Origin of the sequence: Thiorhodococcus minor (genome assembly GCF_010820565.1) — a bacterium.
In the GTDB taxonomy this organism is placed as follows: domain Bacteria; phylum Pseudomonadota; class Gammaproteobacteria; order Chromatiales; family Chromatiaceae; genus Thiorhodococcus; species Thiorhodococcus minor.
Map to the genome: position 1 here is coordinate 1 of NZ_JAAIJQ010000035.1, position 57,671 is coordinate 57,671.

Below are 57,671 nucleotides of genomic sequence, written 5' to 3' on the forward strand. Positions count from 1 at the left end.
AATAGGGTTCTAGCGGAAAGCAGCAGGCAAGCCATTGATTTTAAAGATATCACAACCCCAGAGCAAACGGGAGAGCCTAAGTCCATGGCATTGGGCGCTCGACAACATCTTCGTCGAGCGACTGTGGCGTACGATCGAATACGAGGACATCTACCTCAAGGGCTATGCGAGTCTTCCCGAGCTACTGCTCTGACTGACTGAGTACTTCGCCTTCTATATCCAGCGGTAACTATTCAGGTAGCCAGCAGCTGTTACGCCAGGCGAGGCATGGGGGGCTGTCCCTTGAACGTCAGCACCAGGGCCTGATAGAGATCGAACGACTGCTTGTGCAGGGTGGAGAGATAGGAGCGGATCACCGCAAACTCCTCGGCTCCGCGCGTTGAGCGGAAACATCCCGAGATCTTTTGCTTGAGCTTTTGCATGCGCAGATCGGGCCTGGATCGTCAGTTGGACCGGTAGCCCTTGATCATCGGCTGGCTCAGCGCCTACCCCATCCGGAGCTTCTCACGCCGGAGCCCCGTCCCGTCCTGCTGGCTCCGACGCTTCGGCGGCCCGCGACGCGACGCTGGAGCGTCGCGACTTGCTCCCACGCCGGAGCCTGGGAGCCAGAAGGAAGGGCCTAGGATTAGATCCTAAGCCCTTTTTCTTTGCGTGATCGGCTTGTGGAGCGCTCGGGGGGCAGGGGCGCCCGTCGAGGATCAGGATCCGGCGCGCGTCTCTATAGGTTGAGAACTTTGGTCTCGTCGCCAGGCTTCCAGCCTTCCAGGCTTCCAGGTATCTGGCCTGGTTATGGCGGCTCTCCTCTGGCTTCCAGTGTCCGTAACTTGCACAGGCATGATCGCGACCTCGGACAAAGGCGTGACGCGAGGCCGGTGTTTTGCTACAACCCCGCCACGTCCCGCGCGAGCGCGGCTGGGTGGGGCTTGGAGCCTTGCTCGATGCCGCCGTTTCGCGCCCTGGCCGCCGCCTAGACGCCGTCATCCGACCCATTTGCCGAGACCTTTTTCGCATGCCATCTAAGTTATCCGCCCTGGAGGCGCTTGAGCGCCTGCGCGAGGGCAATCTTCGCTTTGCCAACAATCTCTCGAGCCCGGACAGGCCGCTGAGCTCCCAGCGTCGTGAGGAGCTTACGAGTGGGCAGGAGCCCTTTGCGATCATTCTGGGCTGCTCGGACTCGCGCGTTCCGGCCGAGCTCGTCTTCGATCAGGGGCTCGGAGATCTCTTCGTCATCCGGGTTGCGGGCAATATCGTGGCGCCGTCGCAGGTCGGCAGTGTCGAGTTCGCCGTGTCCCGCTATCGCACGCGTCTGGTCGTCGTGCTCGGGCACTCGCAATGCGGCGCGGTCACGGCCACGCTGGAAACGCTCTTGGGCGGTGAGGGCACAGCGTCGCGCAACATCGCCTCGATCGTGGACCGCGTGACGCCCGCCGTCAGGGGGCTGCTGGATACGGAGCTGCGCTATGACCGCGGGGCGCTTCATCATGCCTCGGTGCGGGCCAATGTCCGTGCGTCGGCGGATCATCTGCGCCATGGCTCGCCCATCATCGAGAGCCTGACTCAAGACGACGGTCTGCTCGTCGTCGGCGCGGAGTATTCGCTCGAGACGGGCGTTGTCGATTTCTTCGATGGTGTCCCCGGCAAGGGCTGACCCTCGGGCTTTTTCGCACGCCCAGCCGGCTCCCGCTGGCGTCCCGGGGATCGGCCTGCGGATGTCGACCCCGGCCGGTCGCGCCTGTCGCCACGCTGGCTGTGTCTTTTGACGCGATTTCTGCTCTGGTAGTCGGAAACGCCTCTCTTCTTGATCACCGTCAATCTTTGCGGGCCGAGGCTCACTTAGGGTTCAGCCGGCCTCGGGCTCAGCCGACCTGGGGTTTAGCCGACCACTCAATGAGACTTCGCCGCCGCCTCATGAACCGCTCTCGAGTCCTCGTTGCCGCCATCCTGGCGCTTTTCGGCCTGCTCCTCTGGATGCTCTTCTATTGGGAGCCGGCCGGGACCGCGCTGCGGGATGGCGAGGGCGGTCATCGCCCCTTGGAGCTGGCCGCTCGGCCGACCGGTGGGGATTTCGAGCTGCAGTCCGCGCAAGGTCCGGTCAGGCTGGCGGATTTGCGTGGTCAGGTGGTCCTGATCTATTTCGGCTATACCGCCTGCCCGGATGTCTGCCCGACCAATCTCGCCTTCATTGCAAACGCGCTCAAGGGGCTCAGCGAAGACAGGCTGAAGCAGGTTCGCGTGCTCTTCGTGAGCGTAGATCCGGAGCGTGACGATCTCGCGCGCCTGGCCAGCTACACCGACTATTTTCACCCGCGCATTCTCGGGACCACGGGCTCCCCGGAGCAGGTCGCCGAGGTGGCGGATCTCTACGGCGCGGCCTACCGGAAGGCGCCCATCGCCGACACGGCCATGGGTTATCTGGTCGACCATTCCGCCTACACCTATGTCGTCGACCAATCCGGCAAGCTGGTCGAGACGCTCGACCATGCGACGCCGCCCGATGAGATCCGAGCCGCCATCCGCAGGCTGCTGGGCGCGCCCGAGCAGGATCTTACGAAATGACCCAGACGCTCGGGTCTTCGCGACGCCGACCGATTCACGCATCCCTTGATCGACCCAACTCTTGATCCACCCAACCCTTGATCCATCCAATCACGTCGGAGGGCAGTGACATGCTCAGAATGACAGCCTTGATCGCCACCACGCTGCTTTCGGTCGGCAGCCTCGCTGCGAGCGCGGCGGAAGTGAGTGTCGCGGATCCCTATGCGCGGGCGGTCCCGCCAGGTCAGCCGAACAGCGCCGCCTTCATGGCGCTGAGCAACGAGGGGAAGGAGGCGCGCGCGCTGGTGGCTGCTCGGAGCGACGCTGCCGAGGTCGTGGAGCTGCACACCCACATCATGGACGACGGCATGATGAAGATGCGCCGGATCGACAAGATCGATCTGCCCGCCGGCGAGACCGTCGCCCTCAAGCCAGGTGGGCTGCACATCATGTTGATCGGCCTCACGCATCGGCTAGCGCCCGGCGAGGAGGTCGGGCTCAGGCTCGTCTTCGACGATGGCGACGAGCAGTCCGTCACCGCGCCGGTGCGCAAGATCGACATGAGTCAAATGAAGCACGGCCACTGAGTGGTCGATACCCTGCCGTGCCGGCCCTGGTCGGCGTCGGCTCGGCGTCCTTGGGGCTCTGACTGCCGCGCTTGGCCCTTGCGGGCTTCTGTTCGAAGCGGGGATATTTCATCGCCGATGCCTGTCTATGGAGCGGAGAATTCGGGTCGTCGAATGTGCTGAGCGGAGTCCGGCGCGTTTGACCGATATGCCAACTATCTGATATACATCGCCGGATTTTCTTCACCCCTAACCAGAGGCGGGTCTTTACGGACGGGGCCCAGCCTGAAACGAAACAGATTAGGCAATTGCGATGATGAAGACTTGGCTGAGAACGGTTTCAGTGGCGGCGGTATTGGCCAGCGGCGCGGTGCATGCCGCCGAGGCGCTCAAGCCAGGAGATGCCGAGGCGGGCGCGCAGAAAGCCAACACCATCTGCATGGCTTGCCATGGTCCCCAAGGCAACAGCATTGTGCCGACCTGGCCGAAGCTCGCTGGCCAGCATCCCGAGTACATCCAGAAACAGCTCATGGACTTCAAGGCGGGCAATCGGTCGAACGTCCAGATGACGCCCATGGCGATGCCCCTGACCGACCAAGAGGTCCTCGACCTGGCCGCTTACTTCGCCACGCAGACCCAGAGCGGTGGCCTGGCCGATCCAGAGCTGGCCAAGCTTGGTGAGCAGCTTTACCGCGCGGGCAATCCCAAGACCGGCGTCCCCGCGTGCAACGGCTGTCATGGACCGGCCGGTATGGGCTCTAGTCTCGCGAAGTTCCCGAGAATCGCCGGCCAGCACGCCGATTATGTCAAGCAGACGCTCGAGTACTTCCAGCAGGGCGAGCGCGCCAACGACCCCAACGGCATGATGCGTGGCGTCGCCTCGCGGATGTCTGAAAAGGAGATCGCGGCCGTGTCTCAGTACATCCAGGGCCTGTCGAAGTAATCGACTTCCCCTCGACGGCGCAAGAAAGGCAGCCTCCATGGCTGCCTTTTTCGTGCCTGGTCACAGTCGCCGATGCGCCGCCGCGCTGGGGGGCTTGGTGCCGACTCCGCCCTGTGCTAGGGTCCGTCAGCACCTGTTGTCATCCTTGTTCGAAGCGTCCGCGCCCTTCTCATGCGGCAACTCAACCTGCTGAGCTATAACGTGCAGGCGGGTATCTACTCCCGTCAGTACAGCGACTATCTCACCAACAGCTGGAAGCACGTCCTCCCCCACCCGGAGCGTCTCGTCAACCTCACGCGCATCGCCCAGCTGTTGCGTCGCTTCGATCTCGTCGGCCTTCAGGAGGTGGACGCCGGCAGCCTGCGTAGCTCCTACGTCGATCAGATCCAGTATCTGGCGCGTCACGGCGCCTTCCCCTTTTCCTACCGTCAGGTCAATCGCAACCTCGGCCCCTTTGCGCAGCACAGCAATGGCCTGCTCTGTCGGCTGCGTCCGAGGGAGATCGAAGAGCACAAGCTCCCCGGCCTACCTGGGCGTGGCGCTGTCGTGGCGGAATTCACCTTGACCGAGGGTCAGGTGCTGGCGGTCGTCATCGTGCATCTGGCGCTCGGCTGGCGGGCGCGCCGGCGTCAGCTGGACTTCCTGGCCCGCTTGGCGCAGTGCTATCCCTACATCGTCATGATGGGGGACTTCAATTGTGGCTGTGATTCGCGGGGCCTGCGCAGCATGGTGCGCAGAACGGCGATGCGCGGGCTTGACTGCGAGCTCAAGACCTTTCCGAGCTGGCGGCCGCGGCACAATCTCGATCACATCCTCGTCTCCGAGCCGCTCAAGACGGTGTCCGCGCGGGTGATCGACTACGCGCTCTCGGATCATCTGCCGATCAGCATGACCATCGAGCTCCCGGAGCCTCTGCGCTTCGAGGGGGCTTGGACGCACGAAACTTCCCTCCCGGCATCCAGCGCCGCTTGAGCAGGGCTGCCTTGGTGGCGCCTCCCGGCGATCGCTGGAGCCTCCGTCGGCCTGGAAAGGCGCGCCCTATTGCGGCTCCGCGCCCCTGAGATGCCGGTTGACCGCGATCCAGCTGCCGACGAGCCCAAGGAGGATGCTCGCGCCCAGGGTGATGCCCGTCGCGGCAAAGCCGAGGCCGGATAGCTGGAACTCGCTGCGATAGAGACTGGCAAGCCTCGAGACCGGCTGCTGGAGGAGCAGCACGGACAGCGTGACCAGCAGCCAGGCTGTCGTGCCGCCGAGCAAGCCATACCAGGCGCCCGCGTAGAGGAAGGGGCGGCGGATGAAGGCGGCCGTCGCCCCCACCAGCTCGCTGATCTCGATCTCGATGCGGCGATTCAGGATCTCCAGCCGAATGGTGTTGCCGACGATCAGCAGCACGCCAACGCCGAGCAGCCCCCCCAGCAAGAGGGAGCCGCTCTGGACGAGGTCGAGGATCGCCTGAAAACGCTGCAGCCAGAGCGTATCCATGCGGGCAAAGTCGGCCTCCGGCAGCTTCAGCAGCTTGTTCTGCAGGAGCTCCAAGCGATCGGGCGCCGCGTAAGTCGGCGTGGGATAGATGGCGAGCACGATCGGCAGCGGGTTGTTGGTGATCTGCTCCAGTGCTTCCTCGAAGCCCCCGAGCGCCCGAAACTCCTCCAGCGCCTGCTCGCGCGTGATGAGGTGGACCCGTGCGACCTCGGGCCAGGTGGTGAGGTCCTGGGAGAGCCGCTCCGCATGGGTGTCGTCGGCCTCGAAGCGCAGAAACAGAGAGATGGCCGCCGTTTGGTCCCAGCCCCCCGCCATGGTCCTGAGATTCTCAGTCATGACGTAGAGCGCGGCCGGGAGCGCCAGGGAGATGCCGATGACGGCGACCGTCATCGCCGAGGGCAGGGGGGTCTCCCTGAGCCGTCCGAGGGTTTCCAGTGCCGTCTGCCAATGCTGGCTGAGCCAGATGCCCGGCAGGTCGAGCAGCCGGGGCCCCCGCCTCCGCCGGGTGCGTTGCGTCGCCATCGCCTACCAATCTCCCGTGTCGTTGACCAGGCGCCCGGCGTCGAGCGTGATGGTGCGGTGGCGCATGCTTTGCACCAGGTTGAGATCGTGGGTAGCGATGAGCAGGGTGACCCCGACGTAGTGGAAGCGCTCGAACAGCTCGAAGATCTCGCGTGAGAGATCCGGGTCCAGGTTGCCCGTGGGCTCGTCGGCGACCAGCACCGGGGGGCGTCCGACGACGGCGCGGGCGATGCCGACGCGCTGCTGCTCGCCCCCGGAGAGGGCGACCGGGGTCGCGCGCTCGCGGCTCAGCAGACCCACTTGATCCAAGGCCGCGCGCACCCGGCGGCCGATCTCCTTCTGGCCGACGCCGGCGACCACCAGCGGCAGGGCGACGTTGTCGAAGACGCTGCGGTCCGGCAGCAGGCGATGATCCTGGAAGATCATCCCGACCTCGCGCCGATAGTAGGGAATCTGACGGCGCGGCAGGGTCGCCAGGTTGCGCCCGTTGACCAGGATCTGACCTCGGGTGGGCCGCTCGATCAGCCCGATCAAGCGCAGCATGGTGCTCTTGCCGGCACCCGAGTGGCCGGTCAGAAAGACCATCTCGCCGGCTTGGATCTCGAAATTGACGTTGCCCAGTGCCTCGCCGCGCTCTGGATAGCGCTTGAAGACATGCTCGAATCGGATCAAGGGCAGGCTCCCTCAGCCGAGTAGTGCGTCGATGAACTCGTCCGGGTCGAATGCGCGCAGGTCGTCGATGGACTCGCCTACCCCGATGAAGCGGATGGGCAGCTTGAGCCGCTCGGCAATGGCGAAGACGATGCCGCCCTTGGCGGTGCCGTCGAGCTTGGTCAGGGTGATGCCGGTCAGACCCACGGCGCGATGGAAGTGCTCGGCCTGATTGAGTGCGTTCTGGCCGGTGGTCGCGTCCACCACCAGCATCACCTCGTGCGGCGCCTCCGGGTCGATCTTCTTCAGCACCCGCGCGACCTTGGAGAGCTCGTCCATGAGATTGGATTTGGTGTGAAGCCGGCCCGCGGTGTCGGCGATGAGCACGTCGACGCCGCGCGACGTCGCGGCTTGAAGGGCGTCGAACACCACCGAGGCCGAATCCGCGCCCGTGTGCTGCGCGATCACCGGGATCTCGTTGCGGTCACCCCAGGTTTGGAGCTGCTCGACGGCCGCGGCGCGGAAGGTGTCGCCGGCGGCGAGCATCACACTGTTGCCCTCTTCCTGCAGCCGTTTCGCCAGCTTGCCGATGGTCGTGGTTTTTCCCGCCCCATTGATGCCGACCATGAGCACCACCTGGGGGCGGCCCGCGGCGGGCTGGCGCACGGGGCCATCGGCGGCGAGCAGGATGTCGCGCAGCTGCGCCTTGAGGGCGGCGAGCAGCGCCTGCGGATCGGCCAGGGACTTGCGCTTGACGCGCTCGGTGAGATCGCCGATGACGCGGGTGGTGGCGTCCATGCCGACGTCGGCCGTGATGAGCAGGGTCTCCAGCTCCTCCATCAGCTCGTCGTCGATGCGCTTGCGGCCGAGGAAGAGGTTGCCGAGGCCGTCGCCGAGCTGATTGCGGGTCCGCGACAGCCGGGTGCGCAGCCGCTTGAGCACGCCGCGCTTGCGTGCGGCCTCTTGGTCGGCGGCCGGCTCTGTTTGCAGCTCGGGCGCGGCTGGCTCCGGCGCGCCGCGCCTCGGCGTCGGGGCCGGCGGCGTCGTCGGGATGGGCGTTTCCGCGACTGGCGGGGCCTCGGGCCGCAGGGTCTCCGGCTCCGGGGGCGGCTTGACCGCCTCGGGTGCCTGCCTCAATGTGGCCGGCTCGGCGGTGGCCGGCGGCGGCTCCGGTATTGGGGCCTGAGGGGCCGACGCGCTCTCCGGCGCCTTGCTCTTGCCGGATCGGAAGAGCTTGCCGAACCAGGGCTTCTTAGGGCGATCCGCGGAGAGCGGCGTCTCGGGCTCCGGGGCTGGCGGCTGTGTCGCGAGCGCGACGGGCTCGATCGGCTCCGGCTGTGGAGCCGCTTTCCCGGGATCTGCGGGTTTCTTGCTCTTTTTTCCGAGACCAAACATAGGGCTGTGCTATCGGTTTTGAGGTTCGATGCGGGCTGGAGTCAGCCCGTCGTGGAGGTCGCGCAATGCTACCAGATCACCCTTGGGTGCGTCCGGTAGGCAATGGGCCGCGGGCCGGGCCGCCTGCCGCCGCATGAAGAATTCGTCATCTCGGGAACTAGCAGGCCGGTGCATTTGCCCATAGGTGCCAATCGGATATCAGTCATCATCAAGGAGATCCTATGAAACGACGCTTGCTCGCCGCACTGCTCTGTTTGGTGCCGCTCGCCGCGGGGGCCGCTTCGAAGGTCCACGAGCGCACGCTCGACAATGGGCTCAAGATCCTGGTCAAGCCGAATCATCGCGCGCCCATCTTGACCTCGCAGGTCTGGTACAAGATCGGCTCGAGCTACGAGTATGGTGGGATCACCGGGGTTTCGCATGTCTTGGAGCACATGATGTTCAAGGGCACGGAAAGCCTGGAGCCTGGCGAGTTCTCGCGCATCGTCGCCGAGAACGGCGGCGAGGAGAACGCCTTCACCGGGCGTGATTTCACCGCCTACTACCAGAACCTGGCCAAGGATCGCCTCGAGGTCTCCTTTAAGCTCGAGGCGGACCGGATGCGCCATCTGGCCCTGCAGGAGGCCGAGTTCCTCAAAGAGCTCGAGGTCGTCAAGGAGGAGCGGCGCATGCGCACCGACGACGACCCCCAATCCCTGACTTATGAGCGCTTCAACGCCGCCGCCTTCGACGCCTCTCCCTACCGCAATCCCGTCATCGGCTGGGCGAGCGATCTGGATCAGCTCAAGCTCGCGGACCTCAAGGACTGGTATCGGCTCTGGTACGCGCCCAACAACGCCATCTTGGTGGTCGCCGGCGACGTCGAGCCGGACGCTGTCTTCGCCCTGGCGGAGAAGTACTTCGGGCCCCTGCCCGCCGAGGAGATTCGGGCGCCCAAGACGCGCAGCGAGCCGGAGCAGCGCGGTGAGAAGCGCCTGCGGGTCCAGGCGCCGGCCAAGGAGTCCTACCTGCTGATGGGCTACAAGACGCCCTCCGTCGGGGACGCCGATGAGGCCTGGGAGCCCTATGCGCTGGAGATCCTGTCGTCCATCCTCGATGGTGGCGACAGCTCGCGCTTCGCGCGCGATCTGATCCGCGGCAAGAAGATTGCCGCCTCTGCGGGCGCGGGCTACAGCGTCTTCCAACGGCTTCCCGGACTCTTCCTCTTCGAGGCGGTTCCGGCCAAGGGCCACAACGTCGAGGATGTAGAGCAGGCCATCCGCGCCGAGATCGCGCGTGTCCAGAGCGAGCCGGTGAGTCAGGACGAGCTGGAGCGCGTGCGCAATCAGGTGGTGGCCGCCAAGGTCTACGAGAAGGATTCGCTCTTCTATCAAGCGATGATCCTCGGTCGGCTGGAGACCATCGGGCTTGACTGGGAGCTGTCGGAGACCTATGTCGACGCGCTCGCGGCCGTGACGCCCGAGCAGATCCAGGCCGTGGCGCAGAAATACCTCAGGCCCGAGCGCCTGACGGTCGCGGTCCTTGATCCGCAGCCGATCGATCAGGAGCAGCAGGTCTCGGCCAGGAGCGGCATGGGGGAGCAAGCCAATGCGCTTTGATCGCGATCGCATGACCACTCCCCTCGGGCTTCGCCGCCTTGCCCTCTACTGGCTGGCCTCGGCCCTTCTCCTCGTCGCGGGCGCGGCGGGTGCGACCCCGCAGATCCAGTCCTGGCAGACCTCCAATGGGGCGCGTGTGCTCTTCGTGGCCGCGTCCGAGATTCCCATGGTCGACGTCAAGGTCGTCTTCGACGCCGGCAGCGCGCGTGACGGCGACCGACCTGGTCTTGCCTCCATGACCGCCGCGATGCTCGACGAGGGCGCTGGCGACTGGGACGCGGATGCCTTGGCGGATCGGCTCGATTTCGTCGGGGCCTCCCTGACCGCATCGGCCGACCGCGACATGACCTCCGTCTCGCTGCGCTCGCTGACCCGCCAGGACGCCTTGGACACCGCCGTCGAGACCATGGCGGTCGTGCTCGCCAAGCCCGTCTTCGATGCCGACGAGCTCGAGCGGGTGCGCCAAAACCGTCTGGTCGCCTTGCGTCAGCAGGAGGAATCGCCCCGGCAGGTCGGACGCAAGGCGCTCTTCCACGCCGTCTACCTGGAGCATCCCTATGCCTCGGATCCGTCGGGTGTCGCCGAGTCGATCTCGACGCTCTCGCGCGCCGAGCTCCAGGCCTTCCACGATCGCTTCTATGCTGCGGCCAACGCGGTCGTCGCCATCGTCGGCGACTTGGAGCGTGCCGGGGCAGAGGCGCTCGCGGAGCGGATCGTCGCGGGCTTGCCCAAGGGGGAGGCCGCTCCGGCGCTGCCGCAGGTGGCCGACCTCGAAACGGGCGCGCTCGAAACCATCGCCTTCCCGTCGAGCCAAACCACGGTCATGGCCGGTCAGCCAGGGATGCGGCGCGGTGATCCCGACTACTTCAGGCTCTATGTCGGCAATCACATCCTCGGTGGCAGTGGCCTGGTATCCATCCTCATGCATGAGATCCGCGAGAAGCGCGGTCTCTCCTACAGCACCTACAGCTATTTTCTCCCGCTGGCCCAGCCCGGTCCCTTCCTGATGGGATTGCAGACGCGGAACGACCAGGCGGAGCAGGCGCGTCAGGTGATGCTGGAGACGCTCGAGCGCTTCATCACGGAGGGGCCGACGGAGGAAGAGCTGGCGGCGGCCAAGAAGAACATCACGGGCGGCTTTCCGCTCAAGATCGCCAGCAATGGTGACATCGTTCAATACCTCGCCGTCATCGGCTTCTACGGCTTGCCGCTGGACTACCTCGACCGCTTCACCGACCGCATCGAGTCGGTAACGGTCGAGCAGATCCGTGATGCCTTCGCGCGTCGGGTCCATCCCAGCCGCCTGGCCATCGTCACAGTGGGCGGTCGCTCGCAGAAGGTCTCCCAGGCCAGTGGCGCGGACTAGCCAGCTGCGCATCGTCGGCGGCCGCTATCGTGGCCGCCGTCTGCCGGTTCCGGCCCATCCGGGTTTGCGCCCGACGGGCGACCGAACGCGCGAGACTCTCTTCAACTGGCTGGCTCCGGTCGTTGCAGGCGCCCGCTGTCTGGACGCCTTTGCGGGCAGCGGCGCGCTTGGGCTCGAGGCGGCGTCGCGCGGTGCCGGCGAGGTGGTGATGCTGGAGCGCGCGGGCCAGGTCGTCCGACAGCTCCAGGCCAATGTGCGGACGCTGGGAGCGACCGAGATCCAGGTGCGTCAGGCCGACGCCCTCAGGTGGCTGGCTGCGGCGGCCGATGCGCCCTTCGATATCGTCTTCCTCGATCCGCCCTTCGCCGACGGACTGCTCGATCCCGCGATCAGATTGCTCGTGCAGCATGGCTGGGTCGCGCCGGGCGCACGCGTCTACCTCGAGGCACCGGCTCGGTCTGAATTCGCCGCGCTCCCTGCGAACTGGGAGCTGGCTCGCGACAAGACCGCCGGACAGGTTCGCTATGGTCTGGCGGTGGTCGCCGAGGCCCCCTCGAGTGCAGTGGGTGACAGCGCCCCTGACTGACCGCCGGCCGTCCTGGTGCGGTCGCTCGAGGCCGTGCCTGCCGCTGGCCGTGCAGTCGCCGTTTCGACGCACCTTGGGACTCAGGTTTGTGCTAAGGTGCGCCCCGGCAGCGGGCTGGCGGCTCCAGCTACGCGGGCATTGGGCCGCGTCCCGAGCCAGGTTTTGCCTGTCCAGCACCCCAAGAGGATCCAGCGCTTGCGAAGTGTGGTCTATCCCGGAACCTTCGATCCCATCACAAATGGTCACGTGGATCTGATCCATCGTGCCTCTCGATTGTTCGATCGCGTGATGGTGGCCGTCGCCGCGGATACCGGTAAGACGCCGATGTTCTCCACGGACGAGCGTGTCGCCCTGGTGCTCGACAGTGTGGGCGAGTGCGCCAATGTCGAGGTCGTGAAATTCTCCGGTCTCTTGGTAACCTTCGCGCGTGCCTCGGGGGTCGGCGTCATCCTGCGCGGTCTGCGCGCCGTCTCCGATTTCGAGTACGAGTTTCAGCTGGCGGGTATGAATCGCCATATGGCACCAGATATCGAGACGGTCTTCCTGACGCCAGCGGAGAAATACACCTATATTTCATCGTCCTTGGTGCGAGAGATCGCTCGCTTGAACGGGGACGTTTCCGCCTTCGTCAGCCCCGTCGTGCAAGCTGCATTGAAAGAGCGGTTTGGATAACATCCGCGCGTCCCCACAACATCACTGAACAAGCAGAAGGAGTACTTCCATGGCATTGATGATCACCGACGAATGCATCAATTGCGACGTCTGCGAGCCCGAGTGCCCCAACGGAGCCATTTCCCAGGGCGACGAGACCTATGTGATCGACCCGAAGCTGTGCACCGAGTGCATCGGTCACTACGAGACCTCTCAGTGCGTCGAGGTCTGCCCGGTGGATTGCATCATCAAGGATCCGGATCACGACGAGTCCGAGGATGAGCTGCGCGCCAAGTTCGAGCGCATCACTGGGGACTGAGGTCGGGGGCACGCAAGGATGCGCCATTGACTCGATGAAGGCCTCTCCAAGGAGCCCCGTTCCGGGGCTCCCGGCGGTTTTATGCCTACTCCTGTCCGGCCCCTTGTGGGCGTGGTACGGAGCCCCCCAGGATCGCGCTCCCGACGGTCACACCCCTCATAAGGCTGCGATTGCCAGCCCGCACCCGCTGGCGACCGAAGCCGGCCTCGCGGTCCTGGGCCGCGGCGGCAATGCCTTCGATGCGGCTGTGACGGTCAGCGCCGCCCTCGCCGTGGTGGAGCCCTATGGCTCCGGCCTCGGCGGCGGGGGCTTCTGGCTGTTGCACCGCGCCGCCGATGGTCGGCAGGTCATGATCGACGGTCGGGAGCGGGCGCCGCTGGCGGCGCATCGCGACCTCTACATGGGTGCAGACGGCCGTTTCGCGCGTGAGCAGGCACTGAACGGCCCGTTGGCTGCGGGCATTCCCGGGGTGCCAGCGGCGCTTTGTCATCTCTCGGAGCGCTATGGGCGAGCCGGTCTCGAGGCCGCGCTGGCGCCGGCGATCCGAGCCGCGCGCGACGGCTTCGCGGTCGATGCGCGTTATCGTCGCAGGGCGGAGCTGCGTCTCGCCGCCTTGCGTGACTCTCCCGCCGCCGCGCGGCAGTTTCTCGCGGATGGCCGAGTGCCCCCGCTCGGATATCGGCTGAAGCAGCCTGATCTGGCCGAGACGCTGCAGCGGATCTCGGAGGAGGGCTGCGATGCCTTCTACCTGGGGCCGCTCGCCCGGCGCATGGTCCGGGGTGTGCGTGAGGCAGGCGGGATCTGGACCGAGGAAGACCTCGCCCAGTATGGTGTCGTCGAGCGCGAGCCTGTTCGCGGTCGCTATCAGGGCTGGCGCCTGGTCAGCGCGGCCCCGCCGTCCTCGGGCGGCGTGCTCTTGGTCGAGATGCTCAATATGCTCTCCGCGGTCCCGCAAGACCAGCGAGACGCGGCTCCGCCCGCACATCTGCTTGCCGAGGTGATGCGTCGCGCCTATCGGGACCGCGCGGCCTACTTGGGCGACCCCGACCATGTCCGAATGCCGCTCGCGCGCCTGACGGACGAGGACTATGCGGCTGGCCTGATTCGTGACTTCGATCCGCGTCGCGCGACGCCGAGCCGCCCGGCGGAGAACGACCATGCGCAGGACGGGCGCGAGGGGAGGGATACCACCCACTTCTCCATCCTCGACCCCGAGGGCAATCGCGTCGCCGCAACCCTGAGCATCAATTATCCCTTCGGATCGGGCTTCGTGCCGCCGGGGACTGGCGTCCTTCTGAACGATGAGATGGATGACTTCTCCGCTCGGCCAGGCGTCCCGAACGCCTATGGGCTGGTCGGCGGTGAAGCCAATGCCATAGCGCCGGGCAAGCGCATGCTGTCGAGCATGTCGCCGAGCTTTCTCGAGTCGGACGACGGCGTTGCCATCCTGGGCACACCTGGCGGGAGCCGCATCATCACCATGGTGCTGCAGGCGATTCTGGCCGCCGTCGAGAGAGCCCCTGTTGCCGACTGGGTCGCTCGGCCGCGGATCCACCATCAGTATCTGCCCGACCGCATCCAGGCCGAGCCGGGCGCGCTCGCCCCGTCCGAGCAAGCGTCCTTGCGCGCGCTGGGGCATCGGCTCGAGCTGCTCGACCGTCGCTTCGGCAACATGCAGGTCGTCTTCTGGAACCGCCGCGCGGGCAGGGTGGAGGCCGCCAGCGATCCGCGCGGCATCGGCAGCGCACGCGTCCAATAGGGGCAAGGGCGCGATCTCCAGTCGCGCGCGGCCCGAGCGACTCATTCCCTCTACCCTCAAGCAACTCTCAGGAGAGATAGCGGATGAAGATGAGGTCATTCTTCACCATGGCGTTGGCGCTCGTGGCCGTGAGCTTTCTGGCACTGCCGCCCGATGCCGAAGCGAAGCGCTTCGGCGGGGGCTCCAGTCCCGGCAAACAGTCGTCGAGCTTCTCGCGCAGCGCGCGGCCGACAGGTCCGGCTCAGCAGCCGTCGGCGGCCGCCCAGCGGCCCATGAGTGGGGCACAGCAGTCGCCCCGTCAGAGCGGTGCTAGCCGCTGGCTTGGGCCGCTCGCGGGCTTGGCGGCCGGCGGTCTGCTGGCCTCCCTGTTCATGGGGGATGCCTTCGAGGGTTTTCAGCTCTTCGACTTCCTGCTCATCGCGCTGCTGATCTTCGGCGGGGTGATGCTCTTCCGGATGTTGAAGCGCGGCGGCGCCAAGCCGATGACGCCGGCCTATGGCCATGCCGCTGCGGGACAGGGCTATGCGCGTCAGGCCGCGGGCGGTCGCTCGCCGATGCCGGGCGGATCGGGAAGCGGCGTGAAGCCCGCCGGCTTCGGCGATCGGGTCCGCCGTGCCGCGGGCAAGGACGAGACGCCGGCCTGGCTCGACGGTCCCGGCTTCATCGAAGCGGCGAAGATGCACTTCATCCGGCTGCAGGCGGCCTGGGATCATGCGGACTTCAAGGATATCCGCGACTACACCACCCCGCAGCTGTTCGCCGAGCTGCAGCGCGAGCGCCAGAAGACCGAGGGGGCTCAGCTCACCGAGGTGGTGCTTCTGGATGCCGAGCTGCTGGGCACCGAGCGTGAAGGCGACCTGCTGGTGGCAAGCGTCCTCTACTCGGGCCTGATTCGCGAGGAAGAGATGGGCGTGGCGGAGGAATTCCGCGAGATCTGGCACGTTCAGCACGACTGGGACAGTCCAGACGGCAATTGGCTCATCGCCGGCATCCAGCAGATGCAGGACTGATCCCCGCCGCGCCTACCGGGCAAGTCCAGGTGCGCGGCAGTGGCCTGGCCTCGCCTTCGGGCGGGTCTTGCTGTCAGCCTAACGCGGACCTATCCTTCCCGCACCATGTCCGAGCGACGTCTTTCCATGGCGCTGGCGACTCCGCGAATCTGGCGCGGGGCCGATCGAGTGTACGCCAGCCCTTCCCTACGACGCCCAGCCGCTCGCCCCTTCATCCCAGACACTGCTGACGGTAGCTCAAGCCATGCTAGCGGCGGAACCCTCGGTCGAGCTCTTGCTGATGCTCGGTCTTGTCATCTTGACGCTCCTCTCCACCAACCTGCTGGTGCTCGCCTTGCTCCGTTGGCTGGCGCCGAGGCGACCACTACGCCCATGGGCGCTCGCGGACGCCGAGCTGCCGGACGTCCTCGTTCAGCTGCCGCTCTACAACGAGGGCGAGCTGGTCGAGCGCATCCTGCGGGCGGCCATGGCGCTGGACTGGCCGCGCGACAGGCTCCAGGTCCAAGTCCTCGACGACAGCACCGACGGCTCGCTCGAGGTCAGTCAGCGGGCGGTGGCCGCGGCGCGGCGCGAGGGGCTGCACGTCGAGCTCCTGCACCGCACGCGCCGCACGGCCTTCAAGGCTGGCGCCTTGGCCGAGGGTCTGGCGCGCTCGGACGCGCCCTATGTCGCGATCTTCGATGCCGATTTCCTGCCGCCGCGAGATTTTCTGCGCAGGACGGTCGCTGTGCTCGCGGCAGAGCCGGGCATGGCCTATGTCCAGGCGCGCTGGGCGCACGTCAACCGTGACGAAAGCCTGCTGACCCGCGTCCAGGCACGCCTGCTCGACTCGCACTTCCGCGTCGAGCAGGAGGCGCGCTGGCGGCTCGGCCTACCAGTGCCCTTCAACGGGACCTGCGGGCTGTGGCGGCGGGCGGCGATCGATGACGCGGGCGGCTGGGAGGGCGACACGCTGACCGAAGATCTGGACCTCAGTCTGCGTGCCCGTCTGCGCGGCTGGCGCTCCGGTTATCTCTTGGATCTGGAGGTGCCAGGTGTGCTGCCAGTCTCCGTGCGGGCCTGGCGGGTGCAGCAGTTTCGCTGGACCAAGGGCTTCGTGCAGTGCTTCGTGAAACTGATGCCGCGGATCTGGCGGGGCTCGGAGCTACCCATTTGGCAGCGTCTCATGATCAGCTTCCAGATCGGTCAGCCGCTCGCCTTCGTCCTCGGTGCCGGCTGTCTCCTGCTGGGGCTACCCTTCATGGCGGGCACCGCCGTCGCGGGCTCAGGCCTGGGGTCGATCGCGGTTGTCGCTTCAGTCCTCGGCTTCGCCGCGCCTATCGCCTTCCTGACCTCCGCCGGCACAGGCGGCGGGCCGCGGCGCACCGCCGTGGAGGTGCTGGGTGCCCTGGCCTTCACCAGCGGGCTTCTGCTCTCCAATGCCCGTGGTGGCCTCGAGGCATTGCTGGGCTATCGCACCGAGTTCGTCCGCACCCCGAAGACGCGCGCGAAGGGGCATCCGGCACGGCTGCGCTGGCGCAATGGATTCCTCGAGCTGGGCACCGGGCTGGCGCTCTTGGGCTTCGTGCTCTTGGAGCAGCCATTCGCCGTGATCTATCTCGCCCTGCTGATCAGCGGCCTGGTCGGTGTCGGTGTCATGCAGGTCTTCGACGGGGCCGCTCCGAGCCGACTCCTGGGGCTCCGCCGGGGCGCCTGAAGCCAGCGCTCAGCCCCCAGTCCCCAGCGGCCAGCTTTTCGCCATCGGATCGTCGGCTATCGCGTGCGGATCGCCGCGGCTCATCTGAGGGTTGTTGGCGCCAGCAAGCCGAATAGCCTGATAAGCGGCTACAGCCGCTCTCGCTCGTCCTCCCTGTCTAACTGAGGATCAAGGCCCCTGCGCGGGCGCCCGCTGAGCCTGAGCCTGGGGCGCCGGGCTTACCCCGCGATGGCCGGCTTCGGCCCTTTGTCCCCATGGCTCTCGATCGGGCGTCGGTCACCGATTGGCCCGGACTCCCGTTGTGGGATGGGCAAGGGCAGTGCAGTCCACCAACGCCGGCGCGGGATTCGGTGGACTTTGCTCGTGAGACTGTGAAGAAATTCTGCGTAGGTTGGGCTGAGGTACGAAGCCCAACATGGCGGCTAGCCTAACGCTTTGATTGTTGGGCCTGCTGCGTCGGCCCAACCTACACCAATCTGCGATCTTCGCGGTGCGCTCGGATTACTCTAACAGTCTCTCGTGCTCGTCCACGCTCCGGTCCAACTGACGATCAAGGCCCTTGATCGAGCGCCATGGCGCAGGCGAGATGGTATGAGAGCTGGCAGAAATCGCCTAAGCTAGGGGCGGCGGCCGACCGCCAATTTCGAGACTTGCGCGTGCTGCAGCCCGACGTCCCTTCCCCCTGCTCCGGCCCCATCGGCCCTGTCCGTGGCGACGTCCATATGGATGGGTGCGGGTGCTTCCATGCCCGCTCGAATGTGGCCTCCGGACGAGCTCCAATCCCGCTTGGTATCGCTTTGGCGAGCGCGCTTCGACGTCTTGTGGTCGATCGCGCGTCGCCGCCCGGCAGGCCGGCCGATCGAGGCTGTATCTTTGGGTGCTTTGCTGTTCAAATGCCTTTCAAGCACCCTGTGATGATGGGAAAACGAGGAGCTTGCATTGCATGTCCGACGATTCTGAGCTGAGCGGCACGGTCGATCAGGGAGCCGGGTCGAATCCTTTCAAGGGCTACGTGGTTGCGATCGGCGCGTCTGCGGGAGGATTGGATGCACTGGAGCGCTTTTTCCAGGGCATTCCGGACGATACCGGCGCGGCCTTCGTAGTGGTCCAGCATCTCTCGCCCGACCACAAGAGCATGATGGGCAATCTGCTCGCCCGCCACACCTCCATGCCGGTGGTGACCGTCGAGCACGATATGCACATCGAGACCAATCGGGTCCATCTCATCCCGCCGGCGAGCTTGATGACGGCTTCCGGGGACCTCTTGCGGCTGAGTCCGAAGAATCCGCGCGGACTCACCTTGCCGATCGACCTCTTCTTCTCGTCGCTGGCGCGCGAGTTCGGCAACCACGCGATCGGGATCATCCTGTCGGGGACTGGCTCGGACGGCACCCGAGGGGCGGTGGCGATCAACGACGCCGGAGGCTTTCTGCTGGCGCAGGAGCCGGAGACCGCGAAGTTCGACGGCATGCCGCGTAGCGTCATCGCGACCGGTCTGGTCGACGCCATCCTCCCGCCGGAAGAGATCGGTCCGCGCGTCATCGACCACATCCATCAGACGCCCTCGCCCAAGGTGCGCCAGCCCGCGGCCACTTTGGAGATCGATCGCGACAATGCGCACGAGGAGGTGATGCACCTGCTGCAGCACTCCGGCGGCATCGACTTTCGCGAGTACAAGCCGGCCACCGTCATGCGCCGCATGGAGCGCCGCATGCAGGTTCGGCAGACGCCGGACCTGCTCAACTATGTGCGTCTGCTCAGCGTCGATCGTGGCGAGCTGGCCACCTTGAGGCGCGAGCTGCTGATTCCGGTCACCAGCTTCTTCCGCGATGCGGATGCCTTCGAGGTGCTGGCGGAGACCGCCGTCCGCACCATCGTGGCCGATCATTCCGGTACCCAGCCCATCCGTGTCTGGGTGCCGGGCGTCGCCACCGGCGAAGAGGCCTACACCCTGGCGATCCTCTTCGCCGAGGCCTTCGAGCGTGCGCGGCGCTGGCCGAACTTCAAGCTCTTCGCGACCGACGTCGAGCCGCAGAACATCGAGGTGGCGGGCGCGGGCGTCTTCTCGGAGGCGATCACGGCCGAGATCTCGCCGGAGCGGCTGGAGCAGTTCTTCATCAAGCGCGGCAATCATTTCGTCGTGAAGACGGAGATCCGCCAAAGCATCGTCTTCGCGCGGCACAATGTGCTGGAAGATCCGCCCTTCACGCGCATGGACTTGGTCTCCTGCCGCAACTTGCTGATCTACTTCCGGCCCCAGGCCCAAGAGCGGGCGCTACGCAGGTTGCAGTACGCACTGGCCCCCGGTGGCTTTCTCTTCCTGGGGCCGAGCGAGTCGATCGCCAATCTGCATACGGATTTCACCGCGGTCAGCTCCAAGCACAAGCTCTATCGCATCCTCCGCCATGTCGCGCTGCCCTTGGATTCGGGCAGCAGTCCGCGGGCGCGGCACGCGCTCACGCAATCACTGCCGCGCACCGGCATGCGCTCCCAGGGCGTGTCGACCGACGCGGCCGCGATCGAGGCCGCTCAGGGTCTCTTGATGCATGAGTATGCCCCGACCAGCCTCTTGCTCAATCAGCGCCATGACCTGCTGCATGTGTTCGGCGAGGTCGGCTCCTATCTGCGCATCGGGGAGGGCAGCGTCAGCCTCGATATGGCGAGACTGCTGCCGAGCTCTCTGGTCTCCGTCGCTAAGGCCCTGCTGTTCAAGGCGGCCCGCGACAGGGTTCCGCTGCGCTCCGAGTCCATGTCGGTCAACCTGCCGAATGACCGCGTCGAGCATATTCATCTCGTCGCTCGGCCGGTCGAGCCGCAGCAAGGCGAGCTGCATCTGCTGCTCTCCTTCGAGCCCGAGTCAGCACGGGAGATCCTGACCCCGAGCGATGTCGATGTGCCACGCCTGCCCGCTGGTGCCGCCCGACCAGCGATCGAGACCATCAGTTTGGACCGGGAGACCGCGCAGCGACTCGAGAACCTGGAGCGTGAGCTGGCGGCGACGCGCGAGAGCCTGCAGGCCACCATCGAGGAGCTGGAGACCGCGAACGAGGAGCTTCAAGCCACCAACGAAGAGCTGATGGCCTCCAATGAGGAGCTGCAGAGCTCCAACGAGGAGCTGCAGTCGGTCAACGAGGAGCTCTACACGGTCAACGCGGAGAATCAGGAGAAGATCGAGATCCTCAACCGGCTCAATGCGGATTTGGACGGGATGGCCAAGGCGGCCTCCATCGCGACCGTCTTCGTCGACGAGCAGCTGCGCCTGACGCGCTTCACGCCGGAGGCCACGACCCTCTTCAAGATCCGTGAAGGGGATCTCGGCCGACCGATCGACGACTTCACCAACCTGCTCCAATACCCGGAGTTCATGCCAGAGCTGAAGCGCACGATCGCGAGCGGCGAGATGCTCGAGCATGAGATCCGTGCCGTCAACGATCGCTTCTATCTCTTGCGGGTGCTGCCCTACGCGGTGCGTGCCGGAGAGTCGCGTGGCGCCGTGGCGACCTTCGTCGACATCACCACGCTGCGCGATGTCGAGCAGCTTCAGGCGGTGCTCGACTCGCTGCCCGAGCAGGTTGCCGTGCTGGATGCCATCGGCCTGATCAAGATGGTCAATCGCTCCTGGCGCGACTTCGAGCGCGAGGACTCGCGGCCAAGCGTCGCGGAGGCGGTCGTTGGCTCGAATTATCTCGAGGTCTGCGAATCCAGAGTGCTCGCCAAGGATGCGCATGCCGCCGAGGCGCTTGTCGGCATCAAGACTGTGCTGCGCGGTGAATCCTCGTCCTTCAGCGCGGAGTATGCGATCGAGAGCGCCGATGGGCGCAGGCGCTGCCTGATGTACGTGGCCGCCGTGGATCACCCGACGGCGAGCGCGGTGGTCAGTCACATCGACATCACCCGATGGTCGCATGACGGGGACGAATAGACCTGGTGATGAGGGGCTCGAAGCCGACGCGCTCCTCGATGGCCTGGCGGAGCTCTCGGAGCGGGAGCTGCGCGAGCGGGCGCTCAGCGCGCTGCGCCAGCGGCGGTTCGACCTAGCGGACAAGCTGATCGCGCGCGGCGATCTTGGACCCGCGGCCATGGTCGAGAGTCTGCGCATCTATCAGGCCGAGCTCGAGATTCAGAACGAAGAGCTGCTCGATAGCCAACGTCACGTCCAGGAAGGCCTGGCGCGTTTCACAGCCTTCTTCAACACGCTGCCCATTCCCGAGCTGGTGATCGACCGCCAGGGTCTCATCAAAGAGGCCAATCTGGCGGCACAGGCACTCTTCCGACTCCCGAGGGCGCATTTTCGGCAGCATTTTCTCGCGCGCTTGATCGACGGGCAGGACGTGGCGCGCGTGGTTGGCTGCTGGGGGGCGCTGGGCGATCAAGCGTCTCTCGTGCTGAACGAAGTGCGTTTTCGCGGCGATGGCGAGGTCGGTTTCGTCGGCGATCTCCATATCGCCCAGCTCCCTGTCGGCGGCGAGGCCCCGCCGGACCTAGTCTGCGCGGTGGTGGACCGCACCGAGGTCGTTCGCCAGCGTCAATCCTTGCTGAGGACGGGTGAGCAGTTGCGCCGCAGCGAGGCCGACCTGCGCGAGCGGCTCAAGGAGTTTGCCACCCTGCACGACGTCCTCATCCTCACCAGCCAGACCGATACCCCGGTCAAGCAGGTGCTGCAGCGCGCTGCGCAGAGCTTGCCGGGCGGAATGCGGCATCCGGAGCTGGCCGAGGCGCGGATTCGTCTGCCCGAAGTGACGGCCGTGACGACAGGCTTCAGCGAGACCGAATGGAGGTATGTGGTGCCGATCCCGCTCGCGGGCACGCAAGTCGGCGACGTGACCCTGTCCTACCGCAGCCTGCCCGACGAAGACCGCGATCCATTCTTCCTGGAGGAGGAGCGGCGTCTCGTCGAGTCCGTCGCCGCGCATCTCTCCGTCTACCTGACCCGTGTCCATGATCAGGGCCGGCTGCGCGAGAGTCGGGAGCGTTACCGCGTGCTGGCCGAGTTCAGCTCCGACTGGGAGTACTGGCTCGGCACCGACGGGCGCTATCTCTATGTCTCTCCCGCCTGCGGGCGCATCAGCGGTCACCCGGCCGACGACTTCATGGCGGACGCGGAGCTCTTCGCGCGGCTGGTGGCTGCAGAGGATCGTCCGCTCTGGGAGGCGCATCTCGAATCCTTGCAGCGCGATCCGTCCGCGGACCTGGAGACGCTCGAGCTGCGCATGCGCACGCGTGACGGCTCGGAGCGCTGGATCGAGCATGTCTGCAATCCGGTGCTGAGCGAGGATGGCCGCTTTCTCGGTCGGCGCGGCGTCAATCGCGACATCACCGAGCGCAAGGGCTTCGAGCAGGCGATCCAGCGCAGCGAGGATTTCCTCAAGACGACCGGGCGATTGGCCAAGGTCGCGGGCTGGGAGTACGACCCGGCCACCGAGAGTCTGCGCTGGACGCAGGGTGCCCTGACGCTGTTCGGGGCGGCCTGCGCGGCGTCGGCCGGTGTGACCGCACTGACCGGGCTCTTCCATCCGGAGGATGCCGAGATCCTGCGCGGTGCTATCGAGCAGGCCGTCGCCACGGGCACGCCATTCGCGCTGAAGGCGCGCTTGCTCGGCGAGGGCGCCGAGCCGACCTGGGTGCAGATGACCTGCGAGCCCTTCATGGCCGACGACGGGGTGATCAAGCTCCTTGGCGCAGTCCAGGACATTACGGCCCGTGTCGAAGCGGAGAAATCGCTGCGCCAAGCGGCGCGGGTCTTGGAAAGCACCGCCGAAGGGGTCATCGTCACGGACGACAGAGGCCGGATCCTGGCCGTCAACCCCGCCTTCACCGAGATCACCGGCTACGCGGAGGCCGAGGTGCTCGGGCGGACACCCAAGGTCTTGCGCTCCGGACGCCACGATGTGGCCTTCTACGCGGAGATCAGCGCGTCACTGGCACGGACGGGGCGATGGCGCGGGGAGATCTCGCTGCGGCGCAAGGATGGCCATGTCTTTCCCTCGCTGCTGGCCATCAGTGCGGTTCCGCATGCGCCGGGCGAGTCGACCCATTACGTGGGTGTCTTCAGCGACATCAGTCAGCTCAAGCAGTCCGAGGAGCGGCTCGAGCACCTTGCCCATCATGATGCCTTGACGGGCCTGCCGAATCGCAGTCTCTTCCAGCAGCGCTTGGAGAGCTGTCTCCAGCGCGCCAAGCGCTACGATCGCCAGTTCGCCCTGCTCTTCGTCGACTTGGATCGGTTCAAGGAGGTCAATGACACCCTGGGTCACGCCGTGGGCGACGCGCTGCTGCTCGAGGTCGCCAAGATCCTCGCCGGTCAGGTGCGGGAGGTCGATACCATCGCCAGGCTGGGGGGCGACGAGTTCGTCATCCTGCTCGAGGACATTCCCGCTCCACGCTTTGCGGCGACCTTCGCGGATCGGCTGATGGACCTCTTCGCGCAGCCCTTTCAAGTCCAGGACAGCGAGCTGTTCATCACGGCCAGCATGGGCATCAGCATCTACCCGGAGGACGGCGTCGACAGGGACACCCTGGTACGGCACGCCGACGTGGCCATGTATCAGCGCAAGAATGCCGGGCGCAACGGGTTCAGCTTCTTCGAAAAGACGATGTCCGAGGGCGCGATGGAGCGTCTGCGCCTGGTTCATGACCTCCGCTTCGCGATCCAGCGCGGCGAGCTGGCCCTGCAGTATCAGCCCCAGCTCGGCCTCGACGACGGGCGCCTCTATGGCGCGGAGGCGCTGTGCCGCTGGATGCACCCGCAGTTGGGACAGATTCCGCCCAAGGTCTTCATTCCCTTGGCCGAGGAGATCGGCTTCATGGATGCGCTCGGGTTCTGGGTGCTCGAGCAAGGCTGTCGACAGCTGGACGCCTGGGACCGCGCCGGCTTCCGACTGCCGCGGCTGGCGATCAACCTATCGGTGCGCGAGCTCCAGCGGCCTGGCTTGGTCGCCCGTGTCGAATCCATCCTGGAGGCGACAGGTCTGGAGCCGGCCCGGCTCGAGCTGGAGCTCGCGGAGTCGCGCATCATGCTGCGCGCGGAGGAGTCGATCGAGGTCCTGCGGGCGCTGCGCGGGCTCGGTGTGACGCTGGCCATCGACGACTTCGGCATCGGCTACTCTTCGCTCGCCTATCTCAGGCGTTTGCCGCTGAACCGGCTGAAGATCGACGGCTCTTTCGTCGATCGGCTCACTCAGGATCCGAACGACGACGCAATCACGCGGGCGATCATTGCAATGGCGCTCAATCTGGGGCTGGACGTCTTGGCCGAGGGCGTGGAGACGGCTGCCCAGGTCGATTTCCTGCTCGCCGAAGGCTGTCGACATGGACAGGGGTATCTCTACAGCCGCCCCGTCGATGCCGAGGCCTTCGCGTCGGATTGGTCGGCGGGCTCGCACCGCTGAGACTCGGCGGTTTGCCGAATTCCGGCCGCAAGCCGCTGGCAGGGGCCTCAGGCCGAGTCGCGGCGGCCGCCAATGGGCGCTTGCTGGATCGCCTCGAGCAGGCGCGGCACGAATGCCGGGCCTTGGTAGATGAGGCCGGTGTAGATCTGCACGAGATCGGCGCCGGCCTCGAGCTTGGCGATCGCGCCCTCGGGCTCCATCACGCCGCCGACGCCGACCAGCACAGGGTCGGGTCCGATGGCGTTACGCACCTTTGCCAGCAAGGCGGTGCTGCGCTCCAAGAGGGGGCGTCCAGAGAGCCCGCCGCTCAGCCCTTCGGTCGCGCTCCTCAGCCCCTCGAATCGGATGGTCGTATTGGTGAGGATGAGACCAGCCGCGCCGGCGTCGAGGGCCGCGCGGGCGCAGCTGATGGCGTCGTCATCCGCGAGATCCGGTGCGAGCTTGAGCAAGATCGGCCGCGGCTTGGCCAGCCGTCGATTCGGTGTCTGGATGGCGTCGAGGATGCGGGTGACCTCGTCGACCCGCTGGAGATCGCGAAGGCCGGGTGTGTTCGGGCTGGAGACGTTGACGACGATGTAGTCCGCCAGCGCGCCGAGCTGCTCGAAGCTGCGCCGATAGTCCTCCGCGGCCTGCTCCGCCGGCGTCACCTTGGATTTGCCGAGATTGATCCCGAGCGGGACCTCGGGCAGACCGCGCGCGCGCAGCCGCGCCAATCGCTGCGCCATGGCTTCGGCCCCCTGATTGTTGAACCCCATGCGGTTGACCAAGGCGCCGTCGCGCTCGAGTCGGAACAGCCTGGGCTTGGGGTTTCCGGGCTGAGCCAGTGCCGTCACCGTGCCGACCTCGACGAAACCGAAGCCCATCGCCTGCCAGGCCGGGATCGCCGTCCCGTTCTTGTCCAGGCCCGCCGCGAGACCGATGGGGTTGGGAAAGCGCAGCCCCATGGCCTCGACACCCAGGCTCGGGTCGCGGGCGAAATGCGTCGCCGCGAGTCTGCCGGAAAAGGTGCTCGACCATCGCGACAGCAGCCCCAGGGCGAGGTCGTGCGCCGCTTCGGGGGCCATGCGGAAGGCCAGTGGGCGGAGAAGGGGCCAGAGATCGGGCAGTGTCATGCTTGGGGTTTCCTCGTAGGGGCCGGCTGCCGCGCGCGAGCGTCCGGCAACGACCACAATGTGCGTGCGCCCATTGTCGCCGAATCCGGCGCGGGAGTTTGACCCGACCGGGCGGAGTGGCAAGGTACAGGCCGACTCTCAGGCAGCAGCTGTGGCGCCTCACGGCAAGGCTGCGTGGCGGCCGCCCGGTCCGCGCGCACCCTGCTTCAACTGCCGCGATCCTCGCCGCTGAGCCCTGGATTCCCCGGCAAGGCTGCCGGGATCCGTGGAGCGATGCCTGCGGTTTCTAATGCTATAGTTTGGCTTTCCCAATTTCCGCCATCCCTGGAGCTTTCATCCCATGGCTGCGAAAAAGATCCTGATGCTCGTCGGCGACTACGTCGAGGACTATGAGGCGATGGTGCCCTTTCAGATGCTGCAGATGGTCGGTCACCGGGTTGATACGGTCTGTCCGGGCAAGCTGCCGGGCGATCATGTCCGCACCGCCATCCACGATTTCGAAGGCGATCAGACCTATAGCGAGAAGCCCGGCCACAATTTCGCCATCAACGCCGATTTCGCCGCGGTCGATCCGGCCAAGTACGATGCCTTGGTCATTCCCGGCGGGCGTGCGCCGGAGTATCTGCGGCTGAATCCCCGGGTGATCGAGATCGTCCGGCACTTCGCCGCTGGCGACAAGCCCATCGCCTCGGTCTGTCACGGGCAGCAGATCTTGGCGGCCGCCGGCGTCCTGGAGGGCAGGCGCTGTACGGCCTATCCCGCCGTGCGCCCGGAGCTCGAGGGCGCTGGCGGCACCTGGTGCGAGGTGAACGAGGCGGTCTCCAATGCCTACGTCGACGGCAAGCTGGTGACGGCACCCGCCTGGCCGGCGCACCCGGAGTGGATGCGCAAGTTCCTCGAGGTGCTGGGCACGCGTATCGAGTCCTGAGACGGCATGCGCCAGCCTGTCTTCGTCTACGGCACCCTGCTGCGCGGCGAGGTCAATCATGGTCTGCTCGCGGGTGCCCGCTTTCTCGGCGGCTTTCGTACCCGGGCCTGCTACACACTCTTCCTGCTCGGTGCCTATCCGGGCTTGATCAAGGGCGGGCGAGATCGGATCGCCGGCGAGGTGTACGAGGTCGATAGCGCCTGCCTGCGTCGGCTGGATCGGCTCGAGGACTATCCCAGGCTTTATGACCGGCAGCAGATCCAGACGCCCTATGGGCGCGCCTGGATCTATGTCTATCGCGGCAGTCTGGAGGGCTGCCCCGTCATCCGCGGCGGCGATTGGCGCGCCTTCGCGGCACATCCAGATTCGCCGCGCGCGGCCGGCGCGCGTGCCACGAGAGACGCCAAGACCTACTTCTTCGGAAAGGCGGTCTGATAGGCTCGGGCCGAGCGTCGCCGGGCGCAGGCTCTAGATCTGGCCAGTCCGAGGTCATTGGCCGCCATCCTCAGCGCTCAGGGCCTATAGGAGCCCTTGCTGGACTCTAGAAAGCAGGAGATAGCATGTCCGAAGAAGGTCGTTTCACCATCCACTTGGAGCAGCGGGAAGGTTTCGAGATCAATGTGGCGTTCGATTGGAAGCGCGCCGCCGACCTGCTGATGGACGAGCCCCCGCCACTGGGTGAGCAGCATGGCCCCAACGCCTCGCGGGTGCTGGCCGCCGCCGCTGCAAACTGTCTGAGCGCCAGTCTGCTCTACTGCGTCTTCAAGGAGGAGCCGCCGGAGGATTGTCTCAAGGCCGAGGCGACCTGCATTCTGATCCGCAACGCACGCAAGCGCCTGCGCATCGGCGGGCTCGAGGTTCGGCTCATCGTTGCCGACGTGGTCAAGGAATCGGCGCGCTTCGGCCGCTGCAAGGATCTCTTCGAGGACTTCTGCGTCGTCTCCGCGAGCATCCGTGAGGGGATTCCCATGAAGGTGACGGTCGTCGACCAGGCCGGTGAGGTCCTCCATCGATCGGGCTAGTCCGATCGCCAGAGCGCGTCGCGTGGAATGGCGATGACTGCTGCCAGCCTTGCCGAATTGCCGCGAGCCGCCGAGGCGGTGCGCTCTGCCCTGTCGGAGGTCGGTCTCTCGCCAGAGCGCCCCGTGCTGGTGCTGGTCGGTGGAGCCTCGCGCATCTCGGCTGCGGTGAGCACGCGGCTCTCCAAGGTGCTCGGCTGCTTGACAGCCGTATTGGACGAGACGGGTGCCGCCGTCGTGGATGGCGGGACCGCCTTTGGCGTCATGGCAGCGATGGGAGAGGCGAGGCGGCGTGCCCGAGCGGGCTTCCCGCTGATCGGTGTCGCCGCGATGGGTACGGTTGATTCCGAGCGCTTGCCGGGGCACGCCCGCTGTGGGCGCATCCTCGATGCATGCGTGCCTGTCGGCGCTCGCGGCGTGGCGCTCGATCCCAATCACAGTCATTTCATACTGGTGCCAGGTGAGCGATGGGGCGATGAGTCGCCTTGGATCCACGCCGTTGCTCAGGCACTGGCAGGCCGCCGCCCGTCCCTGACCTTGGTCGCCGCGGGCGGCGAGTTCACGCGCTTGGATGTCGCTGGCTCGCTGGCCGCGCGACGGCCTTGCCTGGTCCTGGATGGATCGGGCGGCGTCTCGGATCTGCTGGCCGCTTGGGCGCGCGGAGAGGGCGGTCCGCCGGGTCCAGAGCTGACGGGGGGCGATCTCAGTCTGCTGCGGATCCTGGCGCTGGACACTGCCGAGGACTTCCTGCCCGATGTCCTGCGCGAAGCCTTCGCGCCGGAGGCGCGCGCCTGATGCGGCTCGGACGGCCCAGGATCATGATCTGCGGCACCCAGCCTCTGAGCGCGAAGGTCGCCGCGGGACTCGAAGCCGCCGGATACCAGGTGTGCCTGTTGAGCGAGGAGGTGCTCCTGAAGCGACCGCTGGCGCGAACCGCGATCCTGATTCTGGCCGAGCCGCTCGCGCCGGCGCGTCTCGTCGAGGCGGTGATGCGGCGCCACGCGCGGCGACGGGGCCTAGGGCGGCGTCTGACCCGTCTGCTCGTCATGCACCGCGACGACCCGCCTCCCGCGCTTCCAGCCCCAGAGCCCGACGCCGGTCTGCATGTCGAGACCTTTGGGGTGCATGGCCGAGCGGCACGGTCCTTGTTGATGCGCTGGCCGCTGCATCTCGCCATGGATCCCAGCTTCGGGCAGGTGCCGCACCTCCTGATCGCCGGCTTGACCGGCCCGACGCGGACCTATCTCCTGCAAGCGCTCAGGCTGATTCATTACGGCGAGTCCCGCCCAGGGGTAACGGTGCTCACGGCGAGTCCGGATCGCGATCTGGCCTCATTGACGGCGGCCTATCCGCAAATCCGCGAGATCGCGGATCTCGCCTTTGCGCCGTTCGCTGCGCCGGGCCTGGCGGGCAAGCCCAGGGTGACCCTGGTGCTCGTGGACCTTGGCGAGTCCGCGACCGAGCATCTGGCGCTAGCGCGGCACTTGGCCCGCGACATCGAGCAGGCGCAGCACGCCTCGCCGCCGATCCTGGTCGAGATCTCTGAGGCGAGGCCGACCGGACAGCTCGCCGACTGGGACGCTCAGCTGATCCCGGTCTCCTGGCTGGAGGAGGCTTGCCGCCCCGACGTCTTGCTCCAGGGGGCCGGCGATGCCGTGGCGCGCACCATCCACGAGCACTACTGCGACACCATCGCGGCGCAGGGGCGCGATCCTGGGGCCGAGCCCGCCGGCAAGCCCTGGGAGCAGCTCGCCAGCACCTATCGTCAGGCCAATCGGCATCAGGCCGATCATCTCTGGGCCAAGCTCGCCGTCACGGATTGCCTGGCGGTTCCGGAAGAGATCGTCGAGTCCTTCAGCTTCAGTCCGCTCGAGACCGAGCGGCTCGCCCTCATCGAGCATCAGCGCTGGGCCGCCGATCGCTATCTGGACGGCTGGAGCTATGCGCCTGAGCGTGACAACGTGCGCAAGCATCATCCTCAGCTCATCCCCTATGCGGCACTTTCCACGGCGATGAAGGATCTGGACAGGTTCGCCGTGCGCGGGCTGCCGACCCTGCTGGCGCGCTCCGGACTGGGTGTGGTCCGCATGCTGATCGTCGCCCTGCCGGATCCGCTGCCCGGCACCCAGCTCGATGCTCGGGCGCGGCGTGCGCTGCCCGCGGTGCTCGAGCGTCTCCAGGCGCGCTACCCGGACCGCGCCATGATGCTGGCGGCGACCTTGGGGCATGCAGATGTCCGCCGCATGGTCAGGCTGGCGCTGGAGCGGGCCGGGGGCGGCCTCATCTGGCTGATCGCTGATCCCATATCGACTTTGCTGGTCCGCCAAGCGGACGATGCCGCGCGGACGGATCTGCTCGCGCTCGGGGCGAGGGCATCGCGCCGGCTCATGCTGGACGGAGCGGAGGAGCTGCGCCGCTGGATTGCGGGGCGCGCGGAGATCGTCCTGCAGCTGGGCGCTGAGCAGCCGCTCGCTCGCCCTGCCAAGCGGGTCTCCATCGCGGCGCGGGGTGCCGCGCCGGTGTGGAATTTCGAGTACTGACCCGTATGCCGAGGTCGCGCGCCAACCGCCACTTCGTCCCGCGCCAGCGGGACGCCGCCCTCTTCTCCGGCCCAACTGGCTGGGTCGAGGGGATCGGGCTGGCGGGCCTGGCGCTCGCACGCTGTCTCGGGCTCTATCTCAGGATTCTCATCGGTAAGGCGCGCCTCGATCTGCCCGCCTTCGCGGCGTCACTGCGGCAGGCCGGGCTGTCCATCCTGCCGGCCATCACCCTGGTGAGCCTGGTGGTCGGCTTGATCCTGGGGCATCAGTCGCAGAGCATTCTAGGGCAGCTGGATCTGCCTGAGCTGATCTTGGCCTCCGGCGCCTACCTCGTGGTCATGGAGGTGATTCCCATCCTGGTCGGTATCCTCGTCGCCGGTCGGGCCGGTGTGGCGCTCGCGGTCCGTCAGGCGAGCCTCGCGGTCAGCGGCGAGATCGACGGCCTGCTGATCAATGGCGTCGATCCCATCCGCCTCACTCTGGGGCCAGTGCTGCTGGCCATGCTGCTCATGAGCTTCGCATTCACCGTTTGGGGCAGTCTGGTCACGCTCGGCGCCACCGGCCTTTGGCTCTGGGGCATGGCTGGGCTCTCGCCGGCGAGTCTACTGGACGCATTCGGGCGCGCCCTGGCGCCCGGCGACCTTGTCGAGGCCTTGCTCAAGCCATTGCTCTTCTCGCTGCTGGTCGCGGTCATCGCGACCGTCAACGGGACCGCGGCCGGCCGCGACCCGGAGGGCATCGGCCAGGCCGCGACGCGGACCATGATCGGTGCGGTGGCGGCCATCCTGGTCGCGGATCTCCTCATTGTGCTGCTGTTTCGGGAGTAGGCATGGGCTCAATGGCCTCGGCGACCATGGCCGATGAACGGGTGCTCGAGCTCAGTGGCGTCTATCAGCACGTCGAAGGGCGGATGGCGTTGAGCGATGTCGCCTTGACGGTCGCGCCTGGCGAGTGGCTCCTCGTCACCGGACCCAACGGCGCCGGCAAGACCCTGCTCGCTAGGCTCATCCTGGGGCTGGATCGGCCGTCGGCGGGTAGAATCCAGGTGCTCGGGCGCAGCCTGGATGCGCTCGACGGGGAGGCGCTGAGGGCACTGCGCCTAGACCTCGGCGGCGTCTTGCAGGGCGGCTCCCTGTTGGAGGGCGTGAGCGTGCTCGAGAATCTCTTGCTGCCGCTGCGCGATCGGCCGCTCAGTCGCGGTGCCCTGGCGCGCGCGGCACGTCTGGTGATGACATTGCTGAATCTGGATGGACTGGAGAATCAGTTGCCGCGAGCACTCTCGCTGGGCCAGCGGCGTTTGGTGGAGCTGGCGCGCGCCCTCATCCGCGAGCCGAAGGTGCTTGTCTGGGACGGTTTCTCCGAGGGCCTGGACCTTCCCGCCATGCGCGAGACCCTTGGGGTTCTGAGCGACCTGAGCCGTCACCGCGGGCTGGCGCTGGTGGCGACCGACAATCGGCCTGAGATCCTGGGGGATGCGCCGCATCGGGTTGCCGTGCTGGCGCGGGGGCGATGCCTCTTCACCGGGACCGGACATGAGCTGGAGGCTGCCCGCGAGACCAGTCTGGAGCTGCGCGCGGTGCTGGCGGGGACGGTTTGAGCATGGGCGACGGGCTTTCGGGCGATCGGCTGGATCGGCTCTATTCGCCCCCGGAGATCGGTGCGCCGGGCAAGCGGCGTGTCCAGGCGCAGCGGCGCGATCTGCTGTTGGCGGGCACTTTCGTCCTTGCCATGGCCGGTGTCGTGCTTGCGACGCTGGCCTTTCTGATGCCGAGTCTGCTTGGGCGGGCCTATCGGCTCGACGCCTATTTCGCGGACGCCAAGGGGCTGGATGTCGGGATGCAGGTGCTCCAGGCGGGCTATGTGATCGGCTTGGTCGAGCGCGTGCAGCCGATCTTCAGTGCCGATGGCCCCCTGGAGGACCCCTGCGAGATCTGGGGAGAGGCATCGACTGTGGATGCCACGCGTCGGCCCTGTTTTCGAGCGACGCTGCGTATCCAGCGCGATTGGCCGATTCCGGAGGATAGCCTGGCCCAGATCGGCGCTGAAGGCTTGCTCAAGGGCGATGCCATCAAGATCTTGCCGGGCAGCTCGCCGCAGCCCCTGGCTCATGGTCAAACCCTGCGCGTTCTGGGGCAGGAGCCGGACATCGTCGCCCGTCTCGGCGCTCTATCGGATTCGGTCCGGATCTTGGTGGACGAGTCCATCGCGCCCGCGGTCGAGAGCATCCATGCCCAGATTCGCGCCATCGAGACACTGGTGGGAACGGGCGAGGAGCAGGGCGAGAATCGCAAGCGGCTCGCGGGCGCCTTCGAGAGCCTGCAGGACCTTTCAGCGCGTCTGCGGGATGCGGTCGATCCCAAGGCGATCGCCGATATCCTTGCCTCCGTCAAGACGATGTCGGACAACCTGGCCGTGATGACATCCGAGCTGCGCGGCAGCACGGGCGACATCCAGGACGCCGTGACCAATTATGGCGATCTCGCTGTGGATGTGCGGCGCTTGGTCAAGGACAACAGACCCGCGCTTCAGGAATCGCTTGACGACGCACAATACCTGCTGCAAGAGCTGTCCGCGGCCTTGACGCCGATCCTGACCAACATCGAGGATGCCACCCGCAATCTGTCCGCCTTGTCGCGCGAGCTGCGGAAGGATCCCAAGTCGCTGCTCATGGAGCGTGAGGTCGAAGAGCCGACCCCCTGGTTTCGATGAATCTAGAAAGCGCAGTCAGCAGCCCGCGATCAGCCACCAGGCGTTGGTTTTCCGAGGCCTTCGGCGATCGAGGCTTTCATCCCTTCGGTAAGCTCCGGCTGGTACCCTGTGCCGGCCAAGTGACTGATCCTAAAGAGCTGGCCTTTGGTAGCTGGAAGCTGGCAGCTCTTTTCAGGATGAACGCAGACGCCTTGGAGTCGGGCAGGAGCTGTCAGCCCTCGCTGCGATCCGCGCCGCGGCGATTTCGCTTGGCTCTGCTCCTCATCGCGCTCGTCGCGCTGCTCGCTGCCTGCGGCACGGCACCCCCGCTCCCGCGCGATCGCTATTACGCCCTCGAGCCCGATGGCTCGGCACCGACGGCGGGCCAGCTCGTTGCCGCCATCCTGCAGGTCAACGATCTGGCCGCGCGGGGCTTCTTGGGCGGGCGACAGATCCTCTACCGCACCCAGGAGCAGCCGCTCGTCGTCGAGCGTTACGAAACCTATCTCTGGGAGGTGCCGGCGCCGCGGGCCTTGGCCGCCATCCTCGTCGAGACCATTCGCGATGTCGGACTCTTCCGGCACGTGGTGATCCCGGCCGACCGGGCCAAGCCGGATCTGCTGTTGGGTGGCGAGGTCGAGCGCTTCGAGCATCGACCGACTGAGCGACCGCCCCTGGTCTTGGCGAAGCTCAACCTGTCGTTGGTCAGGACCAATGATAGGCGCTCACTTTGGACGCGCCAATACAGCGGCCAGGAGCCGGTCTCCGCCGATACCCCAGACGCCATGGCGGAGGCCTTCAACCGTCTGGCGCGGCGCTTGGCCTTGGAGGTCACGCGTGATCTGGTCGCCCTGGGGACCAAGCTGGAGTCGACCGCCAGACCCTGAGTTGTGCTTGTCAGTTGTCACGGCTTGGGTGGGTGCGCAGGAGGTCGCGGTATCTGGCCGCTTCCTCGATCAAGGCGAGCCGACTGCGCTCGCGGCCCCAGTGCTCGACGAGCGAGGCATCCGTGCCTGCTGAGTCATTCCAAAGCCGCCAGACGAGTGCCGTGTCGCTCCAGTATCCGGCGACGACCGTCTTGCCGCTGGCGTCGAAGGTTGCGCCCGTGATACCGCCGAGATCGGCATCCATCACCAGGTAGGGCGTGATTGGCAGCTTCTGCGCGCGCTGGGGGCGCTTCCAGATGGCGAGCGTGCCGTCGCGCGAGGCGGTCATGATCCACTGCCCGTCTGGGCTGAAGCTCGCGGAGGTGACGCGATTCTCATGCCCGCTGAGCTCGGCGAGCAGCTCGCCCTCGACCGACCAGACGTGGGCCTTGGCCTCGAAGGCGGCGGTTACCAGGGCCTTGCCGTCGGGGGCGAGCTGCACGTCGTAGAGCCGCCCCGCGTCGGGATCGAGGTAGCGCGGCGTCCCGCATCCGTCCTCTCGCAGCTCGACCAATGAGGCGCGCCCGTCACGGCTCGCCGCGGCGAGCCAGCGTCCCTCTGAAGAAAGGCTGAGGGCGTAGATGGATGCGCGGTGTGCCTCGATGCTGCATAGGCGCGACCAGCGCCCGCTGTCGTCGAGGCGTCTGAGATGCAGTCCACCATCCGCGTCGCCGACCGCCAGCAGCATGCCTTTCCGGGCGGCTGGCGCGACGGCAAGGGCTCGGGCCGCACTACGCAGATCGGCGAAGACCTCCGGCCGTGCGACCGCCGAGCAGTGCGCCGCATCCCAGACGCGAACCGGCTGCTCGGCGTCGCTGGAGGCGGTGAAGAGCCACTGCTCGTCCGGCGAGAAGGCGACCTGATAGACGTCCGGACAGTCCGCGGATCCGCCGTCCGCGCAGTCGTTCGGGGTCGAGGACAGCTCGAGCCGACAGCCTTCTCCGCTTGCCAGCTCCCAGAGCCGCGCCGTGCCGTCCGAGCTGGCGCTTGCCAGCCAACGGCGAGAAGGCGAGAAGGCGATGTGGCGGATGCGGTCTTGGTGACCCTCTAGCGTGCGCTCCTTGACGGGTGCCTGGGATCCGGGCGTATAGGTCCAGAGACCGATGCGTCCGTCGTAGGATGCGGTCGCGACCAGGAGGTCGGTGTCGCCATCGGTCGCTCTGCCGAGGTCGGCGACGGCAACGGCCCTGACGTGGTCATTCTGGGGGAGTCGAAAAGCGAGCCCATTCTCCGGTGTGACGGACCAGAGTCGCGCTGAGCCGTCGCGGTCGGAGGCTGTCATCACGCTTTGACCGTCCTGGGTGAAGCGCGCCTTGGCGATCGCGGCGTCGTGGCTGAAGACGGCCACCGGCTTGCCGCTCTCCAGCTGCCAGAGCCGCGCCGTCTTGTCTTGCGAGAGGCTGAGCACCAGGTGCTCGCCGAGACGCGGATCCAGCGCTGGACTGATGCTGACGTCATCGATCGCGAGATCGTGCTCGCCGAGGATTTCGGCGCTCCCCTCCTCGAGGTTCCAGCGCACCAGTTGTCCGGTGCCGTCGCCAGCCACGATCGCGCTGCCATCCGGGCTGAACGCGAGGGCGCGAACCGAGGATTCGTGGATACGGACGCTGCGGCCGCCGCGCTCGATCTGTCCCAGCACCCTGAGCTGAGTGCCTTGTCGGTCGAAGACATACAGCTGCTCGTCGAGCGTCGCCACGGCGATCTGCCGTCCGTCCGGGCTGAAGACCACCTCTCTTGCGGGTCGGCGGAAACGGCCCTCCTTGGGCAGGGTGCCCAGCTGGGTGCCGTCGGCGGCATCCAGAACCAGCACCCGGCCCGCCCTCGATGCGGCCAGGATGCGCGCGCCGTCCGGGCTCAGTGCAAGGTCCCAGATGGCGTCCTCGGGGAAGACCTGCCGCCATGCGGCATCGCCTGGCTGGCTCAAATCAACGCGACAGAGCGCGGTCTCTTTCTCGTCCGTCGCGTATTCGACGATGAGGAAGCGCCCGCTGGGATCGATGGCGACATCCTGGCCTTCCGGTCCGCCGCAGGGCCAGGTGGGCGGCTGCTCGGCGCTGGCCGGCAGCTGCCAGATACCCGATGCGCCCAGGCCGAGCACCTGAGCCGCGCTGCCCCGGCCGGCGACGCGCAGGTCGTGGATCGGCAGCTCGGGGCCGGCGAGAAGCTCGGTTGGCTCGAATCGTCCATCCGTCAGTTGCCAGCGCTCGGCGCCGTGCTGGCGAGAGAAGGTGACCACGGCCCCGCCGTCCTCCAGGAAGGCGGGGGCGACTGGCCTTGACGCTCGCCCCCCAGGCGGTTTGGCGATGGCGAGCAGCCGATTGCCGGCGAGGGCATGTGCGATACGGTCGACGGCCTCCGCGGGGAGATAGGGGCCGGCCTCCCAGGCGAGGCGCATGGCCTTGGGCGTGTTGCCGCGATCGATGGCGATATCCGCCTCGTGGAGCTGGCTGCGCCCTGCATTGAGCGCGGCCTCATGGCGTGCGTCCCAGATAGCATAGGTGGCAACACTGGCGAAGAGCAGCAGTAGGCCCAGGGTGGAGCCAATGGTCAAGCGGTTGCGGCGGCGCTCGAAGTGGATGAATGCCCGGGAGTGGTCGAGAAATTCCCGCTCCAGCGGCTCGAGCTCATCGGCGAAGGGCTCGGCGAAGCCCTGGGCCGCCGCGAAACCGACCTCTCCGAGAAGGTGCTCGCGATTGCAGTCGGTGCGCTTCCAAAGCCGAGCCTGGCGCGAGATCTGGCTGCGCAGCGCCAGGGTGCGTCGATTCTCCGCATCCGCGAGCCAGTCTCGGATGGGGCGCCATTGCGAGAGCAATGCCGGGTGGGCGAGCTCTGCGGTGGACTGGTACTGGCCCCAGCGGGCTGCGTCGTAGGGCCGCGTCTCGCCGTCCGGGCCAGCCGCCGCCGGTGTCTCCAAGATGGCGTCGAGCCGCTCGGAATCGTCCTTGAGCCGCAGGCGTGCCCACCATTCGTCACGGGTCTGGATCAGTGCCTCCCGAAAGTAGCCGAGCAGGCCGAGCTCTGGCGTCGGGCATGTGCTGGAGATCGCTGCATCCTCCCGCGCCTCGACGACGGCGAGTCGAGCGTCGATCAGCGCCGCCAACAGCTTGGCGCAGCCAGGATCGCTGAGCAGGGCTGGAAGATCGGCTTCGCGGGGCAATGGGCGGAGGCCGCCCGCACCGTCCACGCCAATCAGGGCGCGGCATAGCCTGGGCAGCGCGGCGCGCGCATCCTCCGGCAAGCCCTGCCAGACCTCAGCGGCGCGGCGTGCAGCGGCTCCGGCGAGTCCGCCGATGGCCCGGTAGTCCCTGAGGTTGAGGACTGGCGCCAGGGCTCCATCCTCGGTGCGCTCCAGGGCGGTCTCGTAGAGGTCGCTCAGGGTGTGCTGCACGAGCGGGAGCCAGTGAGGTGTGATACCGGCATCCGATTCCAGGGAATCGGCCAAGCCGGTCGTGCTCGCGCTTCCCTTGTCCTCGTACTCGATGCCGGCGATGCGAGCCGGAATCTCCAGGATCTGGCGAATCCGGCTGGGGGCGGGCGGGTCCAGGCGATAGAGGCCGTCGCCGCTCAGAGCGTCCGCGAGTCCCGGAAGCCCGGGCAGACCTGGCAGCAGGTCGCTGCGCAAGGTGGCGATGACCCAGATGCCGTCTTGGCGGGCGAGCGCGGACAGCGCCAGGGACAGGGATGGGGCGGACGGGTGCTCGGCACTGAGCAGGGGGTCGATCGGGTCCAGAACGATCGCGAGCTGCGATCTGCCGTCGCCGTCGGACAGGGCGGCTCTGCGCTCGGATTCGGCGACGTCGAGCGCGGCGCGGACCTGTGCCACGCCGATCTGCGGCTCGGTCGCAAGCAAGCGAGCGAGCGGCTCGGGGGGCAGTCCCAGCTTGGCGAAGGCGCCGCCGAGGGCCTTGCTCTCGGTCAGCGCACGCGACAGCGCGAGCATGGGGTCGCTGGCCGCTTGGAGCTCGACGAGACACCAGCGGCAGCTCGAGACACTGGAGAAGAGGAAGGGGCGCCGCAGTTGGGGCAGCAGCCCGGCACGCACCAAGGAGGATTTGCCTGCTCCGCTGGGGCCGGTGACGAGAAGCAGGCCGTGACCCTCGCCACTCATGGCGTCGAGCTTGGCGATGAGGTCGCGGCTCTCGACCTCTCGGCCGGTGAAGATGCGCTGGTCGCCGATGTCGTAGGCTCGCCCGGGCCGGAAGGGACTGCCGCGCCAGTCGGCGGCGCCGGCCGCGAAACGGCGCTCCGCGCTGATGCGGCGATTGAGCAGCTTGCGCAGCTGTGTCTCGACGAGATCGCGAAAGGTGGCGTCGCTGTCGAACTGGCGAAAGGCGCGCCGAAAGCTGCCGTCCGGGTTGAAGAAGTGGGTCCGGAAGAAGCCTTCCAGCCGCTCGCGATCCGCAACGGCGTCGCGAATCGCCTCCGGGCTGTTGATGTCGACGAGCCGAGGGGATGTCTTCCTGTAGACCAAGACCTCCGGGGCCGCGTTGCGCGCCGACGCCTCGATGGCATCGACGAACTCCCATTCCGTCCCCGTCATGCCGCCGTAGGGGTCGTCCGCCAGCGGCGTGCCGAGTCGCGTCCACAGCATGACGATGACGATCTCGCACTCCGAAGGGCGTAAGAGGCCCGCCTGAAAGCTGCGGGCGGCGGTCAAGGCTTCTTCTTCCCAAAGCACGGCCTGGACGTTGAAGTAGGGCAGGTACTCCTGGGCCAGGGAGTGAACGATGTCCCGGAGGAGCGCGCGCTCGTGCTCGACATCCGACGGCGAGGAGATGAAGATCCGGACCTGGGGCTCTGTCATGGCTTGGAGTATCCGCCGATGGTGGTTGTTTCGAGCTCTGGCAGCGGTGCTCGAGGTCTGCGGGATTGCGCCCGCTGAGCAAGGGTCCGCTGAGCATGGGCTGGCGAAGCGATCGCCGTGCGCCCGCGCGTTTCGCGAAGGCGTTCGCATCCCTTGCCGACACAAAGCCAGAATCGCAGGTTACAATGCATTTTGGCGGAATAAATGGCTGTAAGTGCCTGGCTTCGAGTGCTTCCAGAGCGATGCGGGGCGGACGAGCGATCGGCGGATTGGGGCTGGCGACCTCTCGCTCCGAAACGCTCCAGGGAGTGATGATGGGCGGCTCGTGGCTTGGACTGAGCGCGCGGTCGACAGTCGGGTGGCGGCTGTGTCATGCGTGTCCGACGTATCCTGACCCAGGCGATCCCTTGGGGCAGCGCGGCAAGGGAAGCATGTCGACCCTGAGTAGCGGAGGCGGCCGTCGTTCTCGGCTGCTTCCTATCAATGGAGGAACCTAACATGTTCCACCAAGAGACGGCCGATGCCGAGCATTTCGAGCAAGTCATCGTGCAGGCGGTCAGGCAGATCCTGACGCGACCGGATCAAGGCGCATTCCTGCGCTGGGCCAGGGCTCGCATTCCCGAGATCCTCGGGCTGGTGGATGCGCATCTCGACCCGCTCGAGGTGCAGCGTTTGGCGACCCTCCTGGCGACCGTGATCTGGAACGCGACGCCCCAGCCCACCAATGCCTTCCAGCCGATTCCCATGGACGCCCCGGCGCCAGAGGCGCCCTGCTTCTGCGGCTCGGGCCTGAGCTATGCGAGCTGCTGCGGCAACTTCGACGACATGCCGGAGCTCTCCAGCGAGCTGATCTGGGAGATCCTCCTCGACGAGCTGCCGGAGCGCGTGCTGCGCGATGCGCTCGCCCTGGGCGCGGTGCCTGGTCCCCTATTGGCGAAGATCGCCGACCGTTGGCTTGACGAGGACCGCCCGGGGCGCGTGGTTAGCCTCCTGGAGCCGCTCTTCGCCGGTCCGCTGGTTGCGCTGGACGCGCGTTTCGAGCCGGCGCTCGACATCCTTTGCGATGCCTATGACCGACTCGACCATTGGCGCAAGAAGCGCCTCTTCCTAGATCGCGTTTGCACCGAGGGCAGTCGCGAGCTGCAGGCGGCGGCCTGGCAGCGCCGCAGCACTATCCACATCGATGAAGGGGATTACGCCGAGGCCGAGAACGCCTTTACCGCCGCCTTGCGCAGCAGCCCGGACAATCCCAGCACGGCGCTGTTGGAGATCACCTTGCTGGCGGCGCAGCACAAGGACTGGCATGCGCAGGAGCGCGCGCGCTTCTGGCTTCACAAGCTGCGGCGCTTGGGCTATCGCGACGAGGGTTTCATGGACTTCCTCGAGCGGGCGGTCCTCGACCCCCAGGATGCCATGGTCAGCAGTCACGCGGACGCCCTGGATCCGGCGCTCGTCGACCTCACGGATTGGATGACGGTGATCGCGGCGAGGCCGCTGCCGAGCTATGGGGTGGCCGCGATCAAGACCGCCACCAAGCTGACGGCGCGTGTCGAGCAGCCAGACCTCTTCGACGATCGGGATGATGACGTCTCGGGGCGGCTCCGCGGCGGCTCGATGCTGCCGCGCGGTCTTGCCGCCGCGCTGCGAGCGCCGGCTCAGACGCGCCCGTTGGAGTCCTTCTGGCGCTCGCTCTATCCCGGTGGCAAGCCGGCGTCGACGCATTTGACACTGCAAGTCGGCGCCGACGTGTGGGAGGAGTCTGCCTGGATCGATTACCTGCTCGCCCACCCGGAGCTCTCGGACAGCCTGGACGTGCTCGACGACTTGGCGACGGCGCTCTACGAGCATCCGGAAAGCGCCCTGCCTTGGATCTCGCACGCCTTGCTCAGTCCCTTGCTGGATCGCGCCTGGGCGATCGTGCAAGCCGCGCTGCCGGCCGAGGACCCGCGCTTTTTGCCATGGTCGTGCGAGGTCAATCGGCCGGCGTTGCGGCTGTTGTTCCGCCGCTATCTCTCCCAATCGCAGGAGGGCCGGCACGCCGGCGCCATCGAGACGCTCGAGACCCTGCTGCGTCTCAATCCGCAGGACAATCATGGGGCGCGCGCCGAGCTGATGAATCACTATCTGCGCGATGGCGAGGACGAGCGCGCAGTGGCCTTGGCGCAGCGTTTCCCGGACGATCTGCTCGCCGACCTCGCCTATGGCGAAGTGCTGGCGCTCTATCGCCTCGGCCGTCAGGACCGCGCCCGCTCCGCGCTGAAGACGGCGGTGCGGCGCCTGCCGCGAATTCCCCAGTATTTGACACGCAAGCGCATCAAGCAGCCGCGCCTCAGTCCCTTGGGCGTCACCCCGGGCGGGGACGATCAGGCCTGGCTCTATCGGGAGGCGATGCTGGACGTTTGGGCCGCCGAACCGGGCATTTTGGCGTGGCTGAAGCGCTGCACGGTCAGATGATGCTCCACCGACTATAGGAGACCTAACGTGGAAGCACAGTATCGAATCCTCTACTCCGGCAATCTGCTGCCAGGGCAGGAGCTTTCCGAGGTGGTACCGCGCCTCGCCAAGAAATTCCGGATGAAGGAAGAGACCGCCCGCGACCTCATTCTGAAAGGTGGCGGGCGGGTGCTGAAGCAGAATCTCAGCGCGGCGGATGCCGAGCGTTATCGGGCGGCCATGACGGCCGTGGGCTTGGTGATTACCATCGAGCCGCAGACGGTGGCTCCAGCGCAGGAAGACTCGCTTCTGCGGCCCTACCCAGACCCCGCGGAGAAGCCGCAGGCGCCGAGCCTCGTGAAGCGCCCTGGGGGCAAGGACAAGCCTCGCCCGAAGCCGGATGGGAGCTGGTCCGTCTGTCCCAAGTGCGGGGCTGCCGAAGTGTCCGATCTCACCGGCGTCTGTCAGGCTTGCGGCGTGGTGGTAGAGCGTTACCTGGCATCGCGCGGGCAGTCTGAGGACACAGCTGGCGCGGCGCAGAACCCCTATGCACCGCCGGTGGCGGACCTGACGCCGCCCCCCCTAGAGGATGGTGGCGAAAACACGCTCTATCCTCCGCGAGGCGTCGGGGCCGGGCGTGGCTGGGGGTGGATCGCCGAGGCCTGGGAGCTGTTCAGGGATGCGCCAGGGGGGTGGATTGGTGCTCTGCTGCTCTTCTACGTGATTGTGATCGTGCTCAGCCTCATCCCGTTCTTGGGGAGCTTGGCGACGACCATCTTGGGGCCGATGCTCACGGCCGGGCTCATCATGGGGGCGCATGCCCAGCATCAGGGCGAGGGCTTCAGCGTCAGCCGTCTGTTCGCAGGCGTTTCGGAGAAGCCTGGCCCGCTCGCCTTGGTCGGCGTCGTCTACCTGCTTTTCGCGCTTCTGATCGGCCTCATCATCGGCGGGCTCTTCGCCGTGATGATCGGTACATCGGGGATGATGACGCCCGATGCTGCGATGGATCCGGCGGATCTGGAGGCCATGATGGCTGGGCCCAGCTTCTTGCTGCCCATTCTCTTCGCCTTGCTCTTGGGCATTCCCTTGGCCATGGCGATGTTCTTCGCGCCAGCGCTCGTGGCCCTGAACGATGTGCCCGTTTTCAAGGCGTTCCAGCTAAGCTTCATGGGCTGCCTGAAGAACATCTTGCCCTTCCTGGTCTATGGCCTGATCGCCATGGTGCTGGTCATCCTGGGGGCGCTGCCCCTGATGCTCGGTCTGCTCGTGGTCATGCCGGTGCTGACGATCGCCCTCTATACGGCGTATCGCGACATCTTCTATCGATAGTCGGCGGGTGCCCCATCCGGGCGTTCTTACCTGTGAACTGTGCACGAGGTCATTGGGCCTTCGTGCGCGCGCCCTTTAGGCCCGTCATCAAGCGACGCAATGGCGCGGTGAGACGCCAGGAGGTCGATCGGCGTAGGGCTGTGATCTCCTGGCGCGCTGAGTCCAGCGCCATCCCGTGCTCCTGGAGCTGGGCAGTTGCCTCGGCGAGCTGCCGGCGAAGCGTCTCCGCATCGTTTTGGGTGCGCCTAGCCACGTCGACCAGCCCCTCTAGCTCCAGTGCGCGATCATGGGCCGACCGCTCCGCCGCCATTCGCCGCCGGGCTTGCCGAGCGATGACGGTGCGCAGCTCGGACGGACTCCAGGTCGCTTGCCACTTGGCGAATGCGGCGTCGAGCGAAGGATCTTCGAGCGCTGTGTCCGCTACCTTCGTCTCCGGCGGCTGAGCCGGCTTGCTTGGGATGCGAACGCTGGAATGCTCGACGGGCAGGAAGTTGGTCTTTCGCGAGAGCTGGACCAGAAAATCCCACGCATATCCCTCTGCAAGCGACTCGTCGAATCGGCATCTGTCCTCGACAAGCTCGCGTGCGATCAGGAAGCGCGCGAGCGAGAACTGGGCGCCGCTCCAAAGCTCGAGTCGATCGAGGTGTTGAGCAGGGCTTGCTTGCGCAGGGGTGCTCTTGGCCGTTTCCTCGGCTACATGGACCATGGAATAGGCGCAGCGGGCATCTTCGGTGGCTGTGAGTGCGCCGACCATGACGCTGATGTGGTCGGGGTGAAGCATGCTGCCATCCGTCAAGATGGCCACAAAGTCGCCCTTGGCCGCCTCTAAGGCCAGGTTGAGGAAGTGTGCCTGAGATCGAGGGCTCTCGGCGTCCAGCTGGCGAACGGGAAACCGCTCGGCCCAGGTTGGCGAGTCTTCGCATTGCGGCATCAAGATCTCGATGTTCGGGTAGGTTTGGATTGCAATGGAGTCCAGCGTGTCCTTAGCATGGGCGATTTGAGCATGATGGGTTTGGTCCCAGCCGATGATGGCGCTTACCAGCGGAAGGGGTGTCGTTTCGGCCGAGCCGTTCTGCGTGTAATAGACGCCGGGGCGGATCATGCGCAGCGGATCGCGCGCGAGCTCGCGCCGATCGAGGATCCGATAGGCTTCCGCGGCTCGCACCCTAGGTGCTAGGGTGTAGGTGCGATAGGTGTTGAGGGCCAGGATGTGCGCGTCGTAGCGTTGCTGCGCCAGCTGACTCGCGAAGCAGCCGATGGCGGCCCGTTTGCGCTCGACCAAGTCGGTGATGTCGAGCAGGTGGTTTGGATGTAGGGGCACGCCGACCTCGTACATCGCCAATCGCAGGGGACGCGAGCAGCGTCGCGCGGCTTCCGCCGTTGCCAGTGCCAAGACGAAGTGATCGGGGTGCATCTCCCACCAGGATGGCGCGTACACAAGCTCTGCTCGTTGCGTCTCGATGGCGGCGAGGATGCGCTCGATCAGTGGCTCGCCATAGGTGAGGCCACGATCGGGGAGTCCCCAGAAATCCGGGACCCCGTAACCGAGCACGGCAGCAGCCTGGCGGCTTTCCTGCTGCCGAGCCTGCGCTTGGGCGTGTCGATCCTGCCCGCTGCCGAAGGCGCCGTCCGTGACGATGACGGCTTGAACCGGCTCGCCCGCCGCGACGTGCCGCATGATCGCGCCGCCGCAGCCGAGCACCTCGTCGTCCGGGTGGGGCGCCAAGACCAGTGCGCTTGCGCCGGGCATGGCTGTGTCGGCGTCGTAGGGAATGAAGTCGTGCTCGCGGATTTTCATCAGTTTCTAGGTGGTTGTTTTGGTCAGCTATTCGGTCTCTTGGACATCTCAGCCCAAAAGCCCCGCCGTGAGTCCCAGCGATCCACTCGTGAAGGGGCTTACACATCATCAGCAGGGCGCATTGGAGGAGGCCATCGCGGCCTATCTGCAGGCGCTTAGGGCTCGACCGCATCGGGTCGTTGCATGCTACAACCTCGGCGTCGCGCTGATCGATGCCGGCATGGGGCTGAGCTCCCTGCCCTTTCTCAAGCGCGCCCTGCTGCAGAAGCCCGATTCTCAGGTGTTTCGGGGCGCGGTGCTCTACGCCTTGACGCGCTCCGGGCGCTTCGCCGAGGCCCAGGTGGTCATCGATGACGGCGAGCGATCCGGGCTCGCGGCTGAGACCCTGGCGCGATGGACGGAATGGCTGAAGGCCCAAGCGCCCGGATCTGGGGACGCGGATGGCGATGCCTTGCCGAGGCCGAGCCCCGCGCAAGCGATGCCCGAGCTTCCCGACGCGCCACTGATGCTGCCGAGCGCTTCTCAGGCTCAGGGGCGACTTCGAGAGCCCTTCGATCAAGCCCTGCGTGATTATCAGGCCGGGCGGTTCGAGGCGCTGCTAGATCGCCTGCGGCCATTGCTCGGGGAGCTGCCGTCGTGGGGTGAAGGACACCACCTCTCTGGCTTGGCCTTGATGGCCCTGAAACGTTTCGATCTGGCGGCGTCCTCGCTCGAGCGTGCCGCCGAGCTGATTCCGGGGCGCGGCGAGCTCTGGGATCATCTGGGAGTCGTCTATGCGCGGCTCGGTCGCACCGATGGTGTGATGCGCGCCTTCGAGCAGTCGCTCGTCCTGAGCCCGCTGCGGGCGGAGACCTGGAATAATGCGGCGGACGCGGCACTGCGGCGAAACGACTTGCCGGCCGCCTATCAGTCGGCCTTTCAGGCCCTGCGGCTGAATCCGGCGCTGACCTCCGCGAGCTATTGTCTGCTGCAGGCGGCTTATAAGCTGGACGAGGCTGCCGCCGACTCGGAGGAGCTGCGTGGCGCGCCCTCGGATTGGCTGAGTGTCGCCGTGAAAGCCGTCAAGGCCAGCGCGGTCGATCCCGAGCACGTCCTGACGGTCTCCTCGTTTCTGTCCGATCTCGGTCAATTCGAGCATGCCGCGGAGATGCTGAAGCTCAGCTTGGAGCGCTCCGGCAACCAGCCTCCGACCTTGCTCGCCAACCTCGTCAGGAACCAGCGCCATGCCTGTGACTGGGAGGGGCTTGCCGAGAGAGAGGCTTGGCTGAGCGGTTTGGCCCGTGATTCGGAGGCTTCAGTCGTGGAGCCGTTCGTCGCCATGACGGTCGCTGCCTTGGGCCCCGCGGATTTGCTGCGGATTGCTCGCCAGCGTGCCCAGGCCTACCGGCCCTGGCTCGAGCGCGCCCTTCCTCGCCCGAGTCGTCACCAGGCAAGCCTCGACCGGCGTATCCGGATCGGCTACTTGTCCGATGATTTCCAAGACCATGCGACAGCCTACCTGACGGCCTCGGTGTTCGAGCATCACGATCGCCAGCGCTTCGAGGTCTTTGCCTACTCGACGGGTCTCGATGATGGTGGCGTCATGCGTCGTCGCTTGGCGAGCGCATTCGAGCATTTCGTGGATATCCGCTCGCTTGGACACCCGGAGGCGGCCGACCGGATTTGCGATGACGGCATCGATATTCTGGTCGATCTCAAGGGCTACACCAAGAATGCCCGTCTCGAGATCCTGGCAATGCGCCCGAGCCCGATCCAGATGACCTGGCTCGGTTTTCCGGGCGGCCTTGGGACGTCCTTCATCGACTACCTGATTGCTGATTCGGAGGTCGTTCCCGCCGAGCAGGCCGCGCACTACGACGAGGCGATGGCCTATCTGCCGGACGCCTATGCCCCGGTCGACCCGCAGCGCAGGGTCGCCCCGACGCCAGCGCGCGCTCAAGCCGGTCTGCCAACGAAGGGATTCGTCTTCTGCTGCTTCAATGACCCCTACAAGATCACGCCCGAGGTATTCGGCTGCTGGTGCGGGCTGCTGAAGGAGGTGCCGGGGTCCGTGCTTTGGCTCTATGCGCGCACGCCAGCGATCCGTGGCAATCTAGTGCGCGAGGCCGAGGCGCGCGGGGTCGCCGCGGAGCGGCTTGTGTTTGCGTCGAAGCTGCCTCAAGCCGAGCATCTTGCGCGACTCGCACTCGCGGACCTCTTCTTGGACACCTGGCCGGTCAATGCGCACACGACTGCATCGGATGCCCTCTGGATGGGCGTCCCTGTCTTGACGCGAGCCGGAGAGACATTCGCCTCGCGGGTGGCTGCGAGCCTCTTGACGGCGACCGGCCTGCCGGAGCTGGTGACCTCGACGCTTGAGGCTTACCAGGCCCGCGCCCTGGAGATTGCGACCTCGCCGGACTTGGCCGTCCAGCTTCGCCGGCGATTGGCCGAGGCCCGCCGGCAAGCGCCTTTCTTCGACGTGGCGCGCTTCACGCGCAATCTCGAGGGACTCTATGAGCGTGCCTGGGAGCGATATGCCTCCGGGGCCGAGCCAGGTCAGCTCGAGCCACGCCAATCCGGCTCCTGATCGGTCACTGCCTAAGCCCGGGCTCACCAAAAACGGTTGCGAGATGCGTCCGACACCAAAGATAATTCAGGGATGAGGGAATATGAGCTGCGCGTTGCGACGACCGCTGACGAGCCTGCCCTAATCGAGCTGTTCGGTCTCGTGTTCGGAGAGGGTCGGTCGTCCGAGGAGTGGCGCTGGAAGTTCGTCGCCAGTCGCGATCTCGCGGATGGCTACGAGCCAGCGGACTCGATGGTCGCTGTGACTACCGATGGGGCAATTGTTGCTCATGCGGGTGTCGTCACCTTGCCTGGCTACTTCAAGGGGGCGTCCATACCCTTCGTGCAGGTCTGCGATGTCATGGTCCACCCCAAGCATCGGGGCGGGATCGGCAAGGGGAATCTCTTTACCGCTTTGCTGCGGACACTTCTTTCGCGGGTCGCGGAGCGACTCCCAACGGCTTTCGCCTATGGCTTTCCCGGTCGCGGTCCCTACCTCGTCGGCGAGCGGGCTCGGGTCTACGAGCTGATCGAGGTGGCCGCCAAGATCGAGATTCCCGCCAAGCGGAGCTGGGCCGCTTCTTGGCGGGTCGTGGATTTGAGCTGGGACGATCGGCGACTGGATGCGGTCTGGGATCGATTGAAGGAGGCGATCGGCCTCGGCCTCGTTCGGAACGGCGCCTACTTGCGCTGGCGCTATGCGAGCAGCCCGACTTCGCGCTATCGGCTTGTTGGGCTGGTCCGCTTTGGTCGACTCAACGGCTGGGCTGTCGTGTGCTCCGCCGGAGGCGAATGGCGCGTCGTCGATATCTTGGCGCTGCCATCCCAGTTGTGGAACAGTATGCGGGCCGTGGCCGCCTACCTCGAGCGGCGCTCGGGGGCGTCGGAGCTATGGGGCTGGCTTCCGGGCGCATGGCGTGAGCGCCTTCATCTGACCGGGGTCGAGACCCCGGTGATGGCGACAGCCATGTGCTGGCGTGGCCCTATCCCAGCCGAGGTGGCGCGCGAGCACCTGTACTATACGATGGGGGATGTCGACATTTTTTAGGGTCGCCTTCTAGTAAGCTCGGCCACTGTGTGGTAAGTGCCGTGTTATGAGGGGCGGGCGTTCTCTATAGAAGCCATGCTGGTGGCATGATGGTGGGAATCCCGCTCGCTTCCAGTGCGGGTGCGCTTGGCAGGAGAGGGCGCTTGGCTGCGTTCTGCGAGCATCTCGAGCTGGCTCCGTCAAGCAAAAGATGCCTCGGTCAATATCTTGCGCCCTAGAGCGCGGCTTTTGCGCCAACTGTAGCGTGCGCGCAACATGCGGCTTCGATTACCCGAAAACGCGCTCGAATGCAGTGACTTGGGCGATTCCAGCGGTTCCAGTGCAGTCTGAGGGCTTGCTGCGAAGCGTCTCTAAATCGATCGATGTGGGTTGACAACAACAATTTGTGGTGTAGACTCCTGATCGAGCCGCGAGCCAGCGTGGCATGCGTTTCGGATGAGCAGACCTAACTGCAACCTCCATCACGGGTAGTCCACGAGATCCGGAATACTCATAAATTTGACTAGTTTGTAACGTGTGAATCACAGGAGAACTTCAGCGATGTTTGCAAAGAACACACTCGCATCCGCGGTCGCGGCAGCTATCGGTGTCTCGGCGGTCGGAGTCGCACAGGCCGACAGCGTCTTCTTCCCTTACGCTGCAATCAGCCAGACGGTCACGACGATCGCTAGCGTGATCAACACCACCGCTAACAACTGGGACCAGGCAGGTAACATAGCTACCACCCACCTGCACTACCGTTTCTACTACAAGTCCGGTCCGGCCGTGAATGACTTGTTGGCTCCTTGCGAGGAGTACAACGAGTATCTGCCGACCAGTCAGTACGACATCCAGACCATCGACCTGGGCGGCATCTTCGCAGCCGAGACCGCAGGCGTCATGTTCAATGACCCGAGCATCAATAACAAGTGGGCGCAGACTGGTCGCGACTATGCGTTCGGTCGCAACGTCGCCCCGGCTCGTGGGTACCTCTACGTCGACAACAGCGATGGGACCGTCACCGACACACTGGCTGGCGAGGCATTCATGTTCGAGTTCGGCAGCGGTGCGGCTTGGGGATACCAGGCCTACAACTCGGATACCGCGAGCTACATCCCGGCTGCGTCCGAGAGCCCGTCGAACGTTGCTATCATGCCCTTCGACGAGATCACGACCGCCTTCTTCGTAACCCCGGTGGATGGCGATCAGGCACCTGATTTCGCCAACAACTATCGTGCGCGCGTCGAATTTGTCACCTCGGCACGCGGTGACCTTTATGACCGTGACGAGAACCTGATTTCCGGCACCATTCCCCAGGATGTCGTCTGTGTCGGTCGTGTGGAAGCTGCCGACATGCTCAGCGACGGTACCCGGGCTCGCGTCGTCGACGGCGGCTGGGCACGTCTCTGGAACTATCGTGTTGTCCCGAATGCGACCGCAACGTCCTGGGTTCCGGCTGAGTTCGCGGCAGACAATAGCGCAGTCATCTCCCCGAGCGCCGATCGCAACGACTGGGATGACGGTGCCGTGGTTATCAAGCTCGAGTACAACCTCGGCGGCACCCTCAACGGTGAGTCCGTCGGTGGAGTCTTCAACAACTCCATCATGTTCGCCCCCGAGTGAGCTAGCTTGCCTTAGCAAGTGCTGAGTAAGGCTGACTCTCCTCCGTCCCCTGAAGATTTGCCTCGTAGACTGATAACTGAAGTGAGTCCCAAAGTGTCCATGATCCTTAGAATACTGAGCGCCTGCGGTGTGATCTTCCTCGGGAGTCTCGCCTTTGCTACCGACGAGGGCGCTCCCGCCGTATCGCTTGATCCTCTAGGCGCAGAGCTTATGGATGCGAATGGCGTTTGGGACGCTAGCTCCGACTCATCCGGCAAGCTATGGCTCGCCTACTATGACGCAGGACGCCTGCTTCGCCTTCGCGGACCAGATGGAGACGAGCGCTTGCTCGTACCGGATGATCGGGCTCAGGCCCCCTCCGGACTTGCGCTTACGGGGCTGCGAGATGGTGCTGCGGTCATGTGGCGCGACAAACATCCCAGGAAGGGGCTCTATTTCCTCACTTCCGCATCGGAAGATGCCAAGCCGGCAGAGGTTGGTGATGACACCGAGCCGCTCGCACGCTTCGTCGCGCGCTCCGACTCGACAGGTGACGTGCATCTTCTCTGGTACGGCGAGAAGCTCGGCGAGCCCACTGGGAGCGAGCACAACCTTTACTACGGGCGGTGGCGAGAAGCCGATCCGGCCGCGACCGCCCCGGAGCTCGTGATGCCGGGAATCTATCCCGTGATGACGGTGAAGCCTTCCGGTGACGTCATGGCCTTCAGCTGGCAGCCGAGTGAAGACGGTGGCCGTGTCTATTCTCGCTTTCGACCAGCCAAGGGTGGTGAGGCCTCAGGTGAAAATCGTTTTCAGGATGCGGTCGTTATTGCGGCGGTGCCGCAAGTTACCCCGATCGTTCGAGCCTTCACCTCGGGGGAGCGGTGGCTGTTCGTTTGGCTCGGCCAGTACGGCGCGGACCGCCGAGATTTTCGTCTAGAGGGCGCTTACTCGGATGACAATGGCACGAGCTGGACGCGTTTTGCCCTCGACGATTTGCGCGGATTCGACGTTGCGAGCCTGCAGGTCGCCGCCGATGCAAAGCAGCACATCGTGCTCGTGGTAACGGCACGTGATCGCAGTGCCAACGATGATTCCAAGCAGAACGTATTTGCGCTCCATTCCGCCGATGCGGGAACGACCTGGTCCTCCGCGGTCGCTTTGCGTCGGCCTACGCCGGTTGAGCAAGAAGGCGGGACGGAAGATCAGGACCCGCTGGCTCTATTTAGCGCCCGCAACCCTTCGGTAGCGTTCGGGGCGACTCCAGGTGAAGTGTTGGCAGTCTGGGAAGATTGGCGGGGCATTCGCGCCGGAATCTACGCCGCCGTGTCTAGAGACTACGGCAAGACATGGTCGACAAGCGTCAGCCCGTTGATGGCTTTGGCGGGTGCGAATCTGGGCCTCCGCTACGAGCCGAATGCCATCTTTCCGTCCGATGCCGGCTACAGCGTCGTCGCCGAGCGTTATAGCGACGACACTCTGGAGAAAAAGCGTCTTGTGAGGCTCGATATTCCGTCCTCGCGCGTTGTTGCCATCGCAGAGGGCGCCGGAGCTTCGCCTTGGCCGGGCGACACCGAGGTCGTCAAGCAGGCCCTGCGCGAGCGCGCGACCGCGTATTGGAATGCCATCAAAGAGGGTGAGTTTTCGGACACCTACGAGTATCTCGACCCCTTTTTCAGAGCCCGTTTTCCCCTGGATCGTTACTTGGCAACGATGGGGAGGATCAAATACAGCCAAGCTGACGTCGAGGGAGTCCGAATCGCCGGTTCTATTGCAGAGGTGTCGACGCGAATTCGTGCCTCTATTCCAGAGTTTAGGATGCCGACGACTGGTGAGCTTGTCAGCCGCCCGGAACGTGAGGTGACTGTAAAGAACAGATGGCTTTGGATCGACGGGCGTTGGCTCAAGGAATTCCGCGTCGAGTCTCAGGATGTTGTCTTTACGCGCTACTGATCGACGTTGCAGGCTAGAGGCTTGGACGCGTTGCTGGGGGACTGCCTAAGGCATCGTTTGATCGCGCATGGCATGGGATCCTCCCCTCGAACCTCAGTATGCGTCTACTGATCCTTCACCAAGCGTCGGTCTTTGGCGGCGCGGAGCGCACGACCAAGAATCTGATCCAACACTTGGATCGGGGGCTCGTCCGGCACCTTTCGGTGGCCGCGCCCCTGCCGCTCCGCGAGCACCTTCCCGCCTCGATCGACGCCTTTTTCGATACCTCTGGCAGAATTCGTCACGGCTGGCTCAGCTCCGCTAGAGGTCTCGCAACGGATGTCTCCGAGGCTGCCAGTCTCATCGCCGATGCGTCCCCGGATGTCGTTCTGGGCATGATGCACTACTCAGCGGCACTTGCCGTCTTTGGCGTGAAGGCGAAGCGCCTGCCGGTCAAGACGGTCGGGAGCTTCAGAGGGCCGGTCTACGAGCACATGCGGCTCTACGAGCATGGCGTCAGACGCAAGGCCTTTCTGCGCGTCGTCGTCGGTGCCACGGCGCGTTTGGCCGACCGCATGATCGTGCCTTCTCATGGGACCGCGCGGGAGCTTGTGCGCCGGTTCCTTGGACCTGCGTCGAGAACCTTGGTAATCCCCAACGGCATCGATAGCGATCAGGCGCGGGCGGACGCCAGGGCGCCGGCGGATGGGGTCGGCGATTTACCGCCGCATCTGCCTCGGCTCTGCGTTGCCGCTCGTCTATCGGCCGAAAAAGACCTTGGCTTGCTGCTCGAAGCCTTCAGGCGGGTGCAGGAGCGGGCGCCATCCTCGCTCATCGTCGTCGGAGATGGCCCTGACAGGGAGCGCCTCCAGGGGCTGACCGAGCAATGGGGGCTGCGGGACAGGGTCCGATTTCTCGGCCATCGGGCGAACGTCTACCCATATCTCGCCGCCGCCGACCTCTATGTGCATACCTGTCACTTCGAGGGCTTTGGGTATACGATGCTCGAGGCGATGGCCTGCGGATGTCCCGTCGTCGCGACCGACTGTCCCTATGGTCCAAGGGAGATCATCGGGGAGAACGCCTTCGGTGTGCTCGTGCCGATGAACGACCCGGGGGCGCTCGCGCAGGGGATTTCCGACCTGCTGAAGGATTCTGGGCGTCGGAGCCAGCTCGCCGAGCTCGGGTTGGTACGCGCGCAGCAGTTGTCGATCGAACGCATGGTCGGTGGCTACGAAACCGCCTTTCGAGAGCTGTTGGCTTGACTCTCGACGCAGTTAGCAAAGGCCTGTAGATCGTCACTCTGGGTCCGCTGGAGGCGGCATTCGGCACGGGGTGATCGGCATCTAGCACCATCGGCCTGCGATGCATTGGACAGTCCAGCCCATCGGCACAGACATTACGCACTACGCTTCAACGCGGCGCATCTTGGATGACTCCGATAAGCCTTCGCTGTTTCCATGGACCGAGCTCTCTTTCTCCGTCTCCTCGCCTCCATGCTGGGGGGCACGATCGTTACGCTAGCGGCACTATCGGCCGTCTATCGCTTCACGGACGTTGCGAATCCACCGTCCATTGTGCGCGCCGCGTCGGCGCTTCAGCTCGTCGAAGGCGAGGGGCAAAAGACCGCCGAGGCGCTTGAGGTCACCAAATCCTCTCCAGGCCGTCCAGTCGTCGTTCAAGCAGCGGTTCGGCCTTTTCAGGCCGAGCGATTTCTTCGCTTCAGGTGGAGCGTCCAGGGGTTATCGCCTCAGCAGGAATTGAGGCTCATCTGGGCGACCAGCGCGTCGGGTGCGCGGCCGATCGTCCGTCGTGTCACGGAGCGCGAAGCAGGTGCGGCCGCCGTCGATCTGTCGGCTGAGGCGCGATGGGCTGGGGAGATCACGGCGATCGGGCTCGTCGTCTTGGGGCCGCTCCATCAGCCACTGGTCTTCAGTCGCTTCCTGTTGGAGCCGAAGCCTCCCACGCTAAGTGATATCCGCTCTGAGATCGCGGCGGATTGGACCAGCAAGGAAGGCTGGACTGGCCACTCGATCAACTTTGAGTATTCGGGGCGACCAAACAGGGGAATCCCCCCTGTCTCACAGGTCGCACTTTGGCTCGCAATCTCCGCGGCCCTTTATCTCGCCATGGCTAGGCCGTGGCGAGCACCGCAAGGGCTGGCTCCCTATCTGGTGATGATCCTGATCGGCTGGGGCATCCTGGATCTGCATGGAATGTCGGCGTTATGGGGCCGTCTGCAGGAGACGACAGTGCTCTACGCCGGGAAGGACGCGAGCGAGCGCGCAGCCGCTGGTCCAGACGCACGCTTCTACCCATTTCTGCAGGCAGTGCGGGAACGGATCTCACCCTCTGCCGCACGGCTCTTCATCCTGTCGGCCGAGCCTGACGCCTATCTGGCGGCCAAGAGTCGCTTCCATCTGTTTCCGGTCAATTCCTATGCAACTGTGGCGATCGATCGCAGCACTGGGGTAGGTCCCGGAGATTACCTTCTCATCCTCGGGGCGCCGAATCATGCCGAATACGACCGCCAACGGGAGCGCCTCATCCTAGGTGACCTTCGTCTTGCGGCGGACTTGGAGCTCATGGCTCCGGGGTTGGGCTCGCTCTTTCACATCAAGGCGGAAGGCTGATATGGGCTGGGTTGGCGTCGTCTTGGCAATGACCCTTCCTGGCCTCGCTTGCGCGGCCTTGATTCGGCGGTTCCTGCTGAAAGAGGAGCCCGGCGCTTGGTCTCTTGCGCTGGGATACGGCTACCTCGTCGGCATGCTCGTCGCCGCCTCGCTGCTCCGGCTGCTTGCGCCCTTAGGCTTGACGGTGTCGTTCTGGCTGGCGCTCTTGTGCTTCCTGCCTGCTTTGGCCTTCGCGATCAGAGAGATGCTTCCGGCCAAGAGGCGCCTGCTCGGGCTGCGCCCCGCCTGGCCCCTGTCGATCTCGCGCCTCATCGGCTGGAAACCCGCTTTGTCCATTCTGCTGCTGGCATGGCTGGCCGCGAGAGCGACGATTCTCGCCTCCGAGGTGTGGCTCCAGCCTCTCTTCCCATGGGACGCCTGGACGACCTGGGCGGCGCGGGCGCGCGTCTGGTGCGAGCTTGGACAACTGGTACCCTTCGTCTCCGCGAACGATTGGCTGACCAGCTCGGGCTCGGGGGCTTATACCATTGCTGCCTGGAGCTATCCAAAGACAGTTTCCTTGATCGCGCTGTGGTCGGCGCTTGCCTATGGAGGCTGGAATGACACTGCGGCCAATCTGCCCTGGCTAGGATGCTATGTCGCGCTCGGTCTCGGTTTCTACGGCCAGGCGAGGCGCTGGGGCGCGGATGTGGCCCCCAGCTTGGTTTTCCTATGGATGCTCCTCTCGATCCCCTTGCTAAATGTCCATGTCGCCCTGGCAGGATACGCGGACATCTGGCTTTCGGCTGTCTTTGGCTTGAGCGCGATCGCCCTAGTCCATTGGGCCGCGAATGGCGACCCGCGTCAGGCCGTCTTGGCGGCGATCCTCGCTGCCTTCCTCCCCTTCATCAAACATGAAGGCGCCGTCTGGGTTTCGCTCCTGGCCTGTGCCGCCATCGTGGCAAGCGTGCGCCCGCGCTGGATTCTCATGGCGATTGCCGGGCTCGCCGGTGGTCTAGGCCTGGTCCTGTCGACAGGCGGTCTCGCTCTGACGATCCCTCTACTCGGCTCCCTGGAGCTGCGTCCTGACCACTTGAGACTCTTCGCCTTGGCGGAGCTCGATCTCGGCTTTCACAACAGCTGGCCCGCGACCGTGGACAACCTTTTCATCTATGGGAATTGGAATCTATTGCTCTATCTTCTGGTTCCAGCGATTCCTTGGGGGCTGGCGCGGCTTGCTCGGACGGGTGACTCGCCTTGGCTGCGTGCGGAGCTGGCACTCGTGTTGAGCAGCCTGGCAGCCCTCTTCGTCCTATTCTTCCTCACGGATGCGCATCGATGGGCGGAGCGATCGACTAGTGTTTCCAGGCTCGTGCTGCACTTCACGCCGGTCTATGTCTTCTATCTGTTCTCCCTTTTCTGCCTCCCTCGAGCGCAGATCCCCGGCCCGTCTGCGGCCGTGCCCGATCGAGCCTGATCGGCTCGTCGCTGCGCTCCCCGTTGCAATGCACCTCAATGTTTCATCTGAGCACGCGCTGATAGACCTCTGAGACCCGCTGGACAATCGAATCCAAGCCGAGCTCGCGGTCCAGGGCCATCGTTCCGGTCAGGCCGAGCCGCTGGCGCAGCTCTCGGTCATCCCGAAGTCTCGCTAGGCAGGCGCGCAGCGCATCGACATTCCTGGGCTCGGCGAGAAGCCCGTTCTGAGCGAGCCGAACGACCCAGCCCGTACCGGATCCGAGGATATCGCTGACGACGACGGGCTTCGCGAAGTGCATTGCCTCGAGCTGAACGAGGCCGAAGGCCTCGGTTCGCTCGATCGATGGCAGGCAGACGACGTCAGAGGTTTCGAGCAGTGCGCTGAGGCGATCCTGGGGCTGGTAGCCAAGCAGGCGGACGCGCTCGTTCAAGCCTTGGCTGCGAACGAGGGCTTCGAGCTGAGGACGCAGCTCGCCAGCGCCAACGATGAGAAGTCGGCTAAGCTCCAGTCCTGCGATTGCCCTAATGAGGTATTCGTGCCCTTTGTAGTAAGTGAGGCGTCCGATGGTGAGTACCCGGAGCTCGGCCTTGCCCCAAAGCCGATCGGCTTCCGCCACAAGATTCGCCGGCGGCCGGGTGACGCGCTCCCGATCAAGGCCCAGGGGTATGACCGTACACCGCTCCTGCCAAGGCTGGAGCGCCTCGCTGGCTTGCAGATAGGTTGGCGAGGTTGCGATGATGGCGCGGCTTCTCTCGAGCAACATCCTCTCGAACGGTCGGTAAAGCCGATAGGCCGCCGCCAAACGGCGGTCGATCAGGGATGGGACGACGTCCGAATGCCAGTGCACGACCCATGGGAGCCGCCGGGCGGCAGGAATTGCCAGCGCAAGGAGTGCGGAGGTATTCGGTAAGTGGAGATGGAGCAAATCCGGCCGGAGCTCGGCGATAGCCCGCTTCAGCCAAATCGGAAAGCCAGGGCTAACGGGCGCATAGAGGACCTGGCCGAAGCTGGGTGCACGGAATACTCGGATCGGGCTGTCGCTCGTGGCATCTGGGTCGATCTTCGGCCCAGGGGCGCTGTGTACGAGGGCGGCGACCTCGATCCCAGCGCGGCTTTGAGCGCCTGCTAGGTCAGCTAGGAAGTGCTCGATACCGCCCGCGACCGGCGGGAAGTATTTCCCGATATGGAGAACGCGCATGAGCGAGCTAGGCTTCCCCCTGGTCTTGATCGGCGGGCGTTTGATGGAGCCTATGCTCCGACGACCTGGCTCTGCTTTCCTGGCGCGCTTGCATGATGGCTATCTGCTGGGCCAGTCGGCGAATCTGTCTCTCTTGCCGTGATCGCTCGAGATCCATCGTCAGGATCTTGAGGAGGAGGAGTCCGAGTCCCAGCACCATCGCGAGCATCGGCGGATAGCTCACGCCCATCCGAACGGCGACATAGTCGATGATCCTTGGAAACAGCCCCAGCAAGACAGCCATACAAGCGGCTGCAACCCACCACAGCGCGTAAGGGCCGTGCAGGTGATCTCGGCGAACGAGGAAGAGAATGACGACGCCGATCATCAAACCGATCGCCGTCGAGGTCATTTGGTAGGTCATTCGTCGAATCGGTCCTGATTTCTTGCCGAAGAGCGGCGTCCGTGTCCAATTCGGGCGATGCAAAGAATGCTGGTTTGAGCCATGTATTTTCCGACTGTCCACCAGGAGTCGAAAATCCGTGACGCCCCTAGGGAGCGAGGTCGCATGGGTACGCTGACCTCGCGCGTCCTCAGGCGATGTCTATGGAGTATCAAGAGCACCCCGACGTCCTGATAGTCGAGCAAGGTCGCCTCCCGGGAGGCGAGCAGCTCCATGGCCCGGCGATTGTAGGCGCGAAAGCCCGAGGTGATGTCTTCGAGCTTCAGGCCGGTCAGCAGCCGAAAATACTCCCACGCCAGTTGCCGAGCCCGGCTCGCGCGTGCCGGGTGGGCGCCGATGACGGCATCGGCATCTCCGGCCTCGAGCGGGGCCAGAAGGGCGGCGATGTAGCTCGAGTCATGCTGACCATCCGCGTCGAGCGTAACGGCGGTTTGGTAGCCTTGTGCGACCGCGTATCGCAAGCCGGTCTGAATCGCACCCCAAGCGCCGAGGCGCAGCGGTAAACGAATGACGGTAGCGCCCTCCGCACGAGCGATATCACCAGTGCCATCAGTGCTGCAATCATCGACAACCAGGACGTCGAAGCGCCATTCGGCACGCACGGCCGCGACGACAGCGCCGATGGTAACGGCTTCGTTCCGGGCGGGCATGATCGCGACGACCGGCAAAATGGTGGTCTTGTGCATCGAGCTGAGGTCTCGGGATCGGGGGCGTGGTGCCTCGCCTGTGCTCGCGGCTCGAGACGGAGCGGGCGGCAAGCGTGAGTGCGTCTTCAGTGGCCTGAGTC

At 65.7% G+C, this 57,671-nt stretch carries 44 protein-coding genes; 34 read left to right on the top strand and 10 right to left on the bottom strand.

The window, feature by feature from the left end; all coding sequences use genetic code 11:
- The first annotated feature begins 34 nt into the window (after window positions 1-34).
- Window positions 35-193, top strand: a complete 159-nt coding sequence (locus G3446_RS27635) for a hypothetical protein (RefSeq protein ID WP_209262401.1) — start codon at window positions 35-37, stop codon at window positions 191-193.
- A gap of 58 nt (window positions 194-251) precedes the next feature.
- Here G3446_RS27635 and G3446_RS12935 read toward each other — a convergent pair whose 3' ends face one another.
- Complete coding sequence (locus G3446_RS12935; RefSeq protein WP_164453252.1) at window positions 252-422, bottom strand: hypothetical protein; 171 nt, start codon at window positions 420-422, stop codon at window positions 252-254.
- Between the two features lie 587 nt (window positions 423-1,009).
- On the opposite strand from G3446_RS12935, the gene G3446_RS12940 reads away from it, so the two are divergent.
- The 5 genes from G3446_RS12940 (at window position 1,010) to G3446_RS12960 (ending at window position 5,016) form a co-directional block, all read left to right on the top strand.
- On the top strand, window positions 1,010-1,648 hold the full coding sequence (locus G3446_RS12940; RefSeq protein WP_164453253.1) for a carbonic anhydrase: 639 nt from the start codon (window positions 1,010-1,012) through the stop codon (window positions 1,646-1,648).
- 239 nt (window positions 1,649-1,887) lie between these two features.
- A complete protein-coding gene (locus G3446_RS12945) occupies window positions 1,888-2,556 on the top strand; it encodes an SCO family protein (protein WP_245232478.1) in 669 nt (222 codons plus the stop codon).
- Between the two features lie 110 nt (window positions 2,557-2,666).
- The gene (locus G3446_RS12950) at window positions 2,667-3,122 is read left to right on the top strand and encodes a copper chaperone PCu(A)C (protein WP_164453254.1); all 456 of its coding nucleotides are present in this window, start codon (window positions 2,667-2,669) and stop codon (window positions 3,120-3,122) included.
- A 292-nt stretch (window positions 3,123-3,414) separates the two neighbouring features.
- Entirely contained in the window at window positions 3,415-4,044 is a 630-nt protein-coding gene (locus tag G3446_RS12955; RefSeq protein ID WP_164453255.1) for a c-type cytochrome, read from the top strand.
- A gap of 171 nt (window positions 4,045-4,215) precedes the next feature.
- Window positions 4,216-5,016 (top strand): endonuclease/exonuclease/phosphatase family protein, encoded by an 801-nt coding sequence (locus G3446_RS12960; protein ID WP_164453256.1) that lies wholly within the window; start codon window positions 4,216-4,218, stop codon window positions 5,014-5,016.
- 66 nt (window positions 5,017-5,082) lie between these two features.
- Here the strand turns inward: G3446_RS12960 and ftsX are convergent, their stop codons facing one another.
- The 3 genes from ftsX to ftsY are packed head-to-tail and all read right to left on the bottom strand — an operon-like array spanning window position 5,083 to window position 8,094.
- Window positions 5,083-6,048: a permease-like cell division protein FtsX gene (gene ftsX, locus G3446_RS12965; protein WP_164453257.1), complete on the bottom strand. Its 966-nt coding sequence runs from the start codon at window positions 6,046-6,048 to the stop codon at window positions 5,083-5,085.
- A 3-nt stretch (window positions 6,049-6,051) separates the two neighbouring features.
- Window positions 6,052-6,720, bottom strand: coding sequence for a cell division ATP-binding protein FtsE (gene ftsE, locus G3446_RS12970; RefSeq protein WP_209262398.1), 669 nt, complete (start codon window positions 6,718-6,720; stop codon window positions 6,052-6,054).
- Between the two features lie 12 nt (window positions 6,721-6,732).
- Window positions 6,733-8,094 (bottom strand): signal recognition particle-docking protein FtsY, encoded by a 1,362-nt coding sequence (gene ftsY / locus G3446_RS12975; protein WP_164453258.1) that lies wholly within the window; start codon window positions 8,092-8,094, stop codon window positions 6,733-6,735.
- Window positions 8,095-8,315: 221 nt separating this feature from the next.
- Between ftsY and G3446_RS12980 the strand changes: the two genes are divergently transcribed.
- The 10 genes from G3446_RS12980 (at window position 8,316) to G3446_RS13025 (ending at window position 24,467) form a co-directional block, all read left to right on the top strand.
- A complete protein-coding gene (locus tag G3446_RS12980; RefSeq protein WP_164453259.1) occupies window positions 8,316-9,692 on the top strand; it encodes a M16 family metallopeptidase in 1,377 nt (458 codons plus the stop codon).
- A 10-nt stretch (window positions 9,693-9,702) separates the two neighbouring features.
- Window positions 9,703-11,058, top strand: coding sequence for a M16 family metallopeptidase (locus G3446_RS12985; protein WP_164453260.1), 1,356 nt, complete (start codon window positions 9,703-9,705; stop codon window positions 11,056-11,058).
- Window positions 11,045-11,644: a 16S rRNA (guanine(966)-N(2))-methyltransferase RsmD gene (gene rsmD / locus G3446_RS12990; RefSeq protein WP_342450110.1), complete on the top strand. Its 600-nt coding sequence runs from the start codon at window positions 11,045-11,047 to the stop codon at window positions 11,642-11,644. Before G3446_RS12985 ends, rsmD begins: the two co-directional genes overlap by 14 nt.
- A gap of 195 nt (window positions 11,645-11,839) precedes the next feature.
- A complete protein-coding gene (gene coaD / locus G3446_RS12995; protein WP_164453262.1) occupies window positions 11,840-12,316 on the top strand; it encodes a pantetheine-phosphate adenylyltransferase in 477 nt (158 codons plus the stop codon).
- Between the two features lie 49 nt (window positions 12,317-12,365).
- On the top strand, window positions 12,366-12,614 hold the full coding sequence (locus tag G3446_RS13000) for a YfhL family 4Fe-4S dicluster ferredoxin (RefSeq protein WP_164453263.1): 249 nt from the start codon (window positions 12,366-12,368) through the stop codon (window positions 12,612-12,614).
- A gap of 34 nt (window positions 12,615-12,648) precedes the next feature.
- A complete protein-coding gene (gene ggt, locus G3446_RS13005) occupies window positions 12,649-14,373 on the top strand; it encodes a gamma-glutamyltransferase (RefSeq protein ID WP_164453264.1) in 1,725 nt (574 codons plus the stop codon).
- 83 nt (window positions 14,374-14,456) lie between these two features.
- A complete protein-coding gene (locus G3446_RS13010) occupies window positions 14,457-15,383 on the top strand; it encodes a Tim44 domain-containing protein (protein WP_164453265.1) in 927 nt (308 codons plus the stop codon).
- Window positions 15,384-15,627: 244 nt separating this feature from the next.
- Complete coding sequence (locus G3446_RS13015; RefSeq protein ID WP_164453266.1) at window positions 15,628-17,079, top strand: glycosyltransferase; 1,452 nt, start codon at window positions 15,628-15,630, stop codon at window positions 17,077-17,079.
- A gap of 943 nt (window positions 17,080-18,022) precedes the next feature.
- Window positions 18,023-21,001: a chemotaxis protein CheB gene (locus G3446_RS13020; RefSeq protein WP_164453267.1), complete on the top strand. Its 2,979-nt coding sequence runs from the start codon at window positions 18,023-18,025 to the stop codon at window positions 20,999-21,001.
- Window positions 20,985-24,467 (top strand): bifunctional diguanylate cyclase/phosphodiesterase, encoded by a 3,483-nt coding sequence (locus G3446_RS13025; protein ID WP_164453268.1) that lies wholly within the window; start codon window positions 20,985-20,987, stop codon window positions 24,465-24,467. The genes G3446_RS13020 and G3446_RS13025 overlap by 17 nt, the downstream gene beginning before the upstream one ends.
- Window positions 24,468-24,514: 47 nt before the next feature.
- On the opposite strand, the gene G3446_RS13030 is transcribed toward G3446_RS13025, so the two are convergent.
- Window positions 24,515-25,579 (bottom strand): quinone-dependent dihydroorotate dehydrogenase, encoded by a 1,065-nt coding sequence (locus tag G3446_RS13030; protein WP_164453269.1) that lies wholly within the window; start codon window positions 25,577-25,579, stop codon window positions 24,515-24,517.
- Window positions 25,580-25,919: 340 nt separating this feature from the next.
- On the opposite strand from G3446_RS13030, the gene G3446_RS13035 reads away from it, so the two are divergent.
- The 9 genes from G3446_RS13035 to G3446_RS13075 all read left to right on the top strand — a co-directional run bounded on the left by G3446_RS13035 (window position 25,920) and on the right by G3446_RS13075 (window position 33,641).
- Entirely contained in the window at window positions 25,920-26,507 is a 588-nt protein-coding gene (locus G3446_RS13035; RefSeq protein ID WP_164453270.1) for a DJ-1/PfpI family protein, read from the top strand.
- Between the two features lie 6 nt (window positions 26,508-26,513).
- Complete coding sequence (locus tag G3446_RS13040) at window positions 26,514-26,942, top strand: gamma-glutamylcyclotransferase family protein (RefSeq protein ID WP_164453271.1); 429 nt, start codon at window positions 26,514-26,516, stop codon at window positions 26,940-26,942.
- 125 nt (window positions 26,943-27,067) lie between these two features.
- On the top strand, window positions 27,068-27,529 hold the full coding sequence (locus G3446_RS13045; RefSeq protein ID WP_164453272.1) for an OsmC family protein: 462 nt from the start codon (window positions 27,068-27,070) through the stop codon (window positions 27,527-27,529).
- A gap of 33 nt (window positions 27,530-27,562) precedes the next feature.
- The gene (locus tag G3446_RS13050) at window positions 27,563-28,321 is read left to right on the top strand and encodes a hypothetical protein (protein ID WP_245232479.1); all 759 of its coding nucleotides are present in this window, start codon (window positions 27,563-27,565) and stop codon (window positions 28,319-28,321) included.
- Window positions 28,321-30,066, top strand: coding sequence for a RyR domain-containing protein (locus G3446_RS13055; RefSeq protein WP_164453274.1), 1,746 nt, complete (start codon window positions 28,321-28,323; stop codon window positions 30,064-30,066). Before G3446_RS13050 ends, G3446_RS13055 begins: the two co-directional genes overlap by 1 nt.
- Window positions 30,067-30,071: 5 nt before the next feature.
- Entirely contained in the window at window positions 30,072-30,893 is an 822-nt protein-coding gene (locus tag G3446_RS13060) for an MlaE family ABC transporter permease (protein WP_164453275.1), read from the top strand.
- A 2-nt stretch (window positions 30,894-30,895) separates the two neighbouring features.
- Complete coding sequence (locus G3446_RS13065; protein ID WP_245232480.1) at window positions 30,896-31,663, top strand: ATP-binding cassette domain-containing protein; 768 nt, start codon at window positions 30,896-30,898, stop codon at window positions 31,661-31,663.
- A 2-nt stretch (window positions 31,664-31,665) separates the two neighbouring features.
- On the top strand, window positions 31,666-32,775 hold the full coding sequence (locus tag G3446_RS13070; protein WP_164453276.1) for an MlaD family protein: 1,110 nt from the start codon (window positions 31,666-31,668) through the stop codon (window positions 32,773-32,775).
- 248 nt (window positions 32,776-33,023) lie between these two features.
- Window positions 33,024-33,641 carry an ABC-type transport auxiliary lipoprotein family protein gene (locus tag G3446_RS13075; protein ID WP_245232481.1) on the top strand — a complete coding sequence of 206 codons (618 nt, stop codon included), beginning with the start codon at window positions 33,024-33,026 and terminating at the stop codon, window positions 33,639-33,641.
- A 10-nt stretch (window positions 33,642-33,651) separates the two neighbouring features.
- Here the strand turns inward: G3446_RS13075 and G3446_RS13080 are convergent, their stop codons facing one another.
- Entirely contained in the window at window positions 33,652-38,484 is a 4,833-nt protein-coding gene (locus tag G3446_RS13080) for an nSTAND1 domain-containing NTPase (RefSeq protein ID WP_164453278.1), read from the bottom strand.
- Between the two features lie 498 nt (window positions 38,485-38,982).
- Between G3446_RS13080 and G3446_RS13085 the strand changes: the two genes are divergently transcribed.
- Window positions 38,983-40,938: a tetratricopeptide repeat protein gene (locus G3446_RS13085; protein WP_164453279.1), complete on the top strand. Its 1,956-nt coding sequence runs from the start codon at window positions 38,983-38,985 to the stop codon at window positions 40,936-40,938.
- A gap of 27 nt (window positions 40,939-40,965) precedes the next feature.
- On the top strand, window positions 40,966-42,246 hold the full coding sequence (locus tag G3446_RS13090; protein ID WP_164453280.1) for a BPSS1780 family membrane protein: 1,281 nt from the start codon (window positions 40,966-40,968) through the stop codon (window positions 42,244-42,246).
- A gap of 49 nt (window positions 42,247-42,295) precedes the next feature.
- On the opposite strand, the gene G3446_RS13095 is transcribed toward G3446_RS13090, so the two are convergent.
- On the bottom strand, window positions 42,296-44,044 hold the full coding sequence (locus G3446_RS13095) for a PIG-L family deacetylase (RefSeq protein WP_164453281.1): 1,749 nt from the start codon (window positions 44,042-44,044) through the stop codon (window positions 42,296-42,298).
- Between the two features lie 88 nt (window positions 44,045-44,132).
- Here G3446_RS13095 and G3446_RS13100 point away from each other — a divergent pair, with 88 nt between their 5' ends.
- From G3446_RS13100 to G3446_RS13130, 7 genes are all read left to right on the top strand, one after another.
- Entirely contained in the window at window positions 44,133-46,613 is a 2,481-nt protein-coding gene (locus tag G3446_RS13100; RefSeq protein WP_164453282.1) for an O-linked N-acetylglucosamine transferase family protein, read from the top strand.
- 72 nt (window positions 46,614-46,685) lie between these two features.
- Window positions 46,686-47,639 carry a GNAT family N-acetyltransferase gene (locus G3446_RS13105; RefSeq protein ID WP_164453283.1) on the top strand — a complete coding sequence of 318 codons (954 nt, stop codon included), beginning with the start codon at window positions 46,686-46,688 and terminating at the stop codon, window positions 47,637-47,639.
- Window positions 47,640-48,179: 540 nt separating this feature from the next.
- Window positions 48,180-49,241 (top strand): hypothetical protein, encoded by a 1,062-nt coding sequence (locus G3446_RS13110; RefSeq protein WP_164453284.1) that lies wholly within the window; start codon window positions 48,180-48,182, stop codon window positions 49,239-49,241.
- Between the two features lie 399 nt (window positions 49,242-49,640).
- Entirely contained in the window at window positions 49,641-51,173 is a 1,533-nt protein-coding gene (locus G3446_RS13115) for a sialidase family protein (RefSeq protein ID WP_164453285.1), read from the top strand.
- Between the two features lie 98 nt (window positions 51,174-51,271).
- Window positions 51,272-52,417 (top strand): glycosyltransferase, encoded by a 1,146-nt coding sequence (locus tag G3446_RS13120; RefSeq protein WP_164453286.1) that lies wholly within the window; start codon window positions 51,272-51,274, stop codon window positions 52,415-52,417.
- Between the two features lie 195 nt (window positions 52,418-52,612).
- Window positions 52,613-53,785 carry a hypothetical protein gene (locus tag G3446_RS13125; protein ID WP_164453287.1) on the top strand — a complete coding sequence of 391 codons (1,173 nt, stop codon included), beginning with the start codon at window positions 52,613-52,615 and terminating at the stop codon, window positions 53,783-53,785.
- A gap of 28 nt (window positions 53,786-53,813) precedes the next feature.
- Entirely contained in the window at window positions 53,814-55,241 is a 1,428-nt protein-coding gene (locus tag G3446_RS13130; RefSeq protein ID WP_164453288.1) for a hypothetical protein, read from the top strand.
- Between the two features lie 43 nt (window positions 55,242-55,284).
- On the opposite strand, the gene G3446_RS13135 is transcribed toward G3446_RS13130, so the two are convergent.
- From G3446_RS13135 to G3446_RS13145, 3 genes are read right to left on the bottom strand one after another with little or no spacing between them, the layout of a single operon-like run.
- A complete protein-coding gene (locus tag G3446_RS13135; protein ID WP_164453289.1) occupies window positions 55,285-56,442 on the bottom strand; it encodes a glycosyltransferase in 1,158 nt (385 codons plus the stop codon).
- Window positions 56,443-56,449: 7 nt separating this feature from the next.
- A complete protein-coding gene (locus tag G3446_RS13140) occupies window positions 56,450-56,845 on the bottom strand; it encodes a DUF2304 domain-containing protein (RefSeq protein WP_164453290.1) in 396 nt (131 codons plus the stop codon).
- Window positions 56,842-57,570: a glycosyltransferase family 2 protein gene (locus tag G3446_RS13145; protein ID WP_164453291.1), complete on the bottom strand. Its 729-nt coding sequence runs from the start codon at window positions 57,568-57,570 to the stop codon at window positions 56,842-56,844. Before G3446_RS13145 ends, G3446_RS13140 begins: the two co-directional genes overlap by 4 nt.
- Between the last annotated feature and the right edge of the window lie 101 nt (window positions 57,571-57,671).

Excerpts from the sequence above, each read along its gene's own strand:
- G3446_RS12940 (WP_164453253.1), top strand. The coding sequence starts at position 1,010 with ATGCCATCTAAGTTATCCGCCCTGGAGGCGCTTGAGCGCCTGCGCGAG.
- ggt (WP_164453264.1), top strand. The coding sequence starts at position 12,649 with ATGAAGGCCTCTCCAAGGAGCCCCGTTCCGGGGCTCCCGGCGGTTTTA.
- G3446_RS12950 (WP_164453254.1), top strand. The coding sequence starts at position 2,667 with ATGCTCAGAATGACAGCCTTGATCGCCACCACGCTGCTTTCGGTCGGC.
- G3446_RS13095 (WP_164453281.1), bottom strand. The coding sequence starts at position 44,044 with ATGAAAATCCGCGAGCACGACTTCATTCCCTACGACGCCGACACAGCC.
- G3446_RS13050 (WP_245232479.1), top strand. The coding sequence starts at position 27,563 with ATGACTGCTGCCAGCCTTGCCGAATTGCCGCGAGCCGCCGAGGCGGTG.
- G3446_RS13055 (WP_164453274.1), top strand. The coding sequence starts at position 28,321 with ATGCGGCTCGGACGGCCCAGGATCATGATCTGCGGCACCCAGCCTCTG.
- G3446_RS13115 (WP_164453285.1), top strand. The coding sequence starts at position 49,641 with ATGTGGCGCGACAAACATCCCAGGAAGGGGCTCTATTTCCTCACTTCC.
- G3446_RS13110 (WP_164453284.1), top strand. The coding sequence starts at position 48,180 with ATGTTTGCAAAGAACACACTCGCATCCGCGGTCGCGGCAGCTATCGGT.
- G3446_RS13045 (WP_164453272.1), top strand. The coding sequence starts at position 27,068 with ATGTCCGAAGAAGGTCGTTTCACCATCCACTTGGAGCAGCGGGAAGGT.
- G3446_RS12935 (WP_164453252.1), bottom strand. The coding sequence starts at position 422 with ATGCAAAAGCTCAAGCAAAAGATCTCGGGATGTTTCCGCTCAACGCGC.
- G3446_RS13070 (WP_164453276.1), top strand. The coding sequence starts at position 31,666 with ATGGGCGACGGGCTTTCGGGCGATCGGCTGGATCGGCTCTATTCGCCC.
- G3446_RS13020 (WP_164453267.1), top strand. The coding sequence starts at position 18,023 with ATGTCCGACGATTCTGAGCTGAGCGGCACGGTCGATCAGGGAGCCGGG.
- G3446_RS13060 (WP_164453275.1), top strand. The coding sequence starts at position 30,072 with ATGCCGAGGTCGCGCGCCAACCGCCACTTCGTCCCGCGCCAGCGGGAC.
- G3446_RS13030 (WP_164453269.1), bottom strand. The coding sequence starts at position 25,579 with ATGACACTGCCCGATCTCTGGCCCCTTCTCCGCCCACTGGCCTTCCGC.
- G3446_RS13125 (WP_164453287.1), top strand. The coding sequence starts at position 52,613 with ATGGACCGAGCTCTCTTTCTCCGTCTCCTCGCCTCCATGCTGGGGGGC.
- G3446_RS13025 (WP_164453268.1), top strand. The coding sequence starts at position 20,985 with ATGACGGGGACGAATAGACCTGGTGATGAGGGGCTCGAAGCCGACGCG.
- G3446_RS13035 (WP_164453270.1), top strand. The coding sequence starts at position 25,920 with ATGGCTGCGAAAAAGATCCTGATGCTCGTCGGCGACTACGTCGAGGAC.
- G3446_RS12980 (WP_164453259.1), top strand. The coding sequence starts at position 8,316 with ATGAAACGACGCTTGCTCGCCGCACTGCTCTGTTTGGTGCCGCTCGCC.
- G3446_RS13085 (WP_164453279.1), top strand. The coding sequence starts at position 38,983 with ATGTTCCACCAAGAGACGGCCGATGCCGAGCATTTCGAGCAAGTCATC.
- G3446_RS13130 (WP_164453288.1), top strand. The coding sequence starts at position 53,814 with ATGACCCTTCCTGGCCTCGCTTGCGCGGCCTTGATTCGGCGGTTCCTG.
- ftsX (WP_164453257.1), bottom strand. The coding sequence starts at position 6,048 with ATGGCGACGCAACGCACCCGGCGGAGGCGGGGGCCCCGGCTGCTCGAC.
- G3446_RS12985 (WP_164453260.1), top strand. The coding sequence starts at position 9,703 with ATGACCACTCCCCTCGGGCTTCGCCGCCTTGCCCTCTACTGGCTGGCC.
- G3446_RS13145 (WP_164453291.1), bottom strand. The coding sequence starts at position 57,570 with ATGCACAAGACCACCATTTTGCCGGTCGTCGCGATCATGCCCGCCCGG.
- G3446_RS13010 (WP_164453265.1), top strand. The coding sequence starts at position 14,457 with ATGAAGATGAGGTCATTCTTCACCATGGCGTTGGCGCTCGTGGCCGTG.
- G3446_RS12960 (WP_164453256.1), top strand. The coding sequence starts at position 4,216 with ATGCGGCAACTCAACCTGCTGAGCTATAACGTGCAGGCGGGTATCTAC.
- G3446_RS12945 (WP_245232478.1), top strand. The coding sequence starts at position 1,888 with ATGAGACTTCGCCGCCGCCTCATGAACCGCTCTCGAGTCCTCGTTGCC.
- G3446_RS13140 (WP_164453290.1), bottom strand. The coding sequence starts at position 56,845 with ATGACCTACCAAATGACCTCGACGGCGATCGGTTTGATGATCGGCGTC.
- G3446_RS13080 (WP_164453278.1), bottom strand. The coding sequence starts at position 38,484 with ATGACAGAGCCCCAGGTCCGGATCTTCATCTCCTCGCCGTCGGATGTC.
- G3446_RS13120 (WP_164453286.1), top strand. The coding sequence starts at position 51,272 with ATGCGTCTACTGATCCTTCACCAAGCGTCGGTCTTTGGCGGCGCGGAG.
- G3446_RS13040 (WP_164453271.1), top strand. The coding sequence starts at position 26,514 with ATGCGCCAGCCTGTCTTCGTCTACGGCACCCTGCTGCGCGGCGAGGTC.
- G3446_RS12955 (WP_164453255.1), top strand. The coding sequence starts at position 3,415 with ATGATGAAGACTTGGCTGAGAACGGTTTCAGTGGCGGCGGTATTGGCC.
- G3446_RS13015 (WP_164453266.1), top strand. The coding sequence starts at position 15,628 with ATGCTAGCGGCGGAACCCTCGGTCGAGCTCTTGCTGATGCTCGGTCTT.
- G3446_RS13105 (WP_164453283.1), top strand. The coding sequence starts at position 46,686 with ATGAGGGAATATGAGCTGCGCGTTGCGACGACCGCTGACGAGCCTGCC.
- G3446_RS13065 (WP_245232480.1), top strand. The coding sequence starts at position 30,896 with ATGGGCTCAATGGCCTCGGCGACCATGGCCGATGAACGGGTGCTCGAG.
- G3446_RS13000 (WP_164453263.1), top strand. The coding sequence starts at position 12,366 with ATGGCATTGATGATCACCGACGAATGCATCAATTGCGACGTCTGCGAG.
- G3446_RS13135 (WP_164453289.1), bottom strand. The coding sequence starts at position 56,442 with ATGCGCGTTCTCCATATCGGGAAATACTTCCCGCCGGTCGCGGGCGGT.
- ftsY (WP_164453258.1), bottom strand. The coding sequence starts at position 8,094 with ATGTTTGGTCTCGGAAAAAAGAGCAAGAAACCCGCAGATCCCGGGAAA.